This is a genomic window from Ensifer sesbaniae, assembly GCF_013283665.1.
In the GTDB taxonomy this organism is placed as follows: domain Bacteria; phylum Pseudomonadota; class Alphaproteobacteria; order Rhizobiales; family Rhizobiaceae; genus Ensifer; species Ensifer sesbaniae.
In genome coordinates this window covers 2595594-2648469 of record NZ_JABEKU010000001.1, presented here as the reverse complement: position 1 = coordinate 2648469, position 52876 = coordinate 2595594, and the positions used below count along the sequence as shown (strand labels likewise).

60 protein-coding genes (1 of these 60 running past the window's edge) are annotated in these 52876 nt (G+C 64.3%); 30 read left to right on the top strand and 30 right to left on the bottom strand.

Going from position 1 to position 52876, the window contains the following annotated elements; translation table 11 throughout:
* The 4 genes from nthB to BHMPCIPO_RS12935 form a co-directional block, all read left to right on the top strand.
* Positions 1 to 452, top strand: partial view of a nitrile hydratase subunit beta gene (gene nthB, locus BHMPCIPO_RS12950; protein ID WP_173517122.1) — the 3' portion only. It extends 208 nt beyond the left edge of the window; only the last 452 of its 660 coding nucleotides appear in the window; the start codon falls outside the window, past its left edge; its stop codon occupies positions 450 to 452.
* Complete coding sequence (locus BHMPCIPO_RS12945; RefSeq protein WP_246304311.1) at positions 439 to 813, top strand: nitrile hydratase accessory protein; 375 nt, start codon at positions 439 to 441, stop codon at positions 811 to 813. The genes nthB and BHMPCIPO_RS12945 overlap by 14 nt, the downstream gene beginning before the upstream one ends.
* Positions 814 to 951: 138 nt before the next feature.
* Positions 952 to 1947, top strand: a complete 996-nt coding sequence (locus BHMPCIPO_RS12940; RefSeq protein WP_173517120.1) for a glycosyltransferase family 2 protein — start codon at positions 952 to 954, stop codon at positions 1945 to 1947.
* A 31-nt stretch (positions 1948 to 1978) separates the two neighbouring features.
* The gene (locus BHMPCIPO_RS12935) at positions 1979 to 2824 is read left to right on the top strand and encodes a glycosyltransferase family 2 protein (RefSeq protein ID WP_173517119.1); all 846 of its coding nucleotides are present in this window, start codon (positions 1979 to 1981) and stop codon (positions 2822 to 2824) included.
* A 39-nt stretch (positions 2825 to 2863) separates the two neighbouring features.
* Here the strand turns inward: BHMPCIPO_RS12935 and BHMPCIPO_RS12930 are convergent, their stop codons facing one another.
* From BHMPCIPO_RS12930 to BHMPCIPO_RS12915, 4 genes are all read right to left on the bottom strand, one after another.
* Positions 2864 to 3712, bottom strand: coding sequence for an anti-sigma factor family protein (locus tag BHMPCIPO_RS12930; RefSeq protein ID WP_173517118.1), 849 nt, complete (start codon positions 3710 to 3712; stop codon positions 2864 to 2866).
* Positions 3709 to 4263, bottom strand: a complete 555-nt coding sequence (locus BHMPCIPO_RS12925; protein ID WP_173517117.1) for an RNA polymerase sigma factor — start codon at positions 4261 to 4263, stop codon at positions 3709 to 3711. Before BHMPCIPO_RS12925 ends, BHMPCIPO_RS12930 begins: the two co-directional genes overlap by 4 nt.
* Positions 4247 to 4621, bottom strand: a complete 375-nt coding sequence (locus BHMPCIPO_RS12920; RefSeq protein WP_173517116.1) for a COG4315 family predicted lipoprotein — start codon at positions 4619 to 4621, stop codon at positions 4247 to 4249. Before BHMPCIPO_RS12920 ends, BHMPCIPO_RS12925 begins: the two co-directional genes overlap by 17 nt.
* A gap of 209 nt (positions 4622 to 4830) precedes the next feature.
* A complete protein-coding gene (locus tag BHMPCIPO_RS12915) occupies positions 4831 to 5919 on the bottom strand; it encodes an AbrB family protein (RefSeq protein ID WP_312033028.1) in 1089 nt (362 codons plus the stop codon).
* Positions 5920 to 6135: 216 nt separating this feature from the next.
* On the opposite strand from BHMPCIPO_RS12915, the gene BHMPCIPO_RS12910 reads away from it, so the two are divergent.
* From BHMPCIPO_RS12910 to BHMPCIPO_RS12900, 3 genes are all read left to right on the top strand, one after another.
* Positions 6136 to 6315 carry a hypothetical protein gene (locus BHMPCIPO_RS12910; RefSeq protein ID WP_173517114.1) on the top strand — a complete coding sequence of 60 codons (180 nt, stop codon included), beginning with the start codon at positions 6136 to 6138 and terminating at the stop codon, positions 6313 to 6315.
* Positions 6316 to 6326: 11 nt separating this feature from the next.
* Complete coding sequence (locus tag BHMPCIPO_RS12905; protein ID WP_173517113.1) at positions 6327 to 7454, top strand: ATP-dependent DNA helicase; 1128 nt, start codon at positions 6327 to 6329, stop codon at positions 7452 to 7454.
* 373 nt (positions 7455 to 7827) lie between these two features.
* Positions 7828 to 8571 carry an NUDIX hydrolase gene (locus BHMPCIPO_RS12900; RefSeq protein ID WP_173517112.1) on the top strand — a complete coding sequence of 248 codons (744 nt, stop codon included), beginning with the start codon at positions 7828 to 7830 and terminating at the stop codon, positions 8569 to 8571.
* 259 nt (positions 8572 to 8830) lie between these two features.
* Here BHMPCIPO_RS12900 and BHMPCIPO_RS12895 read toward each other — a convergent pair whose 3' ends face one another.
* The 3 genes from BHMPCIPO_RS12895 to BHMPCIPO_RS12885 form a co-directional block, all read right to left on the bottom strand.
* Complete coding sequence (locus tag BHMPCIPO_RS12895; protein WP_173517111.1) at positions 8831 to 9505, bottom strand: spermine/spermidine synthase domain-containing protein; 675 nt, start codon at positions 9503 to 9505, stop codon at positions 8831 to 8833.
* Between the two features lie 212 nt (positions 9506 to 9717).
* Entirely contained in the window at positions 9718 to 10395 is a 678-nt protein-coding gene (locus BHMPCIPO_RS12890; RefSeq protein WP_173517110.1) for a MerR family transcriptional regulator, read from the bottom strand.
* 491 nt (positions 10396 to 10886) lie between these two features.
* Complete coding sequence (locus BHMPCIPO_RS12885; protein ID WP_173517109.1) at positions 10887 to 11999, bottom strand: hypothetical protein; 1113 nt, start codon at positions 11997 to 11999, stop codon at positions 10887 to 10889.
* Between the two features lie 452 nt (positions 12000 to 12451).
* On the opposite strand from BHMPCIPO_RS12885, the gene BHMPCIPO_RS12880 reads away from it, so the two are divergent.
* Positions 12452 to 13204, top strand: coding sequence for a pyridoxine 5'-phosphate synthase (locus BHMPCIPO_RS12880; RefSeq protein ID WP_173517108.1), 753 nt, complete (start codon positions 12452 to 12454; stop codon positions 13202 to 13204).
* 302 nt (positions 13205 to 13506) lie between these two features.
* The gene (locus BHMPCIPO_RS12875) at positions 13507 to 14721 is read left to right on the top strand and encodes a multidrug effflux MFS transporter (RefSeq protein WP_173517107.1); all 1215 of its coding nucleotides are present in this window, start codon (positions 13507 to 13509) and stop codon (positions 14719 to 14721) included.
* 78 nt (positions 14722 to 14799) lie between these two features.
* Here the strand turns inward: BHMPCIPO_RS12875 and BHMPCIPO_RS12870 are convergent, their stop codons facing one another.
* Entirely contained in the window at positions 14800 to 15684 is an 885-nt protein-coding gene (locus BHMPCIPO_RS12870) for an SDR family oxidoreductase (protein ID WP_173517106.1), read from the bottom strand.
* A 198-nt stretch (positions 15685 to 15882) separates the two neighbouring features.
* Between BHMPCIPO_RS12870 and BHMPCIPO_RS12865 the strand changes: the two genes are divergently transcribed.
* From BHMPCIPO_RS12865 to BHMPCIPO_RS12850, 6 genes are all read left to right on the top strand, one after another.
* Positions 15883 to 16287 carry a winged helix-turn-helix transcriptional regulator gene (locus BHMPCIPO_RS12865; protein WP_173517105.1) on the top strand — a complete coding sequence of 135 codons (405 nt, stop codon included), beginning with the start codon at positions 15883 to 15885 and terminating at the stop codon, positions 16285 to 16287.
* A gap of 405 nt (positions 16288 to 16692) precedes the next feature.
* A complete protein-coding gene (locus tag BHMPCIPO_RS33655; protein WP_312033027.1) occupies positions 16693 to 17130 on the top strand; it encodes an FAD-dependent oxidoreductase in 438 nt (145 codons plus the stop codon).
* A gap of 21 nt (positions 17131 to 17151) precedes the next feature.
* Positions 17152 to 17973, top strand: coding sequence for an FAD-dependent oxidoreductase (locus tag BHMPCIPO_RS33650; RefSeq protein WP_312033026.1), 822 nt, complete (start codon positions 17152 to 17154; stop codon positions 17971 to 17973).
* A gap of 47 nt (positions 17974 to 18020) precedes the next feature.
* Positions 18021 to 18179: a VOC family protein gene (locus BHMPCIPO_RS32575; protein ID WP_210266446.1), complete on the top strand. Its 159-nt coding sequence runs from the start codon at positions 18021 to 18023 to the stop codon at positions 18177 to 18179.
* A gap of 15 nt (positions 18180 to 18194) precedes the next feature.
* Positions 18195 to 18401, top strand: a complete 207-nt coding sequence (locus tag BHMPCIPO_RS32570; RefSeq protein ID WP_210266445.1) for a VOC family protein — start codon at positions 18195 to 18197, stop codon at positions 18399 to 18401.
* The gene (locus BHMPCIPO_RS12850; RefSeq protein ID WP_173517104.1) at positions 18401 to 18769 is read left to right on the top strand and encodes an NIPSNAP family protein; all 369 of its coding nucleotides are present in this window, start codon (positions 18401 to 18403) and stop codon (positions 18767 to 18769) included. Before BHMPCIPO_RS32570 ends, BHMPCIPO_RS12850 begins: the two co-directional genes overlap by 1 nt.
* A gap of 168 nt (positions 18770 to 18937) precedes the next feature.
* Here the strand turns inward: BHMPCIPO_RS12850 and BHMPCIPO_RS12845 are convergent, their stop codons facing one another.
* Positions 18938 to 19657 carry an aspartate/glutamate racemase family protein gene (locus tag BHMPCIPO_RS12845; RefSeq protein ID WP_173517103.1) on the bottom strand — a complete coding sequence of 240 codons (720 nt, stop codon included), beginning with the start codon at positions 19655 to 19657 and terminating at the stop codon, positions 18938 to 18940.
* Positions 19658 to 19847: 190 nt separating this feature from the next.
* On the opposite strand from BHMPCIPO_RS12845, the gene BHMPCIPO_RS12840 reads away from it, so the two are divergent.
* The 3 genes from BHMPCIPO_RS12840 to BHMPCIPO_RS12830 all read left to right on the top strand — a co-directional run bounded on the left by BHMPCIPO_RS12840 (position 19848) and on the right by BHMPCIPO_RS12830 (position 22536).
* Entirely contained in the window at positions 19848 to 20312 is a 465-nt protein-coding gene (locus BHMPCIPO_RS12840) for an Lrp/AsnC family transcriptional regulator (protein WP_173518160.1), read from the top strand.
* Between the two features lie 264 nt (positions 20313 to 20576).
* Positions 20577 to 20912 (top strand): hypothetical protein, encoded by a 336-nt coding sequence (locus BHMPCIPO_RS12835; protein WP_173517102.1) that lies wholly within the window; start codon positions 20577 to 20579, stop codon positions 20910 to 20912.
* 355 nt (positions 20913 to 21267) lie between these two features.
* A complete protein-coding gene (locus BHMPCIPO_RS12830; protein ID WP_173517101.1) occupies positions 21268 to 22536 on the top strand; it encodes an NAD(P)/FAD-dependent oxidoreductase in 1269 nt (422 codons plus the stop codon).
* 117 nt (positions 22537 to 22653) lie between these two features.
* On the opposite strand, the gene BHMPCIPO_RS12825 is transcribed toward BHMPCIPO_RS12830, so the two are convergent.
* Positions 22654 to 23379, bottom strand: coding sequence for a class I SAM-dependent methyltransferase (locus BHMPCIPO_RS12825; protein ID WP_173517100.1), 726 nt, complete (start codon positions 23377 to 23379; stop codon positions 22654 to 22656).
* A 371-nt stretch (positions 23380 to 23750) separates the two neighbouring features.
* Here BHMPCIPO_RS12825 and BHMPCIPO_RS12820 point away from each other — a divergent pair, with 371 nt between their 5' ends.
* Together BHMPCIPO_RS12820 and BHMPCIPO_RS12815 are read left to right on the top strand one after the other, a co-directional pair.
* On the top strand, positions 23751 to 24191 hold the full coding sequence (locus BHMPCIPO_RS12820; RefSeq protein ID WP_173517099.1) for a hypothetical protein: 441 nt from the start codon (positions 23751 to 23753) through the stop codon (positions 24189 to 24191).
* 3 nt (positions 24192 to 24194) lie between these two features.
* Positions 24195 to 25427, top strand: coding sequence for an HlyD family secretion protein (locus tag BHMPCIPO_RS12815; protein ID WP_173517098.1), 1233 nt, complete (start codon positions 24195 to 24197; stop codon positions 25425 to 25427).
* Between the two features lie 400 nt (positions 25428 to 25827).
* Here the strand turns inward: BHMPCIPO_RS12815 and BHMPCIPO_RS12810 are convergent, their stop codons facing one another.
* Both BHMPCIPO_RS12810 and BHMPCIPO_RS12805 read right to left on the bottom strand, forming a co-directional pair.
* Positions 25828 to 26316: a GNAT family N-acetyltransferase gene (locus BHMPCIPO_RS12810; protein WP_173517097.1), complete on the bottom strand. Its 489-nt coding sequence runs from the start codon at positions 26314 to 26316 to the stop codon at positions 25828 to 25830.
* Positions 26317 to 26590: 274 nt separating this feature from the next.
* Positions 26591 to 26998: a rhodanese-like domain-containing protein gene (locus BHMPCIPO_RS12805; protein WP_173517096.1), complete on the bottom strand. Its 408-nt coding sequence runs from the start codon at positions 26996 to 26998 to the stop codon at positions 26591 to 26593.
* 87 nt (positions 26999 to 27085) lie between these two features.
* Here BHMPCIPO_RS12805 and ftrA point away from each other — a divergent pair, with 87 nt between their 5' ends.
* The gene (ftrA, locus tag BHMPCIPO_RS12800) at positions 27086 to 28123 is read left to right on the top strand and encodes a transcriptional regulator FtrA (protein ID WP_173518159.1); all 1038 of its coding nucleotides are present in this window, start codon (positions 27086 to 27088) and stop codon (positions 28121 to 28123) included.
* Between the two features lie 22 nt (positions 28124 to 28145).
* On the opposite strand, the gene BHMPCIPO_RS12795 is transcribed toward ftrA, so the two are convergent.
* Positions 28146 to 29129, bottom strand: a complete 984-nt coding sequence (locus tag BHMPCIPO_RS12795) for a nucleoside recognition domain-containing protein (RefSeq protein ID WP_173517095.1) — start codon at positions 29127 to 29129, stop codon at positions 28146 to 28148.
* A gap of 115 nt (positions 29130 to 29244) precedes the next feature.
* Here BHMPCIPO_RS12795 and BHMPCIPO_RS12790 point away from each other — a divergent pair, with 115 nt between their 5' ends.
* A complete protein-coding gene (locus BHMPCIPO_RS12790; RefSeq protein ID WP_173517094.1) occupies positions 29245 to 29697 on the top strand; it encodes an Lrp/AsnC family transcriptional regulator in 453 nt (150 codons plus the stop codon).
* Between the two features lie 95 nt (positions 29698 to 29792).
* On the opposite strand, the gene BHMPCIPO_RS12785 is transcribed toward BHMPCIPO_RS12790, so the two are convergent.
* The gene (locus BHMPCIPO_RS12785) at positions 29793 to 30542 is read right to left on the bottom strand and encodes an SDR family oxidoreductase (RefSeq protein ID WP_173517093.1); all 750 of its coding nucleotides are present in this window, start codon (positions 30540 to 30542) and stop codon (positions 29793 to 29795) included.
* 249 nt (positions 30543 to 30791) lie between these two features.
* On the opposite strand from BHMPCIPO_RS12785, the gene BHMPCIPO_RS12780 reads away from it, so the two are divergent.
* Positions 30792 to 31076: a hypothetical protein gene (locus BHMPCIPO_RS12780; RefSeq protein WP_246304308.1), complete on the top strand. Its 285-nt coding sequence runs from the start codon at positions 30792 to 30794 to the stop codon at positions 31074 to 31076.
* A 154-nt stretch (positions 31077 to 31230) separates the two neighbouring features.
* A complete protein-coding gene (locus tag BHMPCIPO_RS12775) occupies positions 31231 to 31617 on the top strand; it encodes a hypothetical protein (RefSeq protein WP_173517092.1) in 387 nt (128 codons plus the stop codon).
* On the opposite strand, the gene BHMPCIPO_RS12770 is transcribed toward BHMPCIPO_RS12775, so the two are convergent.
* On the bottom strand, positions 31614 to 32519 hold the full coding sequence (locus BHMPCIPO_RS12770) for a LysR family transcriptional regulator (protein WP_173517091.1): 906 nt from the start codon (positions 32517 to 32519) through the stop codon (positions 31614 to 31616). The two genes, BHMPCIPO_RS12775 and BHMPCIPO_RS12770, sit on opposite strands and share 4 nt — an antisense overlap.
* Positions 32520 to 32623: 104 nt before the next feature.
* Here BHMPCIPO_RS12770 and BHMPCIPO_RS12765 point away from each other — a divergent pair, with 104 nt between their 5' ends.
* Positions 32624 to 32845: a YjiS-like domain-containing protein gene (locus BHMPCIPO_RS12765; RefSeq protein WP_173517090.1), complete on the top strand. Its 222-nt coding sequence runs from the start codon at positions 32624 to 32626 to the stop codon at positions 32843 to 32845.
* 38 nt (positions 32846 to 32883) lie between these two features.
* Here BHMPCIPO_RS12765 and BHMPCIPO_RS12760 read toward each other — a convergent pair whose 3' ends face one another.
* The 5 genes from BHMPCIPO_RS12760 to BHMPCIPO_RS12740 all read right to left on the bottom strand — a co-directional run bounded on the left by BHMPCIPO_RS12760 (position 32884) and on the right by BHMPCIPO_RS12740 (position 38252).
* Positions 32884 to 33582 carry a Type 1 glutamine amidotransferase-like domain-containing protein gene (locus BHMPCIPO_RS12760; RefSeq protein WP_173517089.1) on the bottom strand — a complete coding sequence of 233 codons (699 nt, stop codon included), beginning with the start codon at positions 33580 to 33582 and terminating at the stop codon, positions 32884 to 32886.
* Positions 33583 to 33657: 75 nt separating this feature from the next.
* Entirely contained in the window at positions 33658 to 34068 is a 411-nt protein-coding gene (locus BHMPCIPO_RS12755; RefSeq protein ID WP_173517088.1) for a hypothetical protein, read from the bottom strand.
* Positions 34069 to 34148: 80 nt separating this feature from the next.
* A complete protein-coding gene (locus BHMPCIPO_RS12750) occupies positions 34149 to 36092 on the bottom strand; it encodes a MacB family efflux pump subunit (RefSeq protein ID WP_173517087.1) in 1944 nt (647 codons plus the stop codon).
* An 11-nt stretch (positions 36093 to 36103) separates the two neighbouring features.
* On the bottom strand, positions 36104 to 37453 hold the full coding sequence (locus BHMPCIPO_RS12745; RefSeq protein WP_173517086.1) for an efflux RND transporter periplasmic adaptor subunit: 1350 nt from the start codon (positions 37451 to 37453) through the stop codon (positions 36104 to 36106).
* 178 nt (positions 37454 to 37631) lie between these two features.
* Positions 37632 to 38252 carry a cysteine hydrolase family protein gene (locus BHMPCIPO_RS12740; protein ID WP_173517085.1) on the bottom strand — a complete coding sequence of 207 codons (621 nt, stop codon included), beginning with the start codon at positions 38250 to 38252 and terminating at the stop codon, positions 37632 to 37634.
* Positions 38253 to 38350: 98 nt separating this feature from the next.
* Between BHMPCIPO_RS12740 and BHMPCIPO_RS12735 the strand changes: the two genes are divergently transcribed.
* The 3 genes from BHMPCIPO_RS12735 to ilvC all read left to right on the top strand — a co-directional run bounded on the left by BHMPCIPO_RS12735 (position 38351) and on the right by ilvC (position 41448).
* Entirely contained in the window at positions 38351 to 39199 is an 849-nt protein-coding gene (locus BHMPCIPO_RS12735) for a LysR family transcriptional regulator (RefSeq protein ID WP_173517084.1), read from the top strand.
* 364 nt (positions 39200 to 39563) lie between these two features.
* The gene (locus tag BHMPCIPO_RS12730) at positions 39564 to 40211 is read left to right on the top strand and encodes a TetR/AcrR family transcriptional regulator C-terminal domain-containing protein (protein ID WP_173517083.1); all 648 of its coding nucleotides are present in this window, start codon (positions 39564 to 39566) and stop codon (positions 40209 to 40211) included.
* A 175-nt stretch (positions 40212 to 40386) separates the two neighbouring features.
* Positions 40387 to 41448, top strand: a complete 1062-nt coding sequence (ilvC, locus tag BHMPCIPO_RS12725; RefSeq protein WP_173517082.1) for a ketol-acid reductoisomerase — start codon at positions 40387 to 40389, stop codon at positions 41446 to 41448.
* Positions 41449 to 41568: 120 nt separating this feature from the next.
* Here ilvC and BHMPCIPO_RS12720 read toward each other — a convergent pair whose 3' ends face one another.
* From BHMPCIPO_RS12720 to BHMPCIPO_RS12680, 10 genes are all read right to left on the bottom strand, one after another.
* Positions 41569 to 42339, bottom strand: coding sequence for a TIGR01458 family HAD-type hydrolase (locus BHMPCIPO_RS12720; RefSeq protein ID WP_173517081.1), 771 nt, complete (start codon positions 42337 to 42339; stop codon positions 41569 to 41571).
* Positions 42340 to 42587: 248 nt separating this feature from the next.
* A complete protein-coding gene (locus tag BHMPCIPO_RS12715; protein WP_173517080.1) occupies positions 42588 to 43502 on the bottom strand; it encodes a pyridoxal-phosphate dependent enzyme in 915 nt (304 codons plus the stop codon).
* Between the two features lie 334 nt (positions 43503 to 43836).
* A complete protein-coding gene (locus BHMPCIPO_RS33455; protein ID WP_282439033.1) occupies positions 43837 to 43959 on the bottom strand; it encodes a hypothetical protein in 123 nt (40 codons plus the stop codon).
* Between the two features lie 368 nt (positions 43960 to 44327).
* The gene (locus BHMPCIPO_RS12710) at positions 44328 to 44561 is read right to left on the bottom strand and encodes a hypothetical protein (protein WP_173517079.1); all 234 of its coding nucleotides are present in this window, start codon (positions 44559 to 44561) and stop codon (positions 44328 to 44330) included.
* A 295-nt stretch (positions 44562 to 44856) separates the two neighbouring features.
* The gene (rpsU, locus tag BHMPCIPO_RS12705; protein WP_173517078.1) at positions 44857 to 45093 is read right to left on the bottom strand and encodes a 30S ribosomal protein S21; all 237 of its coding nucleotides are present in this window, start codon (positions 45091 to 45093) and stop codon (positions 44857 to 44859) included.
* 326 nt (positions 45094 to 45419) lie between these two features.
* Positions 45420 to 45629 (bottom strand): cold-shock protein, encoded by a 210-nt coding sequence (locus BHMPCIPO_RS12700; protein ID WP_173517077.1) that lies wholly within the window; start codon positions 45627 to 45629, stop codon positions 45420 to 45422.
* 691 nt (positions 45630 to 46320) lie between these two features.
* Complete coding sequence (locus BHMPCIPO_RS12695; RefSeq protein ID WP_173517076.1) at positions 46321 to 46563, bottom strand: helix-turn-helix domain-containing protein; 243 nt, start codon at positions 46561 to 46563, stop codon at positions 46321 to 46323.
* Between the two features lie 282 nt (positions 46564 to 46845).
* A complete protein-coding gene (locus BHMPCIPO_RS12690) occupies positions 46846 to 48432 on the bottom strand; it encodes an acetolactate synthase large subunit (RefSeq protein WP_173517075.1) in 1587 nt (528 codons plus the stop codon).
* 117 nt (positions 48433 to 48549) lie between these two features.
* Positions 48550 to 49182 carry a LysE family translocator gene (locus BHMPCIPO_RS12685; protein ID WP_173517074.1) on the bottom strand — a complete coding sequence of 211 codons (633 nt, stop codon included), beginning with the start codon at positions 49180 to 49182 and terminating at the stop codon, positions 48550 to 48552.
* A 244-nt stretch (positions 49183 to 49426) separates the two neighbouring features.
* Entirely contained in the window at positions 49427 to 50050 is a 624-nt protein-coding gene (locus BHMPCIPO_RS12680; protein ID WP_173517073.1) for an FMN-binding negative transcriptional regulator, read from the bottom strand.
* Positions 50051 to 50125: 75 nt separating this feature from the next.
* Between BHMPCIPO_RS12680 and pdxR the strand changes: the two genes are divergently transcribed.
* Together pdxR and BHMPCIPO_RS12670 are read left to right on the top strand one after the other, a co-directional pair.
* Positions 50126 to 51622, top strand: a complete 1497-nt coding sequence (gene pdxR / locus BHMPCIPO_RS12675; RefSeq protein ID WP_173517072.1) for a MocR-like pyridoxine biosynthesis transcription factor PdxR — start codon at positions 50126 to 50128, stop codon at positions 51620 to 51622.
* Between the two features lie 179 nt (positions 51623 to 51801).
* The gene (locus tag BHMPCIPO_RS12670; protein WP_173517071.1) at positions 51802 to 52485 is read left to right on the top strand and encodes a peroxiredoxin-like family protein; all 684 of its coding nucleotides are present in this window, start codon (positions 51802 to 51804) and stop codon (positions 52483 to 52485) included.
* Positions 52486 to 52876 lie beyond the last annotated feature (391 nt).

Genomic DNA, 52876 nt, shown 5'->3' with positions numbered 1-52876 from the left:
AGATCTGGACGCGGGCGCTGGAGACGCTGCTGAAGCGCCACGGCTTCGTGAGCCAGGCCGAACTCGACGCCGGCCACAGGCTGGAACAGGGGGCGACCCCGAAGCGGGTGCTGAAGGCCGACATGGTCGCCGGCGTGCTCGCCAAGGGTGGCCCCTGCGACCGTCCGGTCGAGACCGCGCCGCGCTTTACCGTTGGCGACCGGGTGCGCACGAAGAATTTCAATCCGGAAACCCATACGCGCCTGCCGCGCTATGCCCGCGCCAAACTCGGCCGGGTGGAGGCGGTGCAGGGCTCCTTCGTCTTTCCGGATGATAACGCCCATGGCCGCGGCGAAAATCCGCAATGGGTCTATACCGTCGTCTTCGATGGGCCCGAGATCTGGGGCGAGGGCGTCGACCCGACGCTGACGGTCTCGATCGATGCCTGGGAGAGCTATCTTGAACACGTGTAAGGTGGTGTCGCCGCTCGTCGCCTCGGCTGAGCTGCCGAAATCGCCGGAGGGCGATCCGGTCTTTGCCGAACCCTGGCAGGCGAACGCCTTCGCCATGACCGTGCGCCTGCACGAAAAGGGCGTGTTCTCCTGGCCGGAATGGGCCGAGGCGCTTTCGGCCGAACTCTACAAGCCCGGCCGCAAGGCGGACGCCAGCGACTATTACGACTGCTGGGTGGCAGCGCTCTCGCGCCTCGTCACCGAACTCTCGATCGCCTCCTGCCGCGAGCTGGAACACCTGACGCGGAGCTGGCAGCGGGCGGCGGAAGCGACGCCGCATGGCCAGCCGATCGTGCTCGCCAACGATCCTGAGCGCCCCTGACGCCGAAGGCTCCGGTCCGAGTCTTTCGCAAGTTGATTGCAGTCGGATTTTCACGTAGAGGCTGCTAATCTAAACGATCCGGAGCTTGCCGTGGGCGAGACGCGATATCCTTTTTCCTCCATGGAGGCGGCGGCGGACATGTTCAGAAGAACGCCGCTCCAGCGCCTCGGCACATGGCTGGAAACGAAAAGGATAGCCCGGCGGGAAAGGAAAAAGAAGCGCCGGCACGAGCTGACATGCCTCAACGCGCGGGGGCCGGCGACCTTGGGGTCGGGCGATATCCCGTTGATGTTCATCACCCATAACGATCTCAAGCTGATGCCGTCGTTCCTGGCGCATTACCGCAAGCTCGGGGTAACACGCTTCATCTGCGTTGACGACGTCTCATCCGACGGCACACGCGCATATCTGGTGGCGCAGCCGGACGTCGACGTCTGGTCGTCCATCGTCCGTTTCAAGGAGGCGCGGCGCGGGCGCGAGTGGCGGGAAACGCTGTTCGAGCGTTATGGCACCGGCCGGTGGTACGTCAATGTCGATTCCGACGAGTACCTCGTCTACGACGGCTATGAGGAACGCGGGCTCGGCTGGCTCATTCCGGCGCTGGAGCGCATGGGCGCGCGCCGCCTGCTGGCACCCATGCTCGACATGTATCCGGTCGACCTCGAGCGCGCCGACGTCGAGAAGCTGAAGCAGCAGGCTCCCTGGGAGATCGCCGATCATTTCGACGCTGCCGGCTATACGATGTGCGCGATGAAGCGAGCCTTTTGCGTCAAGGGCGGACCGCGCCAGCGCAAGTTCGGCACTGACCTCGAAATGGTCAAATATCCGCTGATGTTCTGGGACGGCGCGTGCTGCTTCGGCCCCAGCATCCATCAGCCCTTGCCCTATGACAGGAATTTCCCGGCCGCCATGGGCGTGCTCTTGCATTTCAAGTTCTTCGCCGACTATGCCGAGGTCGTCGACGCGGCGGCGGCAGGCGGTCAATATTTCGATGCCTCTGCCGTCTATGTGAAGATCAAGGAGAGCATTGCAAACGACGGCGGCCTGCAATTGGCGTCGGACGTATCGGTGCGCTTTACCGGATCGAGACAATTGCTGGATCTCGGATTCATTACGCGGCTTGAGCGTGCCTGAGGCGCCGCCCGGCCAGTTGCTTGGAGTGAGAATGGAGAAGGCGAAACTCGTCGTTCTGTTTCCGGTCTTCAATGGGGCGAAGACCTTGGAAAAGTGCCTGCAGTGCATCGCGGACCAGGATTTCAGGGATTTTCGCGCCATCATCGTCGAGAACCGGTCGACCGATGGTTCGCTGGAGATCGCCAGGGCTTTTGCCGCCAAAGATCCTCGCTTCGAGGTGCTCGAGAACGAGGTGCATCTCGACGCCGACGAGAACTTTCTCAAGTGCTTCCGCCTCGGTACCGAGTTCGGCGAATATTTCTGCCTCCGGGCCTGCGACGACTATTCGACGCTCGACTACCTGTCGCGCCTCGTCGCCGCGCTCGAAGCGGACGAGACCAAGCTCTTGGGGACTTCGGACGTCCGGCGGATCAACAATGGCAAGGGGCGCCTTGCCAGGCCCAACCGCGACGTCTTCAATTTTGCCCAACGCATCCGCGACGGCAAGATCCCGCGCAATCTCAGCTATCCGTCGGAATGGGTGTACGGCATCTATCGCTCGCAAGGCAGCCTCGAGATTCTGCTGCGCCGCTATGCCGAGTTCAGCTATCCCTGGACTGGCGCCTCCTACATCATCACGGAGTTCGTGGTGCGCGATCTCGTCGCCTATGTGGAGGGGCCCGAGTTCCATTTCATCGAGGGTTCGGGGTCGGTTCAGCGCTATGGGGCCAAGACCTTTAGGGAGAAATTTGCGCAGCGCTGGGAATATACGGTCGGCTGTTATCGGCTGAAGGACAAGCTGCCGCCGATGTCGCCGTGGACGCGGTTCCTGCTGTTCCGCATGTTCTGGAACGACGCGCGCCGCAAGACCCGCTACAAGCTGCTCGGCTTCTTCTGAGCGGATGAAAACGCGCAAGTGAGACGGCACGTCGCCGCCTCAGCTTCCCGTCGCCTCGCTCTTGTCGAACTGGCGGTAGCACTCGTCGGCCACCTGCTGCAGCAGGTTGCGCGGCACCTCGCCGGTGACGGCGTAGCCGATCGGACCGTCGATCCAGTAGAAGGTCTCGACGCCGTCGGCGCTGTCGATGCGGAAACTGGTTTCGCGGTTGTCGTCGTTGCGGCCGAGAAGAACGGTCAGCCGGCGCCCGGTGCCATCCTCATACATGAACATCGCCCCCGCCTTGCCGTTGACCGGCAGCAGCCGGCCGCCGACCAGGGAGAAGCCGAGCGAGGAGAGATCGGGGATCGACAGCGGGTGATCGAGGCGTTTTCCGAGCCAGTTGGCAAGATGGCTCTGCTCGTCGGCGCCAACTTCGACCGCGTGGCGCACTTCGCTGGCATAGACCAGGAAGGCCGATTGCGCCTGTCGCGGCAGGCTGTCGGCGGTCTCGATCGCACGGCCGCCGCGATCGGCCGAAAGCAGCGCGGGTGCATAGAGGCCGGTGAGCCCGCCGGCGGCAAAAAGTGCGAGACCGGCGGCGATGGCGCGCAGACGGCGGATGGCGGAACCTGTGTCCTTGCCGTTGTTCCTGCCCGGGTTCGGCTGGGGAAGATCGCTATGGCTGCTGCTTAAGAGCAAGGCGCGGTCGCGTGCGTCGCTGCGGGCGTAGCCGGCGAAAAGCGCACGGAGGTCCACCGCCTGCGCCTGCCATTGCCTGACTTCCTCGGCGCGCGCGGGGTTGCGCTCCAGCCATTGCTCGACCCGTTGCCGTTCCCGCGGGGTCAAGAAACCGTCGACATAGGCGTGCAGGTCGTCTTCGGAGACGGTGTTGAAATCTTCCGTCATTTCGGTCTCCGCATGCTGATCACATTGTCGTCCTTCATGGCTTCGGCCAACTGGCGCCGGGCGCGTGAGAGCCGCGACATGACAGTGCCGATCGGAATGGCCATCATCTCGGCCACGTCCTGGTAGCGATACCCTTCGATCACCACGAGCATCAGCACCGAACGGTTTTCTGAGGAAAGGCCGTTCAGCGCCCGTTCGAGCCTGGAGCGCTCGAGCGGATCGCTCTCGCGGTTCTCTGCCTCGAGCCCCAGATCCTCGTCCAGCGCCACCTGCGGGTGCATGGCGAGGTAACGGTGCCGATTGCGCCCGAGATTGGTCATGATGGTGAAAGCCCAGGCGCGCAGATTGACGCCACGCCACTGCGCGCGGCGCGCCAGCACCTTCTCCACGCAGTCCTGCAGCAGGTCCTCGCCGTCCGGGTCCGAACGCACGAGGCTGCGCGCATAGCGCCTCAGTGCCGGCACCAATGCCAGCACATCCTCCTCGAACCGGTCGGATGCGGGGGGATCGCCCCCCGCATCCGCATTTCCGCCATTACGGCTTTGCGACATCCCATTCGCCCTTCACGCCGTCGCCGGTAATGTCACCCATCTTCTTGTCCTTGACGAAGAAATAAAGCGGCATGCCGTCCTTCGCCCATTGTTTCTTCCCGTCCTTGCGCTCGACGAGCGTATAGGCGCCTTCGGCCTTGGCGCTGGCTTCCGCCAGGAAGGGCGGCCAATTCGCGGCGCACTTGTCGTAGCAACTGGACACACCGCCATGGTCGTCCTTGTAGGTATAGAGCGTCATGCCGTTTTCGGCGGCCAGTACCTTGCCCTTGGCCGATTCGACTTCCTTGACCGGTGGCGCGGCAAACGCCGTGGCGCCGGCGGCAAGCAGCATGGCGATCGTCAATGGAAACGTTTTCATGGCAATTGTCCTTCCTCAAGATGGTTTTCGTATCCGGAAACGGGCAAATGCCTCCTAGACTAGTCCCGTTGCCGCAGGGGCCGCGGGATGCTCTAGTCCCGTTTCCGCAAGAGCCGCATGCTTGCAGATCCGATCATGAGACACGGTGCGCGGCGGATTTATTCCCGGAAAACTGGTGGCAGTTTCGGCAAAGCCGGACGGCGAGCGGTTCAAGCCCGGTCGGCGACGAAGCGGGCGAGCGCCGGGCCGATCATGGTGATGATCAGCAGGCGGGCGGTCTGCAGCGCCATCACGAAGGAAAGGTCGACATTGCTGGAGGCGGCGATGACGGCGATCGAGTCGAGCCCGCCGGGGCTGGTGGCGAGATAGGCGGTGAGGGGATCGATGCCGACGACCTTGATCAGCAGCACCGCGAGCAGGCTCGAGAAGGAGATCAGCACGATGATCGAGAGGACGGTCGGCACCAGGGCGCGGCGCGCGTGGATGAGGATCTGGCGGGTGAAGCCAAGGCCGATGTTCCAGCCGAGCAGCGCAAAGCAGAAGGCCAGCAGCCACTGCGGCAGCACCGTGGTCATGACGCCGGTGACGTTCAGCACGGCGCCGAGGAGGAAGGGCAGCAGAAAGGCGCCCGCCGGCACGCGCAAAAAGCGGCCGGCGAGGGCAGCACCGAGCCCGACGGCGATGGTGGCGAGGAAGGGGAGGCCCGCGACCGGCGCGAGCCAATGGGTGGTCTCATCGGCTTCCGCACCGGTGACCCACATATGCGCCACCACGGTTGCGGTGCTGGCGACGAAGATCACGCGCAGATATTGCATGAAGGCGACCAGGCGGGCATCCGCCCCGTAGGCATCGGCCATCAAGAGCATGGTCGAGGCGGCGCCGGCGGACGAGCCCCAGATCGCCGTCGTGCCCGGCAGGATGCGCATGCGGGTGATCACCCAGCCGCAGAGCGTGCTGACGGCGATGACCGAGAGAATGACGGCGAGGAACAGCGGCCAGTTGCCGGAGAAGGTTGCGAGCATGCCCGGCGTCATGGCGCCGGCGATCATCATCGCCAGGATGAACTGTACGCAGAAAAACAGTTGGCGCGGCAGGCGGATCGTGCCGCCATTCATGCCGACGAGGACTGCGGCGAGCATCGGCCCCATCAGCAGCCCGGCGGGAAGGCCGATGAATTCGAAGCAGGTGGCAAGCACGAGCGAGAAGGCCGAAAGCAGGCACCATTGCAGCCACGGCGCCAGCCGTCCGATGCCGACCTTTTCCGGAGGGGACGCGGCTTTTAGCTTGTCGGTCGTCACGGGCATTCTCCGGCATGGCCCGGAAAAGGCGGGAGCGGCCATTCGTGGCCGGCCTCAACGGGCTTCGAGCGATGGTCTGCACTGCAGCGCCATCCCGTCCCGCTCGTTAGCAACAATGCGGCGTTGCATTCAAGGGGCACGGCAAGAAAGTGCCACAGCCATCGGCAGCCGAAATTGAGCGGAGCGCTGCCGCGGCCGTGTGATTGAAGGCCGGTTATGAGAAAAAAACGTGAACAAAACATCTCTGATCCGAACGGCCGGACAGCCGCGATCAGGCGAAAAGACATTGATTTTGCGTGGCAATTTTCTCAGTTGCCGAAAAACGCCTTCCAAACGGCCGTCGCAGCATCGGCGCAGCCCATAAATCCGGGCTTGCTTGTGCCGCCCGAATCCTGACACTCAACCTCATGCAGTTCGCACCGCAACAGGATGAGGCCCTCAAGGCCGTTTCGCAGTGGCTGAAAGAAGGCCGCTCGCCGCTCTTCCGGCTGTTCGGCTATGCCGGCACCGGCAAGACGACGCTTGCGCGCTATTTCGCCGAGCATGTCGATGGCGAGGTGCTGTTTGCCGCCTTCACCGGCAAGGCCGCGCAGGTGCTGCGCTCCAAGGGCGCCAGCAACGCCAAGACGATCCACTCGCTGATCTATCGTCCTCGCGGCGAGGAAGAGGTTTCCGACGAGGAAACCGGCAAGACCTCGATCGCGCCGATGTTTGCGATCAACCGCCAGAGCCCGGTCGCGAAAGCCGCGCTGATCATCGTCGACGAATGCTCGATGGTCGACGAGGCGCTCGGCAAGGACCTGATGAGCTTCGGCACGCCGATCCTGGTGCTCGGCGATCCGGGCCAGCTTCCGCCGGTTTCGGGCGGCGGCTACTTCACCAATCAGGAGCCGGACTACCTGCTGACGGACATCCATCGCCAGGCGCGTGACAACCCGATCATCCAGCTCGCCATGCAGGTACGCGAAGGCAATGAGATCATGCATGGCGACTATGGCACCACGCAGGTGATCGGCCGCGGGCAGGTGAACCAGGAACTGGTGCTGGAAGCGGACCAGGTGCTGGTCGGCACCAACCGGACCCGCCGGCGCTACAACCAGCGCCTGCGCGAGCTCAAGGGCTTCACCAGCGACTATCCGCAGTCCGGCGACAAGCTCGTCTGCCTCAGGAACGATCCGGCCAAGGGCCTGCTCAACGGCTCGCTGTGGCAGGTGATGAGCTCGTCGAAGGAAACGGTGAAGCCTGGCATCAACCTGATGATCCGGCCGGAAGACGACGACATGGATCGCGGTGCCGCCAAGATCAAGCTCTTGAAGGCCGCCTTCGAGGATGTCGAGGGCGAGATCCCCTGGCAGACACGCAAGCGCTACGACGAGTTCGACTACGGCTATGCGCTGACGGTGCACAAGGCGCAGGGCTCGCAGTGGAACAACGTCGTGCTCTTCGACGAGAGCTGGGCCTTCCGCGATACCCGCGAGCGCTGGCTCTATACCGCCATCACCCGCGCGGCGGAGCGGCTGACCATCGTTCGCTGACCGATCTCGCTGATCGAGGCTGACGCGACCGACGGGTAGGGGCGACGTTGCCGATCAACAGGATCTTTCTTTATGCGCACGACGCGGAAGTGACCGTAAGCTGATAAGCACTTCGTTTTCAGAAGTTGCACGAGGCGGGCGACCGTCTGATCGAACTGGTCCCGCGAGATGGGGGCGCCAATCTGCTGATCCATCCGGCGTCCAAAAGTCCAGCGGCGTGGCCATTCGCCGGTCAAGCTGGTGTTCGATGTGCGAGAGGCCTTTTGTCAGCATAGCGGACGCGATTTCGACTGCAGTCATTGTGGCCCTTTCAAATTTCTCTACTGTCCTGTCTTGCCGCCTATGGAGCCGAACACGGGTTAGGAGTGAACATTTGTTTGAAGATCAATCGTTCAGCATTTCCGTGGATCGAATACACTGCCGTCTATCAGGAGAGTTTCGGCTGCCTACAGCAGTGGCAGCGGCTCGAAAATCGAATTGGGATATTGTCCGTGCCAGGCGGCCTTCAGCCTTCGATGGCGCTTTATTGCGGATGGCATCTCATCAACTTGAAGATGGACGGCTAATTGTTTCTGCAAATCGCACCTCATTTTCCGCTTATTTGGTAACGCGCCACCCCGAATTTATCGTCGAGCACACGGATGCGGAGCGCGCCGATCCGCTTGGACTGACGGCTATTGTGCTCACTGCAGACGACCAAGTGATTGTCACAGTGAGAAGTTTGGCGGCTGATCAGAACCCTGGAGGCCTTTACCTCATCGGGGGCTACGCGGAACCTGCTGCCAGCGATGGCCCTGTTGACCTTTTCAATGAGGCCGCGCGCGAGATTGAAGAAGAAATCGCCGTATCTGACATAAACCGATCTAGGTCGTTTGCAGTCGGTCTTGCTTACGATCCGGTCTTTTGCCATCCGGAGTTGTTTCTTCTGATGTCCAGCAAATCCGCTGCCGCTAGTATCCTGACGGGAGCAGGAAGCGCACGGGACCGGAATGAAGCGTCTCAGCTCCTTGCCTATCCGATCAGTGATGTCCTCGGCGAGAATGGCTCGCTAACAAACAGGCCCCAAACATGGAGTTTCATAAAAGCGAGGCATTTCCTCCGAAAGCATTTGCTCTAATTTCACGACCGGCAATGTCTTCTTCGGGTCGAAGGCGGGCGACGAGCGAGAAGAGCTTGACCTCGACACGCCGATTGGAGAAGGGCCGGTGTTCGGAGCCATCCATCGGGCCAACGGCCATCAGTTGGCCAAGACCAAGGACCCAGCAGGCAACCCGATCTCGGTTTCAAGCCGCGCCTTGCGCAGCGGGCGACGCCGGCGACATCGGCCGAAGCTCGTGCGGCGTCACGAATGAAGGGCCGGCCGCAGGTGGGACCGGCTACTTTTTGGTCGCCATCCAGAGCACGTGGCGAGCCCCGCCGCGCTTGCCGTTGGCGCGCACATTCACCTCGTCGGTGGCAAAGCCGACCTCGCGCAAGCGGCGGGTAAAGGCGCTGTCCGGCGCGGACGACCAGACGGCGAGCACGCCACCATGCCGAAGTGCTGCCTGGGCGGCGCGAAGGCCGGTATGGCTGTAGAGGCTGTCGTTGGAGGGGCGGGTCAGACCGTCCGGGCCGTTGTCGACATCGAGAAGGATGGCGTCGTAGGCGGCCTTCTTCGAGCGGATCAGCGCGCCGACATCGCCGATGTGGATCGTAACGCGCGGATCGTCGAGCGTGCCCTTGTGAAGATCGGCCATGGGGCCGCGTGCCCAGTCGACGACGGCCGGCACCAGTTCGGCGACGGTGACGCGGGCATCGTCCGGCAGCACAGCGAGGGCCGCCCGCAAGGTAAACCCCATGCCGAGGCCGCCGATCAGCATGCTCAGGTTCTTGCCGCCGGCGATCCGCTCGTAGGCGAGCGTTGCCAGCGCCTCTTCCGAACCGCTCAGCCGGCTGTTCATCAACTCGGTCGAGCCGAGCATGATGGAAAATTCCTGGCCGCGCTGCTTCAGGCGCAACTCGTCGCCGTCTCCGGGAATGGTTGCGCGGTCTAGCTGGATCCAGGGAAGCATCGGGGCATCTCACTTCAGTCGTTTCAGCGCCTCGTAACATGAGCGTGGCGTTGAAGACATCAGATTATCGATCAACCGGGAGAATTGCGCGCGAACGGGTGCCACGACCGGCCGCCGGCAGGCTTGGGCCTTCCTTCATTCCGGGCGCGGCAGCACTGTTCACGCCGGCGAGCGCATGGGCAAAGGCGAGAGCCGCCGCGGGGGCGCCTCGGTCACTCCGCCGAGATCATGCCGGCGATGACGGCCTTGGCGATCGCCTGGAAGCGGTTGTTGGCGCCGAACTTGCGAATGATGCCGGCTTCGAGGGTCAGCGCCGCTGCGACATCCATCTCCATCAGGCCGGCGATGCGCGAGGCCGGATAGCCTTCGGCCATGAAGGTCAGGCATTCGCTTTCGATCGGGGAAAGGTGGACATGGTCCCCATCATCGCCCGCGGCACCGCTGCCGTCGCTGGTTTCGAGCAGCTCGGTGATGCGCTGCATCTGGCGGCGCAGGTTTGCCTGCTGGGCGGCAAGTTCCCGGCGCCGCGCCAACAGCGCCTCGCGAAACAAGTGGTCGGCATCGGCCTGTTCTTCGGTGCCGGCAAGGCCGGTCAGAAGCTCCAGGATGGTGGCGATCGGCATGTCGATCTCGCGACAGGCGTTGATGACGGCCATGCGGCGGATGTGTTCTTCGTTGTAAACCCGCATCGGCCCCATGCGGGCGGCGGTCAGGAGACCCTTCTCCTCGTAGAAGTGCAGGGTGCGGTGGGTGACGCCGAAGGCATCGGCCATGTCGGCGATCGCCAGCGGGGCCGTCGGGTCATGATTTGGAAGGGGAAGGATGGGCAGGAAGCCGCCGCGGTCGGGCGCGGCGAGCATGCCTTCGTATTTCCAGTGGTCTCGCGGCATATCGATCGTCCCCGGTTTACAGGCCGCGCCCATCCGGCGCGTTATCGCTGTAACGTTTGATTTTCCGCATCGGTGACCTGGATCGAGGCCGACCCAGGGTGCACGCAGTCCGCGTCCGGAAGCGCGGCGATCACCGGGTCTCTCAAATGTGCGGAACGCGTCCGCGTGCTGAGGCACTCGTTGACCGATAACGACAATGCCTGCTGCTCGGCTGGGGCATCCCGCTTGGACGACGCGGTTTACTCAGGACCTCGATGCTTGCCTGACGAGCAACCAGGCATCCATTCCCAACGCATGCGTGCAACGTTATACGCGAATCGAATATATGACCAGTCTTTAATATTGTAGGCTGACGGCCGTTTCGCCAATTGGTAGTGCCGTCGCGATCGCCTGTTTGCTCCCGTCGCCGCCGACCTCGGGAAACATGCAGTAATTCAAGGTGTTGCTGTGGTCTTGGCGCGTATCGACAGGCGCGCCGCACTCCGGCGCGGTCAGTGACCGATGACCTTGAGCGGGCTGTTGGAGCTGAGGATGAACAGCGGTTCGTCGCCGCGCAGTGGCGACAGCTTCTGCTGGCAGGACCAAGCCTCCTCGAAGGCGCCCCGGGTCAGGTGCCTGCGATAGCGCTGGGTGGCGGCCATGCAGCCCATGAGGGGGCTTTCGATCTGCTCCTGGCGGGCGTGCTCGTAGATCTCGCCGTCGAGCGAAAACAGTTCCGTGGCCAGCGACATGCTCTCGTAAAGCAGGTCGGGCTCGGACGCGAGCCGCTTCCAGGTGATGAAGTCCTGGCGCAGGGGTATATTCTCGCCATCATGGGAGAGGGTGACGCGGATGCCCTGCGCCGGGGCGTCGTACCAGGCCACCTGCACGGTGAAAGACAGGTCGGAATTGCGCGAAACGGGGCGGCCGGTGTCGCCATCGGTGGCACGGGCCAGCGTCTTGTGGCGCTGGGCCGCAAGGCGGAGCGCGGTGGCGAAGGCCTTGGCGTCCTCGTTGTCCGCGCCGATCACCTTCACCTGCACGGAGGGCAGCACCCGCTCGGTCGCGTGGCGCGCGTTGAAGAGCTTTGCCTGCGCGTCGATGTCCAGCGTCATTTCCTGCGAGGGCATCGGCGCGAAGAGAAGCAGCGGCAGCACGGTCAGCACCGAGAGCGGCGACGAGAAGGGCGCCGGCGGCCAGGCGGGCCGATGCCCGGCAAAGCGCCGTTTCGTCAGCTTCGGCTGGCGGGGCGAAACTTCTGCCTGATGCTCTTCCTCGTTGCGGACGCGCTGGTACTCCGGAACATAGGTTCCCTTGGGAATGGCGATCCGCCATTCGTCGTCGGCACCGTCGCCCTCGTAGAAAACCTTGAGCAGCTTGCGCAATTTGCCGGCGTGCACGCGCACGAGCGGGTCGCTGTCGGCGTTGAAGGCCTGGGACCGGCCGAAGACGTCGATCGCGATCGAATAGCCCTTGAGCTGATGGCCTTCGCCGGCCATCTCCTTCTCGACCACATAGGCGAGGAAGGCCCTGAGGCGCTCCGAACGCGCGAAAGCCTTGCTTTCGAGGATCCGACGGAGGGCCCGCCGAATCGTCTCGTCGCAGGGTCTTTCGACCGTCGTCATCCGTTCTTGCTCCAGTGTCATATGAGTAAAAATCTATGAAATGCGATCGAGGCGCGGGCGGGGCCATTCGATCTGATTCGGAAAGTTAAGCCCAAAAAAAAGGTGGTTGTCAGGGGTAGCAGGCCGCAGGTTTGAGGTATTTCTGAAATAAACGCAATAATTGCGGCGGTTCTCCCTGTGGCAGATGGCAGCGGAAGCCCACCCGGCCATTTTCGCCGTTCGTCATTGAGCCTTCTCGCATATTAGAGGCGTTGATTGTCAAGACTTGGTCAAGACAAGACGGGCAAACGAACCGCGCGCAATCGTCGCATCGCCGCGCGCGCAACCTCCTTGGAATTGCTGCATAATCGGACCTCAAACCGTTTCTGGTTTCGGCAATTATGCAGTAGAACATTGCAACTACATTGCCTGCGTCCGGGCCCGCCAGGGTCCACTTTCTGGAAAGTTCAGACATGCCTGCAAAACTGTCCGTGAACCTGAATGCCGTCGCAATGCTCCGCAACCGGCGCGATCTGCCCTGGCCCTCCGTCACCGCTCTTGGCCGCATCGCACTCGAGGCGGGGGCTGCCGGTCTCACCGTGCATCCGCGTCCCGACCAGCGCCACATCCGCTTCACCGATCTGCAGCCGATCCGCGACCTGATCGACGAGGCGTTTCCGGAGACGGAATTCAACATGGAAGGCTATCCGAACGAGGAGTTCCTAGGCCTCGTGGAGGCGCACCGGCCGGAGCAGGTGACGCTGGTGCCGGACGACCCGGCGCAGGCGACCTCCGACCACGGCTGGGATTTCCGCAAGAACCACAACCTGCTCGGCAATGTCGTCGGCCGGCTGAAGAAGAAGGGTTTTCGCGTTTCGCTGTTTGCCGACGGTGACGAAGATCAAGAGGCGCTGCGGATTGCCAAGGAGACCGGCGCCGACCGCATCGAGCTCTACACCGGCCCCTATGGCGGCTGCTATGACGATCCGGCCGGGGCCGAGAAGATCGCCGGTGAACTCGGCCGCACGGCTGCGATCGCCGCAAGCCTTGGGCTCGACGTCAATGCCGGGCACGACCTGACGGTCGCGAACCTGCCGCTACTCGCCCGGCACATCCCCAATCTTGCCGAAGTCTCGATCGGTCACGGGCTGACGGCCGATGCGCTGGAATACGGCATGGCCGAAACGGTACGCCGCTTCCGCCGCGCCTGCGGGCAGGAGGTCTGAGGCGACCTCTGCGCCTACAGCGCCGCGCGTCTGATAAGACGCGCAAAGGTCGCTGTAGCACTTTGAGTTGCTTCATGTCTTCGTCCTTAAATCGAGGTCGATTTAAGGAGACATGCAGTAGTTCTTGCGCGGCTTGCCTTGCCTTCCCGAGCGATGCCATGAAGGATCTCTTCGTCGTCAACGGCGGTCGCAAATATCTTCTGCAGAAACCAGAGTTTTGCGGGTGAACTTGCGACTGGCGCGTGCAGGCTTGCGGCAAGACTGCTATAGGTAGGGCCCATCCTCTCCCTCGAATGCGGCCAATGACATTCCCCACCAGTTTCCGCGAGCGCATCGTCCTCTATGCGCTTCTGACCTCGCTGACCTCGATCAGCATCGATGCGCTCTTGCCGGGCCTGCGCCAGATCGGGGCCGATCTCGGCGTCCGGCCGCCCCTTTCCACCCAGCACGTCATCTCCCTCTTCATTCTCGGCATGGCGTTTGGAGAGCTGCTGCTGGGGCCGCTTTCCGATGCGATGGGGCGGAAGAGGGCGCTGGTTCTGGGGCTCGGCGTCTATGCGGTCGGGACGGTCGTTGCTTTGGTGGCGGGCTCGCTCGAAATGGTGATCCTCGGCCGCTTCCTTCAGGGCGTCGGCGTCTCTGGACCGAAGATCGCGACGCGGGCGATGATCCGCGACCAGTTCGAAGGCGATGCCATGGCCCGCGTCATGTCCTTCATGTTCACGCTCTTCATTCTGGTGCCGATGCTGGCCCCGACGCTGGCGCAAGGGATCATCGCCGTCGGTGGCTGGCGCAGCGTCTTTGCCGTCTACCTCGCGGCGGCCGGCCTTCTCGGGCTGTGGCTGGTGATGCGGCAGCCGGAAACACTGGCGAAAGACAAGCGTATCCCCTTTCGCCCGCGGCTTCTCGTATCGAACGGACGGCGTATCCTCTCAAACCGGCGCGTGACGCTCCTGATACTGGCGACCGGACTCGTCTTCGGCGCGCAGCTCCTTTATCTCAGCACGGCGGCCGACCTCTTTTTCGACGCCTACGGGATCGGACAGACCTTTCCCCTCTATTTTGCCCTGCTCGCCGCGGGCATCGGGCTTGCCTCGTTCCTCAATGCGAAGCTGGTGCAACGCTTCGGTTCGGAAGCGATGGCGCGTTACGGCTTCCTGGGATTGGCAACGGCAGGGCTTGCCATGCTGGTGGTATCGGCCTCCTGGGCCGGCCGGCCGCCGCTGACGGTGCTGATGGTGCTCGGCTTTGCGGCCTTCTTCGCGATCGGGGTGCTTTTCGGCAACCTCAACGCCGCGGCCATGCGCTCGCTGGGTCAGGTTGCGGGTCTCGGTGCCTCGTTGATCGCCTCCGGATCGAGCCTGATCGCCACCCTGTTCGCGATCGCTATGGGCGCCTTTTACGACGGCACGACGCTCAATCTGTCCGCCGGGTTCTTCGTTGCCGGCATCAGCGCACTCGTCCTGGCGGAGATCGCGGTGCGGGCGGATGCCTCGCCGGTGGAGGCCGTAAGGTAGGCCACCCCAGGCGGTGACGGGAGTGGGACGGGGCAAGAGCCGGCATGCCACCGGCTCCCTTCCTTTCAAGCAGGTTTCTTAACCGGCAAGTTGCGCCTTGCTCGCTTCCAGGAATGCGCCGAGCTTCACCGGCGTTGCACCCGTCAGCGTCGTCACGTCGTTCGTGACCATGTTGATGTGGCCCTCGCGGGTGTTGGCGTCGAAGGAAACGACGATCGGAATGAGGAAGTCCGGGAGGCCGGCGCCCTTCAGGCCGCCCGCGAGCGCTTCGTCCGAGATATGCACGACTTCGAGCGGTTTGCCGGTCGCCTTGGCGACGAGGGCGGCGATCTCGTCGGTCGAGCGCTGCTCGCCGCCGGTCAGCGTATAGGTGCGGCTCTCGTTCGTGCTCGAGGCCAACGCTGCAGCGGCGGCCTTGGCGGCGTCGGCACGGGCGATGTGGGCGAGGCGGCCTTCGCCGGACGAGGAATACCATTGGCCGGTTTCGAGCGCATGCGGCAGCGCCATGAACAGGTTCTCCATGTACCAGCCGTTGCGCAGGATGGTGTAGGGGATGCCGGTCGCCTTGATGGCGTTTTCGGTGCCGAGATGATCGGGCGCGAAGGGGATGACCGATGTCTCGGGGCTGGGCATCGAGGTGTAGAGGATGTGCTTGGCGCCGGCCTTCTTGGCGGCGGCGACGGCCGCGAGATGCTGCTTCAGGCGCTTGCCCGGCTGGTCCAATGCGTCGGTCGAGATGATCAGGATCCGGTCGGCGCCGGCAAATGCGCTCTCGAGCGAGGCGGGGTCGTCGAAGTCAGCGGCGCGGGTCTTGACGCCCTTGGCGGCATAATCGGCAAGCTTCGCCGTGTCTCGGCTGGTGGCGATGATGCGGGCCGGCTCGACGCCGGAGCCGAGAAGCTGGTCGAGCACGAGCTTGCCGAGTTGGCCGGTTGCGCCGGTGACGAGCAATGTTTCGGACATGTCTTTTCCTTTTTCTCTGAACCTGAGACGGGATGGGCGGGAGCGCGCCCGCCTTTCCTCGCTCGCCGTTGATGCCGGCCGCCTGGGAGGAAGCACTGGCACATGGTCTCTTTTTGAGACTTGCTCTTATCCCGTAATCTCGGTAGAGCTGTAAAGGAGGCAGTTTTTTCTGCTGTGGTAACAGGAAGGGTACCGCCTATGAGCATGCTGACCGGCGAGGTGAATGGCAAGCGCGTGGCAATGGTCTGCGGCATTCCGATGGATGTCGAAAACTGTCCGGTGCGCGATGTCATGGACAATATCGGCGGCAAGTGGAATTCGCTGATGATCCTGTCGCTGGCCGACGGTCCCTTGCGCTTCTCGCAGCTCCGCCGCCTGATTCCCGACATCTCCCAGCGCATGCTGACCCAGACGCTGCGAGACCTGCAGCGCGACGGCTATATCCATCGCACCGTCTACCCGACCCAGCCGCCGAGCGTAGAATATGCGCTGACCGACCTCGGCCGTTCGCTGCTCGGCCTGCTCAAGCATTTCGTCGACTGGTCGGTGGAGAACCACGGGGCCATTCGGGCGGCGCGCGAGGTTTATGACGCGGAGGCGTGAAGTTCTCCGGGGGGCGGACACCGCGGGCGAACGGTTCGCTTGTGCGCCCGACACGCTTCTTTGTTCCGGCGAGCGTTAGTGAAGTTTGCCCCTCACCCTAACCCTCTCCCCGCAGGCGGGGAGAGGGGACGAGGACGAAGGCGGCGTTGCCAATCGGAACCTGCCGTCAGAGAGCGCTGCGATTGAAGATGGGGACGTGAAGCGAGCGGGTGCCGCGAGTCTCCTTCGCCCCGCCTGCGGGGAGAAGGTGGCCGGCAGGCCGGATGAGGGGCAAGCCCTCACCGGGCGGATGAGGGGCGGTGGCGAGGCACGACGCGCGACGTCGTGTCTCGACGTACAATCTTGCCCTAGCGCCTTGATTTTCCCTATAGTTTCGCCAAATCACCTGCGTCACCCCGGGGAATCATGAAGACACTTGATATCGGCATTGCGGGCGCCGGCCCGGCGGGGCTTGCGGCGGCGCTGATGCTGTCGCGGCGCGGCCATCGGGTGGAGCTTCTCGAACGTTTCAAAGAGGCATCGCCCGTCGGTTCCGGCCTGATGCTGCAGCCGACGGGTCTGACCGTGCTCGACACGCTCGGCCTGTTGCAGCCGATGCTTGCCCTCGGCAGCCGGATCGACCGGCTTTACGGCGCCGATGCGAAATCCGGACGGACCGTTCTCGACGTGCGCTATGGCGCGCTGGCCAGTGGCCGGTTCGGGCTGGCGGTGCAGCGGGCGGCGCTGTTCAACACGCTTCACGATGCGGTGCGCGGCGCCGGTCTGAAGGTCCGGACCGGCGTCACGCTGACCGGCGCGAGGGTGGAAGCCGACAAGGCCGTTCTTCTCGATGCCGAAAGGTGAGAAGCGGGCGCCTACGATCTGGTGATCGATGCGAGCGGCGCACGCTCGACGCTTGCGGCCGGCTCCGCCGTGGCGCCCAAGGTGCGCGAACTGAGCTATGGCGCCTTCTGGGCAACGCTCGACAGCGACGGCCTCGTCCATGACCGCCATGCGCTGGTGCAGCGCTACGACCGGGCGCGGGTGATGATCGGCCTATTGCCGGCGGGCAGGGCGCGGGTCGGCGAGAAGGAGCGCGTCGCCTTCTTCTGGAGCCTCAAAGTGGCAGATGCGGACCGGGTGCGGCAGGCCGGGCTCGACCGTTGGAAGACGCGTATCCTCGACTACTGGCCGGATTGTGCGCCCTTGCTCGATCAGATCGCCGACTGGGGGCAATTGACGCTGGCGCGTTATGCCCATCGCACCATGCGCCCGCCCGTTTCCGGCCGTATCGCCTTCGTCGGCGACAGCGCCCATTCGACCAGCCCGCAGCTCGGGCAGGGGGCCAACATGGCGCTTCTCGACGTGGCGGCGCTGGCGCATGCGCTCGACCGTGCGTCGGACCTCGACACGGCCCTTGCTGCCTATGCCGCCGCGCGCCGCAATCACGTCGCCCTGTTCCAGCTTCTCTCGCTGGCCTTCACGCCCTTCTACCAGTCGGACTCCACCCTTCTCGCCTGGATGCGCGACCGGCTGGTCGCAACGATCGCGCGCACGCCGCCGATGCAGGCGCTGCTCGCCTCGATCGTCTCGGGCACGCTGGTCGACCCCTTCGCGCCTGCCGGGCTTGGCGAAAGCGACTGGCAGGCGGTGGGCGCATCTGCGCACGGCCTACTCCGATCGGCCCCGGACGCGATTTCCGCCTGAGGCAGTCGACGAAACGAGAGGACCGGACGGCGAATGGAGAAATTGCGATGACCGATAGCGTGGCGGCCATTCTGGTGCATGTTCCAGACACGGAAGCGGGGCTCGCCTGGTATCAGCGTGCTTTCCCGCATGCCGAGCGACGGTGGCTTGAAGAATTCGACTTCGCCTATCTCCAGGTCGGGACAGTGGATCTCGAAATCGTCTAGGCGGATGAGAAGGTGGTGAGCGGTGCGGCTGGCTCCGTCGTCCATTGGGCGGTCGATGATTTCGACCGGGCTCTCAAGCATTTCGAAGCGCTCGGCGCGCTTCTCTATCGTGGGCCGATGGCGATACAGGAGGGGCTCTGGATGTGCCAGGTGCGCGATCCCTGGGGTAATTGCATCGGCCTTCGCGGGCCGAGATCCGGATACAAGGGAGAGGAAGCCTGATGCCCGATGGTCCCGTCACCTGTGAAATCCGCTACCGGATCGAGCAAGGCCGAATGGCCGACTTCAGCGGCTACGCAGAAATCTGGGTCAGGCTCATCGAGCGTTACGGCGGAACGCATCACGGCTATTTCATCCCGCGCGAAAAGCCCGAGGGCGTCGGCACGAGCTTTCCGGGTGTGGGTGAAGAGGGTGCCGGCGATATCGCTATCGCGCTGTTCACGTTTCCGGATGAGGCTACCTATCTTAGCTATCGCCGAGAGGTTGCCGAAGATCCGGATGGCATTGCGGCCAACGCGCGTTATGGAAATGACCCGCCGTTCATCAGCTATGAGCGCATTTTCCTGCAGCCGCTTGTGAGCAATCCTTAAGTCATCCTCGGGCTTGACCGATCAAGCCCCGACGGGGCTCAGGGGTGTTGCGGCTTCTATATTGGATAAGCATGCTCGGGCCCCTGGCGACGAAGGAAGACGTGTTAAAGCCGACGGGTGGTCTTTGCAGTCCCCTCGTAGGTACCTCAGCGGCCCGAGCGCCGGCGCTCACGCGGCCCGCGCCAGCGAGACCCCTTCCAGCGCGAACTCCACGGCGGCCTCGGCGTGGATTGCGGTGGAATCGAAGCCCGGCAGCGGCAGAGCCCGTGGGTCGAGGGTCAGGCAGATCTCGGTGCAGCCGAGGATGACGGCGTCGGCGCCTTCCGCCTCGGCCTTGTCGATCAGATCGATCAACGCCCTGCGGGAAGAACGCAGCACCTTGCCGGCGCACAGTTCATCGAAGATGACATTGTGGATCAGCGTGCGGCCGTCCGCATCCGGTACCATGATGTCGATGCCGTGGCTCTTCATGCGCTCGGCATAGAAGCCGTGCTCCATGGTGTAGCGGGTGGCGAGCAACAATGGCCTGCGGCTGCCGGCTGCCTTGAGACGTGCGGCGGTCTCGTCGATGATGTTGATCAGCGGAATGTCGACGGCGGCCTGCACGGCGTCGGCGATCAGGTGCATGGTGTTGGTGCAGATCAGCACGCAGTCGGCGCCGGCCGCCTCCAGGCCGCGGGCGACATCGGCAAGCCGCCTGGCGGCATCGTCCCAGCGGCCGGCCTTCTGCAGGTCGACGATCGACTGGAAGTCGACGGAATGCAGCAGCACCTCAGCCGAATGCAGCGCGCCCAGACGCTCGCGCACGGCTTCGTTGACCATGCGATAGTAGACCGCCGAGCTTTCGAAGCTCATGCCGCCGATGAGACCGATCTTGCGCATAACCATTCCTCTCTCTGCCCGCTGTTGCCGCGCTGAGCGCAGCCAGTTTTCGATGGAGAAAACTATGCGGCAAAGTGCGTTGGAACGGTTCGCTTTGTTGCAAGGGAAAATGCATCTTGGCGCGAGATATTTGCGCAAGAGATGATAGATGTGCAAAGATATGGCGCAACGGTTGGCTATGGGTGGAGGGATCGGCGTGCTCGACGAGAGGGACAGGAAGCTGCTTGGGCTGCTGCAGCAGGATGCAAGCGTTGCCGTTGGTGAGTTGGCGGAGCGGGTGAACCTCTCGCTGTCGGCCTGTTCGCGCCGCATCCAGCGGCTGGAGGAGGCGGGCTATATCAGCAGGCGCATCGTCGTGCTCGACCGCCAACGCATGGGCGTGCCGACGACCGTCTTCGCGCTGATCAAGACGGCGCACCATTCGGACGAGTGGATCGAGACCTTCCGCCGGGCGATCAGCGATATCCCTGAAATCGTCGAGGTGCATCGGCTGACGGGGAATTACGACTATATCGTCAAGGTCGTGCTGCCGCGCGTCGAGCATTACGACGTGGTCTACAAGCAGATCGTGCGCAAGGTGGAACTCTTCGACGTCTCCGCCTCGATCTCGATGGAAATCCTGAAGAGCGGTACGGCGGTGCCGGTCGATTATGCGGAGTGAGGTGTTTCTCAAGGAGCAGTGCGCCGACGCGACCCGATGCGGGCTTGATAATCCGAAGGTGAGATACCCTTCCTTCGCTGGAAGGCGCGGCGCATGCGTTCAGCGTTGCCGATGCCGAACGGGAACGGGGCATTCGCCACTTAGTCGCTTTGTATTGTTCCGATTGGTTCCTAAGTTGGCGACCATGTTCGTCAGGCTGTCGCGGACGAATGCAATTATGTTACGCATACCCGCTTCAGTTGAATCGTTTGCGCCGGACTCTTGATGTCGCTCGCTGCATTATCCGAACAAGAACTTAAGATCGTGCGCCGCTCGATGGAGGGCGCTTTAGTACACCTCGGATGGGACCTTGAAACCCGGATCGGGGTGACCGAGGAACAGATGCGCGATCTCCTCGCCAAGTGGCCGAACGTGGACGACTCTGTCGATAACCGGCCCGAGTGCCTTGCTATCAACAATTCGCTTAACGACCTTCTCCACGGCCTGGGGATTTCCGATGCAACAGCTATGGAGCTGACCGGCGCCGACAGATCGGAAATGCGCCGGGTCTATGACAAATGGGCGAGAGCGCGAGGCTGGAGCTCGACCGGCGTTGTTTGAACATTCGCCAGCGTGAACGTGCTCGCACTCAAAAGCGCATTAGATGCCCTGCTCGTGCGATCGGCGTCGTCATTGTGCGCGGGGGCACTCCCCTCGATCGCCGAAAACCACGTCTTCGATCCGGCAACCGTCACTCGCCGTTCACCCCGGAGGAGATCCGGGCGCGCGTCGCGCGGATCAGGCATCTCGCGCCAAACGAGCGCTGAAGGCCTGTCAGTGCGCTAGGCCGGAACAGCCGTTCTTGATTTTTTGCAGGGGTGACATGAGATGCCGGCGCTTGTCCTCGCCGTCTGCAACCCCAATGTTGTGGCATGTCCAAACGGAAGGCCAGTTGCTGAGCCGACTGGAAAGAAACATGCAGGACAGGCATCATGTGGTCGTCGTCGGCGGCGGGTTCGGCGGGGTGCAGCTCGTCAAGGGGCTCGCCGTCGCACCGGTTCGGATCACGCTCATCGACCGGCGCAACCACCATCTCTTCCAGCCCTTGCTCTATCAGGTTGCGACGACGCTGATCGCGACCTCGGAAATCGCCTGGCCGCTTCGCAGTCTCTGGCGCGACCGGCCGGAAGTGACGACGCTTCTCGGCGAGGTGACGGATGTGGACGCGGCCGGAAAGGCGGTCGTTCTCAGGGACGGCCAGCGGGTCGGCTACGATACGCTGGTGCTGGCGACCGGGGCGACGCATGCCTATTTCGGCCATGACGAATGGGAGCCATTCGCCCCCGGCCTGAAGACGCTCGAGGACGCCACCACAATCCGCCGCCGCGTGCTCACCGCCTTCGAGCGCGCCGAGCTGGAAGAAGAGCCGGCCGCGCGCGATGCGCTGCTGACCTTCACCATTATCGGTGCCGGTCCCACGGGCGTCGAGCTTGCCGGGATCATCGCCGAGATGGCGCATCGCACGCTTCCGGACGAGTTTCGCCGCATCGATACGCGGCGAACCCGCGTGATCCTCGTCGAAGCGGGGCCGCGCATTCTCGCCGCCTTCAGCGAGGATCTCTCCGCTTACGCGGTCGAGGAGCTGAAGTGCCTCGGTGTCGAGGTTCGCACCGGAACGCCGGTGACATCCTGCACCGAGGAGGGCGTGATGATCGGCGAGGAGTTCGTGGCGAGCCGAACGCTCGTCTGGGCCGCGGGCGTGCAGGCCTCACCCGCCGCCCGCTGGCTGGACATCGCCGCGGACCGGGCCGGCCGGGCGATTGTCGGCGCCGATCTCACCGCCCCCGGGCACAGGGATGTTTTCGTCATCGGTGACACGGCCGCCGTCACCTATGATGGCGGCAAGCCGGTGCCGGGCATCGCGCCGGCGGCCAAGCAGCAGGGCGCCTATGTGGCCGACGTCATCCGCGCGCGGCTTGCCGGCGACAAACCGCCGGGCGATTTCCGCTATCGTCACCAGGGCAGCCTTGCCACCATCGGCCGGCGCGCCGCGATCATCGATTTCGGCCGCTTCAAGCTGAAGGGCGCGCTTGCCTGGTGGATCTGGGGCATCGCCCACATCTACTTTCTGATCGGCACCCGCAGCCGCTTCGCCGTCGCCTGGAGCTGGTTCTGGACCTATTTGAGCGGCCAGCACAGCGCCCGGCTGATCACCCAGAAGGAGAGCCTGAAGAAAAAGGGGTAGGCGGTGAACGGCGGCCGCTGCATGAACTGCCGTCAGCTTGCTGGTGCCAAGAGGCACCTTCAGTGGTTGGCAGACACGCTGAACTGCGGCCTATGCATGAGCTGCCATGTCTTGCTCCTACTTCTGCACCTTCACGATCAGGATCATCGGGCGATCGACTTCTTCGGCCAGAGCCGGGATCTCGGCGATCTGCGCCTCGGTCGGCCGCCATTCCTCAACGTGGCGGATGGCAAAGCCCGTCGATATCAGCGTGTTGAGCGTCGTGCCGATGGTGCGGTGGTGCTTGATCACGCCCTTCGCCAGCCAGTCGGTGATGCGCGGTCCCTCCTCGGAATAGTGATCGACCGGCCAGGTCCGTTCGCCGTTTTCGAAGCGCCAGCCGGGATTGTGGGAGGCCATGTAGATCGGGTGCTCGATGGTGAAGACGAAATGCGCGCCGGGAGCGAGCGCACGGTGGATGGTGGCGACCAGCCGGCCGAAATCCTCGACATAGTGGAAGGCGAGCGAGCTGTAGGCGAAGTCGAAGCCTTGCTCGGGGAGTTCGAGCTCATCGAGGTCGGCGATCCTGTATTCGATCGCCGGATCGGACGTGTCGGCCCGGGCGCGGGCGATCATCTTCTCGGAGAGATCGAGGCCGAGCACGTGAGCGGCGCCGGCCTCGCGGGCAAAGCGGGAAAACCAGCCGAAGCCGCAGCCGAGGTCCACGACGCGCTTGCCTGAGAGATCCGGCAGCAGGGCGCGGATCGCCGGCCACTCGGCAGCACCCGCAAGCCCGTGCAGCGAGCGCCCGAGCTGGCTGTAGCCTTCGAAGAACTCCGGCCTGTCGTAAATGTTTTGAGCCATCGTGGTCTCCTTCAGGCAATGGACGGTGCGTGCGGCCGCCTGCGGCGCGCGATAGGACGAGTGGGCGTCGGCTGCGGTTACCGGGGGAACAGCATGCCGCCGAGGATCCTGCTCGAAACCCTCCGGCATTTCGCCGGTGCTACTGTATGTTTCCTTTAACCGTAGCCGGTTAAAGGACAAAACATGCAGCAATTCAAAGTGCTACAGCGACCTTTGCGCGTCCGATGACGCGCGGCGCCGTAGAACCCTGATTTGCTTAGGCGCGCAGTTCCGCAAGGTCAAGTTGCGGCTGAAGTACAAGTTTTGTTTGCGTTTTTTGGGGGTGTGCTAATGTGCGATTCTCCTGGTCCGGTCCGTTTTTTGGAGGCGTAATGTCTGAGGCCGTCCATCCTACTGCAATTCATCATTTACCGGCGTTCATCACGGCACCGGGGCAGAGCGACGTCCTGTTCAACGTCGTCGTCATCTTCATGATCCTGGCGATCTTCGCGCTTGGCACCTTCTATCTCCGGCTCCATTCGCTGCCGGAGACCATGGCGCACAAGAGCCACAAGGTTCAATACGAACTGGTGGCGGTGCTGGGGCTGATCTCGCTGCTCACGCACAACAACATCTTCTGGATCGCAGCGCTGATTCTGGCGCTGATCGACCTGCCGGATTTTTCGTCGCCACTTTCGTCTGTCGCCCGCTCCCTGGAGCGGATCGCCGGCAAGGTGGATGGAGCAACTGAACCCGTGCCGGCCGAGCCTGAGCCGGCAGCGGGGCATCCGGCAGCGCCTGCAGATCAGCCGTCGGTGGAAGGAAAGGCCTGAGCCATGTTCGAATTCATGCTTTGCTCGATGCTGACGATCCTTCCCGACTATCTCTTCCGCCGCTATGTCCAGGGCAAGAGGTTCGGCAAGGAGATCACGATCTACTCCGTCTGGTTCGAACTGCGCTGGGGCATCACCGCCTGCATCATCCTGACGATTTCGCTGATCACGCTGATCTTCTACTTCCATCCGTCGACGAAGAACGTCACCGCGGCGTTCCGCACGGTCGCGGTGCTGCCGGAGACCAGCGGGCGCGTCTCAGAGATCTACGTGACCACCTTCGAGAAGGTGAAGGCCGGCCAGCCGCTGTTCAAGCTCGACAGCTCGGAAGAGGAAGCCGCCGCCGAGGTTGCGCGCCGGCAGATCGCCGAGGTTGACGCAGAAATCACCGTCTCCCGCACCGAACTCGTCGCTGCCGATGGCGCGATCGTGCAGGCCCAGGCGGCGGTGCAGCAGGCCCAAGACGAGTACGACACCCAGGTCGAACTCAACAAGCTGAACCCCAACGTCGTCGCCCGGCGCGAGATCGAGCGCCGGCAGGTCAACCTCGAAGGGCGCAAGGGCGCACTCACCGCCGCCCTTTCCAACAAGCAGACGCTGGAGACCAAGCTCGCTTCGCTGCTGCCTTCGCAGAAGGCGAGCGCCGAAGCAGCGCTGAAGGAGGCGGAGGTCGATATCGCCAAGGCCACGGTCAGGGCCGGCGTGTCCGGCACGCTGCAGCAGTTCACGCTCCGGGTCGGCGAAGTGGTCAATCCGCTTCTGCGGCCGGCGGGCGTGCTCGTGCCCGAGTCTGCCGGCCGGGCGCGGCTTATTGCCGGCTTCGGCCAGATCGAGACGCAGGTGATGAAGGTGGGCATGATCGGCGAGGCGACCTGCGTCGGCAAGCCCTTCACCATCATCCCGCTGGTCGTGACCGAGGTGCAGGACGTGATTGCCGCCGGCCAGGTGCGCGCCAGCGACCAGTTGATCGACGTCACGCAGATCTCGCAGCCCGGCACGCTGACCGTCTTCATGGAGCCGCTCTATCCCGGCGTGCTCGATGACGTTCCTCCGGGCAGCAGCTGCATCGCCAACGCCTATACCAACAGCCATGACGAACTGGAGTCACCCGATATCAGCACCCTTCGCTGGGCCTATCTGCATGTGGTCGACGCCGTGGGCCTCGTCCATGCGATGATCCTGCGCATGCAGGCGCTGATGCTGCCGGTGCAGACGCTGGTGCTTGGCGGCCATTGATGGGGCGGTGCAGCCTCTGAAGCGCCGCTGCGGCAGTCAATATACAAGGCCCCGAATACAAGGCCCCGACTGGAAACGGTCGGGGCCTTTTGCGTTTGCCTGTTCTTCAAATGAACTGAGCCTCCGCGGGGAACGGAGGCTCGAGCGCGCAATAAAAACAAATAAAGCAATTGCACGGCAATAAAAACGCAACCACACTACTCTTCCGGGGATTGTATGTCTGCGGTGTGCAATTACAGGTACAGTTTGACAAAAGCAGTGTCTGAAATCAATCAAATTTAAGAGGGATTTGAGTAGTCAATTGGGGCTAGGCAGGGCCGCGAGATGCCCTGCCCAAGCGGGTTATGACGGCTTCGACGAGGGTTAGACGCCGTTCCGGGGCGCATGGTCAGGTGGATCTTCAGCCTTCGCAGCCGCCCGGAACGGCCTCGACCGGCATCGTCCAGGGCTCCCAGATCGCATCATGACTGCCGCCCTCGCGCCGGTAGAAACGCTTGGCGGCGTCGTTGCTCGCCAGCACCGTCCAGTTGATGCGCGGCGCGCCGATCCTGGCTGCATAACGTTTCAGAGCCGCGATCAATGCGGCGCCTGCGCCTGAGGAACGTGCTGTTTCCTCGACGAAAAGTTCCTTCAGCACCAGCGTCGGCTTCAGGTCGTAGGTCCAGGGGATGACGTAGTGGACCGCGATGCCGACCGTGCGGCCGCAAAGCTCCGCGATCAGCACGCCGAAGCGCGGGGTTTCGCCAAGCCCGTGTTCGACCAGGTCCGCTTCGGTCACGCCGAATTTGTCGATGTAGCCCTCGAAGATTGCAAGGCCGCGCATCAGCCGCAGCATGTCGGTCACGTCGTGGCGTTGGAAGGGGCGGACGGTGAGGGGTGAGGCGTGCATCTCGACATCTCGTGCAAAGGGGTGATCCGTCAGGCGCGGGTTACTGAATGCCGGCGGGGGGCAAGGTCATGTGGCGCTGCAAAGTGCTGCGGCGCGCTTCGCGCGTCTGGCAGACGCGCGAAACAATCGTGTGAGCTACTGCATGTCTCCTTAAATCGACCTCGATTTAAGGACAAAGACATGCAGCAAATCAAAGTGCTACAGCGACCTTTGCGCGTCTTATCAGATGCGCGGCGCTGTAGGCCCGGGCTCAGGCGGCGAGCAGGGCCTGCGCTTAACCGGGCGCGGAGCCGGTGGCGAAGGCGAGGCCCTCATCTTCCCAGCCGGTGATGCCGCCGATCATGATCTTCACGGGGCGGCCGAGCCGGGCAAGCTTGAGGGCCGCCTGGTCGGCGCCGTTGCAGTGCGGGCCCGCGCAGTAAGCGACGAAGAGCGTATCCTCGGGCCACTCGGCCATGCGTTCGGCGCTGATCTGGCGGTGCGGCAAGTGGATGGCGCCCGGCACGTGACGGCGGGCATAGGCGGCTTCGGAACCCACCACATGCAGCAGCACGAAATCCTGTTCGCCGCTCTTCAGCGCATGGGCGACGTCCGAGCAATCGGTCTCGACGCTCAGGCGCTTGGCGAAATGGGCAATGGCGATCTCGGGGGAAGCGGCGGGGGGTTCGGTGACGATGCTCATCGGGCTCTCCTCAGGTGTTCGTGCGGGTTGGCGAGGAGAGGTGTAACAGCGCTTGGCGGGGACTGGCAGTTGGCATTATTGCCATATATGCTCAAGATCATGCCAAAGTCGTTTTCCGCTGCCCCATCGCTTCAAAATCCGCTCGTCGTGGCGCTTGCCTATGACGGGCTCTGCACCTTCGAGTTCGGCGTCGCCGTCGAGATGTTCGGCCTGCCGCGGCCGGAAATGGGCGAGGGCTGGTATCGCTTCGCCGTCGCCTCTGTCGATCCCGGCGAACTGAGGGCAACCGGCGGCGTGCGCCTCGTTGCCGACGGCGGTATCGGGCTTCTGGCTGAAGCCGGCACGATCATCGTTCCCGGATGGCGGGGCGCCGACCAGCCGGTGCCGGAGGCGGTCTGCGCCGCCTTGCGCGCGGCGCATGATCGCGGCGCGCGCGTCCTTTCCATCTGTTCCGGCGTCTTCGTGCTGGCGGCGGCGGGCCTGCTTTCGGGCCGCAGGGCGACGACCCACTGGCGCTATACCGACAGGCTGAAGGTGCTTTATCCTGACATCGAGGTGGTGCCGGACGTGCTCTATGTCGACGGCGGCGCGGTGCTGACCTCGGCCGGCAGTGCCGCCGGCATCGATCTCTGCCTGCATCTGATCCGCCGCGATTTCGGCAGCGAGGCCGCCAATCGCGTCGCCCGCCGCCTCGTCGTGCCGCCGCACCGCGACGGCGGCCAGGCGCAGTTCATCGAGCGGGCGGTGCCCGACGTGCACGAGAGCGCCCGGCTCGGGCCGCTGCTCGACCGAATGCGCGAAAGGCTCGGCGAGGATTTCTCGATCGCCGTGCTGGCGAAGGCGGCGGGCATGAGCGAGCGCACGTTCCTGCGCCGCTTCGAGGCGGCGACCGGCACGACGCCGGCGCGCTGGCTGCTTTCCGAGCGGCTTTCCCGCGCCCGGCAATTGCTGGAGGAAACGGCGCTCGGCATGGAGCAGGTGGCCGAAGCCTCGGGCTTCGGCTCGACCCAGACGCTCCGCCACCATTTCCGCCAGCAGCTTTCGACGACGCCCGCCGCCTACCGCGCCGCCTTCGGGCGGATGACGGTGCCGCCAACTCTGGCTGCGGAGGTCGCGGCGGAGTAACGCAACCGCTGCGCGGCTTGCTCTACGCCTCCGACAGGGCGGGTTCGCCACCATCCTTGCGGAAGAAGGAGCGGAAGAACACCCTGTCCGGCGCGGACGTGATGACGCGCGCGACCACGGCCGTTGCCATGATGGCAAAGAGCAGGCGGCCGAAGAACACGCTGGCGAAATCCGCACCGAGGGCAACGACGACCAGCGTATCCTCGATGAGGCTGTGGCCGAAGCCCATGAAGACGCAGGCGAGGAAGACCTGGCGCGGCTCCACCCTGGCTTCGTGCGCCTCGCGGATCAGCAGCGCGCCGCCATAGGATATGCCGAGGAGCACGCCGACGGCGGTAAACGGCACTGTCTCGGACCTTATGCCGGCGAGGCGAAAGAGCGGCGCCAGGCCCCGGTTCAGCCAGCCGAGAATACCGACGAGCTTGAGAATCTCGATCGTCCAACTCAAGGCGAGCAGCACGACGAGCATGGTCGCGAGCGTCTTCAGCGTGCTGAGCGCGAAGGCGACCCATCCGGAGCCCTCGTTGACCGGGATCCATGTCGGGTTCAGCGGCGTGGTGAGCCATCCGGTCACCGCGAAGACCTGGTGCAGCAGCGCCGCGAAGACGAGGCCGCCGCCGATCCTGAGCGCGCCCGTGACGAGAAAACTGGGGCCCGCCTTCTGGATGATACGCTGTTCGATCGGGATGGCATGGGCCACCAGCATCAGCGCCGAAAAGACCGTCATGTCGGCGGTCGTCAGCTCCGAAACCGGCACCAGCGCGAAGACGACCACCACGGCGCCCCATAAACCGACAAGCAGGCCGGTCAGCCAGGCGAAGGCGAGTTCGGGCGGCAGCCCGACCACGGTCATCAGCGGCTCGAAGGCGGGCGCGACTGCCCGGATCACCCCCAGTTCCTGCAGCACATGCGTGACGATCGTGACGGGGACGATGACGCGGACGAGGTCGAAATAGACTTCGAGTGTGGCGAGCGTCTTGCGGTAGAGGATGATCAGAACGGCCATGACGGTGTCTCCTTGACTGGTTGTCCAAGGACTAGCGCGAGGCCATTCGCAGTTGTGGTCAAAATATGCGAGTTTGTGCAATAAAATTGCATGAGGCCGCAACGGGGGAACCGGGATGGACAAGATCGACAGCAAGCTTCTGAAGCTCTTGCAGCAGGATGCGTCGCGCACCAATGCCGAGCTTGCGGCAGAGGTCGGCCTGTCGCCGTCGAGCTGCCTACGCCGCATCAGGCGGCTTCATCAGACGGGCGTCATCGACCGGATCGTCGCGGTCCTCAATCCGGCCAAGGCCGGCCGAACGATGAAGGCGATCATCACCGTCGAGCTCGAGCGCCATGGCGAACAATATGTCCGCCGCTTCCTCGACATGGCCGCCAAGGAGCCGGCGGTCGTTCAGGCCTATAGCGTCAGCGGCGAGACCGATGCGCTGCTGATGCTGCGGCTCAAAGACATGGACGAACTCGATGCGCTCACCGAGCGGCTCTTCCGCGAGGAGAGCAATGTCGCCCGCTATTACACGGCATTCGTGATCCGCACGGGCAAGGAGACGACGGAGATACCGATCTGAAGGGCCGCCGGGGAGGCGACTGTCCGGATAGAGCTACTGCCGCAGCTTCGCGCCAGGGCAGCCGGCCCTGGCGCCTGTTGGGCCGTTGCCGCCCGTCACTTTACCGCGGCATTGCCGCCATCGGCAAAGAGCGCTGCACCGGAGACGAAGCTTGCCATCGGGCCGGAGAGGAAGAGGGCGGCCTGGGCGATCTCTTCCGGCTGGGCGATGCGCTTCATCGCGTGCAGGCCGGCCGCCCATTCCTTCTGCTCCTTGCTGCCGCCTGCCGGCGTATCGACGCCGCCGGGAAGCAGGGCGTTGGCGCGGATGCCGCTTGCGCCATAGTCGGCGGTGATGCCCTTGACGAGGCCCATCAGTCCGGCTTTCGCGGCGCCATAGGCGGCCATGCCGGGGATGCCGACGCTGGTGCCGACGAAGGTGGAGGTGAAGACCAGCGATCCGCCATCACGCTGCAGCATGGCGGGGATCTGGTGGCGGGCGGCGAGGAAGGCGGAGGTGAGGTTGGCGGCGAGCGTCTCCTGCCATTCGGAGGCGGTGATTTCGGCGATCGGCCTGACGGCGCCGACGGAGCCGGCATTGTTGACGGCGATGTCGAGGCCGCCGAAATGGCTGAGCGCCGCTTCCACCAGCCGGACATGGGTCGCTTCCTCGGTGACGTCGCCACTGACGGCGATCGCTTCGCCGCCATCCTCGCGGATCACCTCGACGACGGCGGTAAGCGGGCCTTCGCCGCGGGCGTTGGCGACGATCTTCGCGCCCTCGGAGGCAAAGAGCCTGGCGACCGCACGGCCGATGCCGGAAGAGGCGCCGGTGACGATCACGATCTTGTCTTGCAGCATGGCCATGGACTTATCCTTCTCTTGTTGAAGTGTGCCCTGACTACTGCCGGCGGAGGGCACCGCCCACCCGATTTCCGATCGGTGATTATGACGATGCAGATTTTCAATCGCGCTGGTGGCATAGTCCGGCTGACAACGAGGGAAGGAGGAACGGATGCTGAAGACCTCTAGCGGGAGCTGCCATTGCGGCGCCGTGCGCATCGAGGCGGAGATGGACATCAGCGCCGGTACGGGAAGTGCAACGGCAGCATCTGCGTGAAGATGCGCCTCTGGTCGGTGGTGGTGAAGCCCGAGGCCTTCCGCCTCCTTGCCGGTGAAGCGGCGCTGACGGACTATAGCGGCCGCAACCCGGGCCGATGCGGCGTGCGCCCGTTCGAGCGCATCGACGCGCCGAACATGACCAACGAGACCTGCTACAACATCAACGTCGCCTGCCTGGACGGCGTCGATATCGACGAACCGTTGACCGCCCCCGTGACCTATTGCGACGGGCTCAACGACAACTGGGGCGAGATCCCGGTCGAGGTGTGGCATCTGTAGCTCCATCTCAGCACAATAGTGCGTATGCGCCTTCACCTAGCCGGCTTTCATGTTGTTTTCCCTTCTGTTGCAGCCTTCCCGTTGAGCTCCTTCGAGAATGCAACTCGACTTTCGCGAGACTCGCGATAAGAGTTCCTTGAGGATGGAGGGGCAAATGAAGTACTCGAATCTACGCTCACTGTTGGTGGGCACAGCGACTGCATTTTTTGCTTTGTCATTGGTGGCAAATGCGGAGCCGTATCAAAAGCACGGTGTCGTAAACTGCGCGCTGCCCGGAACGACGATCGAATTCGCGCTTAATGGTTCGGGTGGCGCAGATGTCGCTTCAGTCTCGTCAAACTTCCCGCCATTCGAAGAAGCGGCGCGCATCAAGACATGGTCAGCGACTGTCGTCACGAAGGATGGGCTCAAGGTGCTTGTCCTGGACAACCTCAAGGCCACACGCATTATGGTAAGGCTGCCGGACGGAAAGGGCATGGCGTTTACCGGGTCTGACGGTGTTTCTGACATTCTTTGCCAGGTGCTTGTGCAAGCGGACTAACTACGCCCCAACTCCTCGTCCAGATCTGCCAGCGTCCTAAGCGCCGCGAGCGTTTCGCGTAGCGCCCGATCGAGCCGTTTGTCGCGGCGCAGCACGAGGGCGGAGCGGCGTGATAAAGGCGGCGTGACCGGCCGCACCTCCAGCCGCTCGCGATCCCCGGCGCGGAGCGCGATTTCCGGCACGAGCGCTGCGCCGAGGCCGGCGGCGACCATTTCCTTGATCGCGTCGACGCTGCCGAACGACATGAGCGGTTTGACGTCCGTGCCGCCCGAAATCAGCCATTCGTCGGTGATCCGGCGGGTGTTGGCGCCCGGTTCGTAGAGGATCAACGGGTGCTTCGCCAGGGTTTTGGCGGTCACGCTGTCAGGCAGGTCGGTTCCCAGAGGGGCGATGGCGACGAAGCGTTCGTCGAAGAGCGGGGCCACATCGAAGATGCGGCCGGTGACGGGAAGGGTGACGAGCCCGATATCAAGCAGATTTTCGTCCACCGCCTTGACGATGTCGGCGCTGTTGCCGGTCGTCACCGTGATGTCGAGGTCGGGAAAGCGGCGCTTGAGATCGGCCAGCAGCGGCGGCAGCAGGAAGGCGCACGGGGTGGCGCCGGTGCCGAGCCGCACGCGGCCGAGAACGCCCTTGGCGTGGCGTGCCACCGCCTCGATGGCCTGGTTCGTCGCGGCCTCGATGCGGCCTGCATGGACCAGCAGTTCCACCCCGGCGGCACTCGGCCGCGCGGTGCGGCCGACCCGCTCGACGAGGCGCACGCCGAGCTGCTTTTCCAAAGCGCGCACCTGCAGGCTGATCGCCGGCTGAGTGAGCCCCAGGCGCTCGGCGGCGGCCGAGAAGCTGCCGAGATCGGCGACCAGCGCGAAGGTTCTGAGATAGTCGAGATTGAGCGCACCCATATCAAAGTTTTCCTTATGCTTCGAATAGGAATGCTAACCTTCATTTGTGGAATGTCGAGGCGCAGACTGTGCCCATAATCAGGCACAAGACATGGGTATTCGACATGTTCAGGGAAATCGGTCTCTATCTCGCCGCCTCGCCGCGGTCGCGGTATTGGCAGTTGCAGCAGTTGCGTGAACTCGACGCCGAGCGCCTCGCCGACATCGGCATCACCGCGGGAGAGGCGCAGCGCGGCAGGCGCAACGTCGCCTCGGCACCGCTGCCGCCCCGGGAAGAAGCGGTGGCGCTACGCCATGCGGGAGCTGCGCGGGCGGGAGCGATATAGAGGGGCGGGGCTCAGCAACGTGCAACAGACGTGCGCCGTCAGATCTGCAAGATCGAGAAGCCGTCGAGCTCGAGTTCGCCCGGCGCGCGTGCGGCTCCGCCCGCAAGCCAAAGCGGATTCCCCAGGCACTCGATCCTCCCGCCGGTCACAATGATGCCGTCGCCGTCATTGCAGGCAACGATCGGCCGCAGCAACGATGCGCTGTAGCGCAGGAGCGCAGGCAGGTACGCGTCGTCGTCGTTGAGATGCGGGAAGAACTCGAACGGCACGAGATCAAGCGCATCGCCGTCAGCGATATCCTCCGGCCGCCTGCCGATGAAGAGCGCATCCGTCGCGATCGTCGGGGCCATGAGGATGGCGCCGGCGCTGACGCCGATGAGGATGCCGCCGGCGAGCGCCCAGTCGCGGAGCGGCCCGAGCATGCCGCTTCGTTTCAGCCGCTCGAGAAATCCGCCGGTATGGCCGCCGGCGAGGTGGATGGCATCCGAGGCGAAGAGTGCGGCGATGTCTTCTGCCGAGTGCGGCTCATCGAGATCGAAGAACAGCGCGAGATCGAGGCCGTATCGGCCGTAGTAGGACCGGGCAGCAAGGAAGAAGCCGCGATCCGGCTCCGGGCCGGAGGCGACATAGGCGATGCGATTTCCGGTTCCTCGCGCCCGCAGCCGGTCCACGAGCCTGAGGTCGATTACCGAACATTCGGGGAAGATCTGGTCGCTGTAGAGTACGAGGTTGAGCAATCTGTCTTCACTTTCGCGAGCAGGGCGACTTGCGCCACGGTGAATGCTTGCGCGCGCATCTGAACGAAGTTCGCGTCAGTTCGCGGGAGCAGATTGCCGCTTCACGGCGTGGGCGTAGCGCCAGACGCCGAGCCACCCGAAATAGGCAAACGCCAGAAGGACCGGATAGAGCACCACCACCGCGGCCAGTTTGCTCCTGGCAAATGCCGCCGGGCTGAGAGACAAGAGTGCCCAGGTCGTGTCAACGATTTCAAAGGCCGTCCAGAGGGTCAGCATCTTGGCAAAAGGCGGCCAGAAGGCCGATGGAAGCATGATCCTATCGTAGGCATAGCAGACGAGGCCGATGGTTGTCGGCACCGACATGATCATACTGATCAGGTCCCTCAGGCCAAATTCGCCTTCGATGTGCCCCGAAACCAAGAGCGCAAGCCAGATGAAGGCCCCCGCCGTAAGCACACATGTCAGGGCTGCGAAGAACTTCCACATCTCGAATTACGCCAATGGTTGCAGAATGCCATCTTGGGTAGTGGGGCATGCTTTGTCTACAGCCGGCCGCGCCGCGCCCCTCAATCCGCACTCAGCGCCACCGCCGGCTGCAGGCGCGAGGCGTTGCGGGCGGGGAGGAAACCGAAGACGAGGCCGGTGAGGAAGGCGCAGGCGAAGGCGAGCGCCACCGGGCCGAGGGTGAAGGCGACGGGCATGCCGAACTGGCCGGCGAGCGCCCCGGTCGCGAGGCCGAGCGCGACGCCGAGCGTGCCGCCGATCGCCGAGACGACGAGCGCCTCGATGATGAACTGCAGGAGGATGTCGCGCTGGCGGGCGCCGGTCGCCATGCGCACGCCGATCTCGCGGGTGCGCTCGCTGACCGAGACGAGCATGATGTTCATGACGCCGATGCCGCCGACCAAGAGCGAGATCGCCGCGACGGAGCCCAAGAACAGCTTCAGCGTGTTCGAGGTCTCGGTGAAGGCCTCGCGCACGGAGGACATGTTGGTGATCTGCGTGTCCTGGCGCTTGTGGCGCTGGTCGAGCAGCGCCTGGATCGTCTGCTGGGTGATGTCGATCGCCGAACCATCCTTCACCTGCACGGTGATGGTGCGCACGTTGCGCTGGCCGAAGAGGCGGATGCTGCCGGTCGTCAAAGGCACCAGCACGACATCGTCCTGGTCGGTGCCGAACGCGGTGGCGCCCATTTCCGCCATCACGCCGATGACCTGGAAGGGGATCTTGTTGACCAGCACATATTGCCCGATCGGGTTGTCGCCATCGGGAAAGAGCGTCTTGACCACCGTCTGCCCGAGGACCGCGACCGGCGCGTAAGCGTCCATGTCGTTCTGATTGATGAACTCGCCCTTGGCCATCTTCCAGGATTTCGCGGTGGTGAATTGCGGCACGGTGCCATTGGCGGTCGTCTGGTAGTCGACATTGCCGCGGCGGAGCGTGACGTTGCTCGTCATCTCCGGCACGGCGAAGGCGACGTTCGGCACTTCGAGGATCGCATCGGCATCGGCCGGAATGAGCGTGACGTTGCTGCCGCCTGCGCTGCCGCGGAAATTCGCCATGCTGGGGCGCACCACCAGGAGGTCCGAGCCCATGGAGGAAATGCGGCTCAAAACCGAATCCTGCGCGCCGGTGCCGATCGCCAGCATGGCGACGACGGAGCCGACGCCGATGACGATGCCGAGCAGTGTCAGGATGGTGCGGAAGAGATTGGCCTTCAGCGCCCGGAACGCCATCTTCACCGCTTCCGTGACGTCGGCGATCGCCGCCGAACCTTCGCTGACATGGCGGGCAAGGGCGGCAGCCCCCTCGGCATTGCTGCGGCTCTTCTTGGCGCGGTCGGCGACGATGCGGCCGTCATGGATCTCGATCAGCCGGTCGGCCTGTTCGGCGACCTCGCGTGAGTGGGTGATGACGATGACCGTGTGGCCCTGGTTGTTCATGTCGCGGAGCAACGCCATCACGTCCGAGCCGCTCTGGCTGTCGAGCGCGCCGGTCGGCTCGTCGGCAAGGATGACGCGGCCGCCATTCATCAGCGCGCGGGCGATCGAGACACGCTGCTGCTGGCCGCCGGAGAGCTGGTTCGGCCGGTGGTCGAGGCGCTCGCCGAGCTTCAGCGCCTCGAGCAGCGCCTCGGCGCGATCGTGCCGGTCGCGGGCGGACATGCCGGCATAGACGGCCGGCACCTCGACATTCTCCTTGGCGCTTGCGGTCGGAATGAGGTTGTAGCTCTGGAAGACGAAACCGAAGGTGCGGCGGCGCAGCGCCGCCAGCTCGTCGGTGTCGAGGTCGGCGACGCTTTCGCCGTCGATCAGATAGTCGCCGCCGGTCGGCTGGTCGAGGCAGCCGAGAATGTTCATCAGCGTCGATTTGCCGGAGCCGGACTGGCCGACGATCGCCACGAATTCGCCCGCCTCGATGTCGAGCGAGATACCGTGCAAGACCTCGACGGCAAGATCGCCGTTGAAATAGGTCTTGCAGACGTGCTTGAGCGAGATGAGCGGGGACATGGCCGGCAGCCTCAGAACATCGGCGGCATGCGCATGCCGCGCAGGCTGCGGCTGTCACGGGCGTTGCCGCTGCTGCCGGAGCCGGTGCTGACGACGATCTTCTCGCCCTCTGCGAGGCCGCTCCTGATCTCGGCGCTGACGCGGTTGCGGATACCCACTTCGACGTCGCGGGTTTCAAGCGCGCCGGAGGCGGTGACGACGGTGACTTGCGCTTTGCCGGCCTCACCACGTGCGCCATCCGCCTGGCCGCTTCTCTGCCCGTCACCTCGGCCGCCGCCCTGGCCGGCCGCATCGCCGGTGCCCTTGGCCGGGTGGTTCAAGGCGGCGCTCGGCACGATCAGCACGTCCCTGGCGGCGGCCTGGACGAAGAACACCTGTGCGCTCATCGACATCATCAGCTCGCCGTCGGGGTTGGGCACGTCGAAGAGGGCGTAATAGAGCACGACGTTGTTGGCGGTGTCGGGCATCGGCTGGATCTGCCGAAGCTTGCCGACGAAGCGCTTTCCCGGCTGGCCGAGAAGCGTGAAATAGGCATCCATGCCGACCTTCAGCCGGGTGACATCGGCTTCCGACACCTGCGCCTTGACGGTCATGGTCGAGAGGTCGGCAATGGTGACGATGGTCGGCGTCGTCTGGTTGGCATTCAGCGTCTGGCCTTCCTTGGCCGGGTTGGCGACGATGGTGCCTGATATCGGCGCATAGATCTTGGTATAGCCGAGATCGACCTTGTCGCCGGCAAGGGTCGCCTGCTGCTTGCGGATCTGCGCCTCGATGGCGTTGACGTCGGCTTCGGCCGCGGCGAGATCGGCGATCGCCTGGTCGAGCGTCGATTGCGCCACGCTCCTGGCTTCGACGAGATTGCGCTGACGGTCGATATTGGCCTGCTTCAGCACGAGCTGCGCCTTCTTGGAGATGAGCTGCGCCTGCAGGTTGGCGAGCTCCGCCTGGTCGATCTCGATGCGGTTCTCGATCGTCGCCGGGTCGATCTCGGCGACCAGTTGATCTTGCGTGACCCTGTCGCCGATCTCGACATGCAGCGCCTTCAACTGGCCGGAGACCTGCGCGCCGGCATCGACGGAGTTGACCGCATCCAGCGTGCCGACGGCGGTGACGCTGTTTTCGATGTCGCCGCGCGTCACCACGTCGGTCACCATTGCCGCCGCTGCCGGCTCCTCGCCGTAGCGCACCCAGCCGTAATAGGCAGCACCGGCGATGGCGACAACGACCGGCAGCCACAGCCAGGAGCGCGTGCGACGCTTGCGCTTCGCCTTCTGCACTGCACCGGGAATGAAGGTGATATTGGGGGCCGCGTCGTCGCGGGGCGTGGTGTCGGCTCGCGCCGTCTTTGCTGTCTTGCTCATCGCTTGCGCCTAACCGGCATCGCCGATGCCAAAATGGATAGGTCAAAAATAGAAGCGATTGGGCACGGCGAACAGCATTGAGATCATTATATTTTCGTAATCTTCCGCAGCTGCGCTGCGGCAAAGGGCGCCCACGATCGGCGGGCGCCCGGGGTTTCGATGACGGCTGACGAGCCGGTCAACCGCGCGGCGCGATCAACGCGGCGACATCGACGACGGCGCCGTGGTGATCGGCAAGGCCGGCGAGCTCGGCATCATGCAGGGCGCGCGCCGGAATGGTTCCGGCCGGCGAGGGAAGGTCGCGGGTGGTGCAGGCGTCGGCCGCAATCGTGATGCCGTAGCCGAGGTCCTTGGCGGCGCGGGCGGTCGAGGAGACGCAATTGTGCGTCATGAAGCCGGCGAAGATGACCGGCGTGCCGGCCGGGCCGACGATCTCCGAGAGGTCGGTGCCGGAGAAGGCGTTGGGCCGCGGCTTCTCGACGATGGTTTCGCCTGGCAGCGGCGCCAGCGCATCGACGATCGCGCCGCGATGCTGAGCCCGGTCGAACACGCCGCCGGCAGCGCCGCGATGGGCGACGTGGATGATCCTGGCGCCGGCGGCACGAGCAGCGACCAGAAGCTGCCGCGCCTTCTCGATCGCCGCTTCGGGTTCGACGAGCCGCAAGGGACCGGCCAGATATTCGTTCTGGTAGTCGATCAGGATCAGCGTCGCATCGCCAAGCGGGGGCGGGGTGAGCGTGACGCCGGCGAGCGTGAAGAGGGTTGCCGGGGCGGCGGGCGAAAGGGTGGCAGCGGTCATCGTCAGGCTCCTTGCTTTTCGAAGCGGGGTGTTGATGGGCTTGATCTTATCGACTGCACTGATGCAGAGTGAGCCGAAATTTTCGGAGGCAAGTCTGCATGAATGCAGGGACATGGGCAGATCTCGAACTGCTGGACCATCTGGTGCGCGGCGCGACGCTCAGCCAGGCCGCCCGCTCGCTCGGTGTCGACCAGACGACGGTGTCGCGACGGCTCGCGGCGCTGGAGCGGCGGGTGGGGGCGGCGCTCTTCGACCGCATCGACGGCCGGTTGACACCGACGCCGGTGCTTTCCCCGGTCGTCGAGCGTCTGCGGACGATGTCCGAGGAAGCGTCGCTGTCGCTCGCGACGCTTCTGCGACGGACGGCGGAGCTGAAGGGGCAGGTGCGGGTGACGAGCATCGGCTTCGTGCTGAGCGCCATCCTGGCGCCATCGCTTGCCCGGCTGGAGCAGCGCCATCCGGGCCTCACCCTCGATCTCATCGCCGACAACCAGATGCTGAGCATCGAACGGCGCGAGGCCGACATCGCCATCCGCATGGCGCGCACCGGCGAGGATTCGGTGCGGGTGAAGAGCCTCGGCACGCTCCGCTTCCGGCTGTTCCGGCCGAAGGGGCAGGGAGACAGCCCATGCCCGGTGGTGCGCTATGGACCGGCGCTTGCCCATGTGCCGGAGATGCAGGCGCTTTCCCGGCTGCGTCCCGGCGCCCGGGTGGCACTGACCGCCGACAAGCTGGAGATCCTGATCGAGGCGGCGCTCTCCCTCGGTGCCGAACTGATGTTGCCGGAAGTCTCCGCCTTGCGCGACCCTCGCTTCGAGGCGGTCGATTTGCCTGACGCGATCGCCGAGCGCCCGGTCTATCTGATGATGCATCCCGAGCGGGCGCGGGTGCCGAGTGTCGCGGCGGTGGCGGCTTTCATCGAGGAGGCGGTGCGGGGGTGGAGGTAGGCGCTGGGTTGAGGGGGATGCGATCGTCTCGCAAGCTTTGCCCCTCACCCTCACCCTCTCCCCGCAGGCGGGGAGAGGGGACGTGCCCTGCTGCCGGCGTTCTCGACCTGAGCCGTAGTCAGCGGGAAATCGAGGGCGCCTATTGTTGAGGCGAGCGGGTGCGGCGTTCTTCCTTCTCCCCGTGACGACGGGGGGAAGGTCCCGGCAGGGGGATGAGGGGCAGCAACAGACGTGCACCATAAAGGCTGTCCCGCCGTCACCGCCGAAATTTCGCCCCCTTGTAAGAATCGTCTTGACGCTCCCAGGCCTCTTCACTAGAAGAGTGCGAACCGTACCGTACGGTACTGATCGGGAGCGAGGCGACGTGCAGATGACTGCGGCGATGAGGGAGGCGAATGCCGGGGAGGGGCTGACCGAACGTCAGGGCGCCGTTCTCGAGCAGGCATTGCGTCTTCTGGTCGACGGCGGCGAAAAGGCGCTGACGACGGCCGGCATCGCGCGGGCGGCCAATTGCTCCAAGGAAAGCCTCTACAAGTGGTTCGGCGATCGCGACGGGTTGATCTCGGCGATGATCGGCTTCCAGGCGAGCAAGGTCCGCACCCAGGACGTGGCCGCCAAGGCGCTCGATGCCGAGAGCCTTGAGCGTCATCTGATCGTTTTTGCCAAGGATCTGCTGGAGGTGCTTGCCGGGGACGTGTCGCTGGCGCTCAATCGCCTGGCGATCGGCCAGGCGAGCCGCGACGGCTCCAAGCTCGGCCATATGCTGCAGGAGCGCGGGCGCCGCCAGATCGGCCGCCGTGCGGCGGCGCTGCTGGAGGCCGGCCGCAAGGCGGGGCTGCTGACGTTCGACGATGCCGACGAGGCTTATGGCGCCCTCTATGGGCTCATCGTCTCCGACTGGCATCTGAAGATGCTCTTGGGCGAAGAGGCCGGCGAGATGAAAAAGGGTTTTGGCCGCAAGGCGGAGCAGGCGGTTGCCGCCTTCCTCACGCTTTACGGCACGAAGAGGTGACGGCCTGTAGCGCCGCGTGTCGGAGACACGCAAAGGTCGCTGCAGCAGTGAAAATGGCAGCGCCGCGTGTCGGAGACACGCAGAGGTCGCTGCAGCACAGAAATTGCAGCGCCGCGCTTTGAGAGAAGCGCAAGGGTCGCTGCAGCACTAGGAATTGCTGCATGGTTCCTGAGCCATGCGGCGGAGACGACTGACAACAACGGGAAGGACCACTAAAATGCGCGTCTATTATGATCGTGATGCCGATATCAACCTGATCAAGTCGAAGAAGGTCGCCATCGTCGGCTATGGCAGCCAGGGCCGCGCCCATGCGCTGAACCTCAAGGATTCCGGCGCCAAGGAAATCCGCATCGCGCTGAAGCCGGGTTCGGCAACCGCTGCCAAGGTCGAGGCCGATGGTCTCTCGGTTCTCTCGGTTGCGGAAGCCGCCAAGTGGGCCGACCTCATCATGATGGCGACGCCGGACGAACTGCAGGCCGAAATCTACAAGGCCGACATTGCCGGCAACATCCGTGACGGCGCTGCGATCGCGTTCGCCCACGGCCTCAACGTTCACTTCGGCCTGATCGAGCCGAAGGCGACCGTCGATGTCGTCATGATCGCGCCGAAGGGCCCGGGCCACACGGTTCGCGGCGAATACCAGAAGGGCGGCGGCGTTCCCTGCCTCGTTGCCGTTCACCAGGACGCTTCCGGCAACGCCCTCGACCTCGCGCTCTCCTACGCCTGCGGCGTCGGCGGCGGCCGTTCGGGCATCATCGAAACCAACTTCAAGGAAGAGTGCGAAACCGACCTCTTCGGCGAGCAGGTCGTTCTCTGCGGCGGTCTCGTCGAGCTGATCCGCGCCGGTTTCGAAACGCTGGTTGAAGCCGGCTACGCTCCGGAAATGGCCTATTTCGAGTGCCTGCACGAAGTGAAGCTGATCGTCGACCTGATCTATGAAGGCGGCATCGCCAACATGAACTACTCGATCTCGAACACGGCCGAGTGGGGCGAATACGTCACCGGTCCGCGCATCATCACCGAAGAAACCAAGGCTGAGATGAAGCGCGTCCTCAAGGACATCCAGACCGGCAAGTTCACCTCCGAGTGGATGCAGGAATACAAGTCGGGTGCCGCCCGCTTCAAGGGCATCCGCCGCGTCAACGACGCCCACCAGATCGAGGAAGTCGGCGCGAAGCTGCGCGGCATGATGCCCTGGATCGGCAAGAACAAGCTGGTCGACAAGGCGAAGAACTAAGCCTTATCGAACAGAGAATGAAGAAAGCCGGGGCAGTGCTCCGGCTTTTTTCGTTGGCGGGATGTTCCAGTCTTCGGACAAAAGTTCGCGTCATCGCCTTTGCCATGCGGACGGTGAGCGTCAGTTCCGCATTGCCAAGATGAAGTCGCAGGCGGCCCTTATGTCGTCGACGACCGTGGTAGGCGCCGGCTGGAAACGCTGCTCGTCGCCTTCCCGATATTTGCCGCTGCGCACCAGGATCGCGGTGCCGATCCCGGCGGCAAGCGCGCCGGCGGTATCGCTTTCCGCATCGTCGCCGATCATGGCCACATCGGCCGGGTCAAGGCCGATGCTCGCTGCCGCTGCCAGAAAGAAATCGGCAGATGGCTTGCCGAAGAGCTGCGCCTTGGTGCCGCTCGCATGTTCCAGCGCCTCGACGAAGGGGCCGGCATCGAGGCTCAGCTCGCCGTCGCGATCACGGAAGAAGCGGTTGCGGGCGAGCGCCAGCAGCGGCGCGCCGGCCATCAGCGCGCGAAACGCGGCGTTGAGCCGGCCATAGCTGAAGCGCTCAGCGGCATCGCCGACGACGACGGCGATGGGGCCGTCCATGCGGCAATCGGCGAAGTCTTCTTCGAGCGCGGGATGAACGAGCAGGTGCGGCCGGTAGCCGTTCGCCTCGAGCCAGGCGCACGCGGCAGCAACCGGCGTGAACACCTCGTCGGCGGCGCAATCGAAGCCGAAACGCTGGAGCTGGGCGATGAGCTGGCGCTTCGATTGCCGTGTGGTGTTGGTCAGGAAGCGGAGGGGCAGGTCGGCGGCCCTGAGGCGCGAGACCGCCACGACGGCACCCGGCAGCACCGTGTCGCCGTCATAGAGCACGCCGGAGAGATCGAGCAGTACGCCTCTGGCCATGGCAAGAGACTGCCTGAGCGCCAGGCCCTGGTCAACGGTGGCCAGCGGATGGCTTCCCAATCGGTCCGCGCCTGCCGCGCCGGCACCTTGGGGTCTGGCTGCCGTCTTCCCGCTGCATGCGGGAAGGCGCGGCGCCGCCTAAAGTATGTCGCGCAAAACTGTGCGGCGGTTTTGCGATAACGACATGCTAAATATCAAAGACTTAAAGCAAAGGAGCGAATCTGAAAGATCGCGACGCGCTTTAAACGTCAGGTAGCCTGCCAGGCCTGCAGCTGGGCGACCGTCGTCGTCGCACCGCCGCAAACGATGATCAGCACCCGCTCGAAGCGCTGCAACTGATCGGCGTGGGCATAGGCGACCGCGAGAGCCGCGCCACAGGCGGGCTCCACCGCCACCCGGTGATCGTCGAGGAAGCGGGTGCAGGCTTCGATGGCCGCGCGGTCGCTGACGACGACGCATTCGACCGGATGGCTCTGGCCAATCTCGAAGGCGCGGTCCGAGACCTTGCGGGCGCCGAGCGAGGTGGCGACGCCACTGATTGCGGGAAGCTCCACCAGCCTTCCCGCCTTGACGGAGGCTGCGAAGGATGCGGTGCCCTCGGTCTCGGCGGTGATGATGGGGATATCGCGCAGCCCATTGCGCTTCAGCCCTTCGGCGACGCCCGAGAGTAGGCCGCCGCCGCCGACCGAGAGCAGGACGGCATCGAAGGCGAGGCCGGCCTTGACGACCTCGTCGATAACAGTGGCGTGGCCGGCCCACAGCAGCGGATCGTCGAAGGGATGGATGAAGGCGGTGTCGGCATCGACCGACGCAAGCGCGCGGGCATTCGCCTCGTCCCAGCCGGCGCCGTGGACGATCACTTCGGCGCCTTCCTGGCGGATCAGCGCCTTCGCCCGCTCGGTGGTCGTTTCCGGAACGTAGACGGAGACGGGTATGGAGAGCCGGCGGCCGGCATAGGCGACCGCCATGCCGGCATTGCCGCCTGAGGAGGATACGAAGCGCCGCTTGCCGATTCGCGCGTGATGCTCGCAAGCCGCCCCTACGCCGCGGATCTTGAACGAGCCCGGCGGTTGCAGCGCATCCATCTTCAGCCAGACGGAGCGGCCCGATGCGAGGCTCAGCGGCAGGGATTCGATCAGCGGAGTTTCGAGGTGCAGTGCCATGGGAGATCCCGTTGAAAAGTGCAATGGGGGCAATTGCCGACTACAGAGCCGCGCGTCTTATAGGACGCGCGAAGGTCGCTGGAGCACTTTGAAGGAAACATGCAGCAGGCAAAAGGTCTCCCCGATTCTCAAAAGTGGAATTTGCCACCGATCGTGGCCGCCCCGCAACGTGCTCGGCCCGTCATCGGCAACAATGGCGTGAGCCGATTGCATGTCTCCTCAAATCGACCTCGATTTAAGGACGTGCAGAACATCAATGTTCGAGGGCGGCCTTTGCGCGTCCGAGAAGACGCGCGGCGCTATGGTGGCGCGCGAGCGGGGGATGCTCGCGATGCTACCAGAGAAGGCCGCTGAAGATAACGAAGGCGACGAACAGCAGCGACAAGACCAGCGACGCCTTGATTGCCGCCAGCGTGTAGTCGTATCGGCGAATTCTATGTGCGAGGTCCTGGAACATATGGTCGTCCAATCCTGGTATTGCCTGCGCGGGTCGTCGTGCAGGCGGCTTGCGCGGCGGTCGGACGTCCGGGCGGAAGTGTCGCGCCTGGCGCAATCTGCTTTCATTCCGTCGAGGCGTCTCGCCTCGTGCTTTCCCGAGCGTGCGCTGTGGCAAGGATACTGCCGGTCCGCTTGCGCTCGCGCTCGGCTTTCCAGTCGCGCAAGCTTAGCCGTCGATAATGGGAAACTGGCGGGCCGTGGACCTCTGACGCCGCGAAAAGCCAATTAGGCCAATGTCGATGCATGAACCATGCGCTTCAAATACGCCCAATACAAGGTCGTTCTCACGGGCGATGGGCGACAGCCGCGGGTTCCTGCCGTGATCGATCACGGCCGCCGCGTCTTGCGGGAGGTCTTGCGGGAAGTCTTGGGGGCGGGCGGCGGCGCCTGCGGCTCGGCGGCGGCGCGTTCGAGCCGGAGCGCTTTCAGCTTCTCCGTCTTCTTGTCGCGGGCGACCTTTTCGGCTGCGATGATGTTCTTCGCCGAATGATCGTTGGCGCCGGCCTTGTCGGCGGCCGGAGCCTTGCCGGGTTTGAAGAGATTGCTGCCGGTAAACGTCATGACTTGTCTCCGCGGGATGGGCGTGACGCCATTGGAGGGCGGACACGCCGCAGGAGTGCTGTCTTGCTGGCAAAAACGCTGCGCAGTGGCGCAACGGTCGCTGTAGCCTTTTGATTCTCCGGGTAATTTTACCTGCAATTCGCGTCGGGCCTAAGGAAAAAAACGACGACGGGATGCAAGGTTGGTTCGGGCGGTTCAACTGCGCCCATGGACCCGCTCGGTATCCGGTGCCGGTGGCGCCTCAGCGCCACCGGCCTTGTCTTATCGCATGTCCCGCAAGGGGACTGCGGCGCGATCAGCGCGACTTTGCAGCCCGCTTGGGCGCCGGCAGCAGGCCCTCGCGCTGGAGTTTCTTGCGCTGCAGCTTGCGCTGGCGCCGTACCGCTTCGGCCTTCTCGCGGGCGCGCTTTTCCGAGGGCTTTTCGTAGCTGGTGCGCGCCTTGAATTCGCGGAACAGGCCTTCTCGCTGCATCTTCTTCTTCAGGACGCGCAAAGCCTGGTCAACATTGTTGTCTCTGACAAGTACCTGCAAGTTACGTTCTCCTTCATCGATTCACGGGCAGCATCAAACGATGCCGTGACTTCTGACTGTCGGCCTATCCATGTGCTCAAGGGCTGAGCCAAGGTCGAGCGGTGGTGGCGGTCCGACCCGTTGCTTCGGGGCGGAAAGCCGGTGCGACGCATGCCGAGAGCGCGGCTTTTTCGCTCAATGCGCAGGCTTGCGGCATGATGATCTCCTTCACCGGAGATCGAAGGATCCAGAGACGCAAAAAGGCCGGGTTGTTTCCCCGACCTCTTCCCGTCATTCAAGCGCTTCCCTGCCAGTACATCCGTGGTCAGGGGAGAGCGAATGACAAATCAAGCCGCTCTGAGGTTGTCGGCCGAGCTCTTGCCGGTGCGGCGGTCGGCGACGACGTCGAACGTGACCTTCTGCCCCTCGGCGAGCGAGCGCATGCCGGCCCGCTCTACAGCCGAGATATGGACGAACACGTCGGTGCTGCCGTCATCGGGCTGGATGAAGCCGAAGCCCTTGGTGCTGTTGAACCACTTTACAGTGCCCGAAGCCATGATGATTTCCTTTCATTCGTTGAGTTTTCCGGAAGATATTCTCCCGGCCATAATCGATATTTGAGAGGAAATCTGGCCGCGCGGGAGCGCTTCGTCAAAGGTCACAAGCAATATTCGATGCGACGATATATAGGCGATACTTTTTTCAGTTCAACACAAATATCCGGTTTTGCGTTTTCAGGTGTTTGTGAAAACCTCTCTACGACCCTGTAATACCAAGCTTTTCGTCCGATTATTTTTCTTGGCCGAACCGGCATGGGTTTTATTACGGACCGGGCCAGGATGCCCGCGACGAGGCCGGCGCGCGGCCTCGATGGCCGACCGGCCGGGCCGGCTGCCTAGACCATTTCATTGTTTCATGGAAACAGTGAAATGGTCTAACCTTTTGAAATTACGCAATTCCGGACGGAAAACCGTTTCACACTTTTCCTGGAATTGCTCTAGAGCGCCGCGCGTCTAATCAGACGCGCAAAGGTCGCTGTAGGACTTTGATTTGCTGCATGTCTTCGTCCTTAAATCGAGGTCGATTTGAGGAGACATGCAGTAGTGACGGAATGCGTTGGCCTTGGTTGGCGTTGCCGGCTTCTGGAGGGCGGTGCGTTCGGATGACGCGGGCTTGCCCGATTGCGACCGGATCGGCCGGCGGTGGAAGGCGGCGGCGCGCTTGTCTTCGGCGCACCGCCCCCGCTTGTCAGGCGGCGTTAAAGGTCTGCGGCGAGACCTGCAATGCGGCGGCGATGCGCTGCAGCTTGGCGGGATCGGTATCGGCGCCAAGCTCGATCTTCGAGATTTCAACTTCCGTCAGGCCAGTCGTGACCGAGAGATCGTCGACCGAATAGCCGGCGGTTTCACGCGAACGCTTGATGGCGGCTCCGATATTGACGCGGGACAAAGATGCGCCGGGGGCCTTGGTTAGGTCTTTCTTAAAGGACATGAAGTGTCTCCTTCGTTGATCCACCGACAAAGAAAGCTGTCGGTTGAAGGGGGCCCAAAACTGAAATGCGACTCGGACAGACGAGCGCGAACCTGGGGCGCCGCTAATATAAGCGAGAAGTTCCCGGGCGCAAGTTTGCGGCCGAATTTTTGTGAATAGCCTAATTAAATCAGTTGTTTAGGCTGTAATTTTCGCTCCAGGGAAGGTGTGAACCGCACCGATCGGGGGCTTCATTTTCGCGGCGCGCCGGTGCCCGAATCAGCACGAAAACGACACGGAAATTCACACGAGGCGCGCCTCGATCAGAAACGGCCCGCGCCGCGACAGCGCGGCGTCGAAGAGGGCGGCGAAGGCTTCGCAGGAGGTGGCGACGGCCGCCTCGACGCCGAAGCCGCGGGCGAGCGAGACCCAGTCGAGCGCCGGCTGGTCGAGGTTCAGCATGCGGCGGGCGTTGGTGCCGATCTCTTCGACGCCGACATTGCGCATCTCGGCGTGGAGGATCGCGTAGGTGCGGTTGGAAAAGATGATGGTGACGATGTCGAGGTTTTCGCGCGCCTGGGTCCACAGGCCCTGAATGTTGTACATGGCGCAGCCATCGGCCTGCAGGCAGATCACCTTGCGTTCGGGGCAGGCGATCGCGGCGCCGGTCGAAAGCGGGATGCCTTCGCCGATGGCGCCGCCGGTCTGCATGATGAAGTCGTGCGGCGCCGAGAAGGCCGAAAGCGCGAAGAAGCGGCGGGCCGAGGTGGCCGCCTCGTCGCAAACGATCGCATTCTCCGGGACCTTGCGGGCGACGATGACGGCGACTGCGTCTTCCGTCAGCGTGCCGGAGGGTTCGCCCTCGTCGGTAGGGGCGCCCGTTGCGGGCAGCGGCAGCGTTGCGCTGATGCCGAGTTCGTCGCGCAGCGCTTCGAGCGTTGCCTTGAGGTCTTCGCCGTGGCGGGCAAGGGTCACGACCGCGCAGCCTTCCGGCACCAGGCGGCCGGGCTTTCCGGGATAGGCGAAGAATGCCACCGGTTCCGGTGCGCCGACGAGGATCAGAACCTTGACGTCGCTGAGCATATCGAGCGCCATGTCGATCGGGTAGGGGATGCGCCGCGGCGCCACCCGCCCGCGGCCGCGCTGGGTGTGGGCGACGAGCACCTCGTTGAAAAGCTGGACGTTGTGTACGGCCGCGATCCGTCCGGCGACGGCGAGGCCATCTGCCTTTGCGGCGGCGCCGCTCAAGACCATGGCGACCCCTGCAGGGTTCGCACGGATGAGACCGGCGACCTTACGGACCGTTTCCGCACTTGCCGGGCGCGGCGCTTCGAGCAGCACCTTCTGCGGCGGCGCGTCGGTGGAAAAGGCACCCCAGGACGCGTCAGCCGGCAGGATCATCGTGGCAACGCCCGGTGGCGCCAACGAAGCGCGATAGGCGTCCGCCGCCGTCGGCCCCACATCCGCAGGATCCTTCACCCGCCGCACCCAGTTCGACATCGGGCGGGCCAGGCACTCGATATCGCTGGTCAGCGGTGCGTCCAGGGCGAGATGGTAGGAGGCATGGTCGCCGACAACGTTGATGACAGGCGTGCGGGCGCGCCGCGCATTGTGCAGGTTGGCAAGGCTGTTGGCGAGGCCGGGGCCGGTGTGGAGCAGGGTTGCGGCCGGGCGGCCGGTCATGCGCGCATAGCCATCGGCCGCACCGGTGACGACGCCTTCGGAAAGGCCGAGAATGCAGCGCATCTCCGGCTTGCGATCAAGGGCGGCGACGAAGTGCATTTCCGACGTGCCGGGATTGGCGAAACAGACGTCGACGCCGTTGGCAAGCAGCGTATCGACGAGCATATCCGCGCCCGTGGTGCGAATTGGTTGGCCGCCTTCTCCCATGCGCCTGTCCCCCGATTGGCCCTCGGGCGCATGATAGCTGCGCCTCGACCCGGTGCAAGCGCAGTACACCGGCCTCGGGAGGTGAAATCTTGCGCGCGCCGCCGTGGGGCCGCTGCCCTAGGTCCGCTGCAAGGCGAGATGGGCTCCGAGGCCAATCAGCACCGTGCCGCCGGCGCGCTGTAACAGGCGCTGTGCCCGGCTGGAGCGGCGCATCTTGGCGACGACGGCATCGGCGAGAAACACGCAGACGAGATCGGCGGAGGAGAACATCAGATTGACGGCGGTGCCGAGCAGCAGGAACTGCACCCACACCGGGAAGGCGGCGGCGGCATCGGTGAACTGCGGCAGGAAGGCGACGAAGAAGATCGCGGTCTTCGGGTTCAGCACCTCGACGGTGATGCTCTCGAAGAAGGCGCGGCGGGCCGATTTCGCCTCGACGGCGGGCAGGTGACCATCGCCGCTCGCCTTGGCGCGCATCAGCGTGAAACCCAGCCAGACGAGATAGCCGGCACCCGCAAGCTTCACCGCGAGATAGAGCGTCGGCACCGCATGGAACAGGATGGAAAGGCCGGCGGCGGCCGCAACGACGTGCACATAGCCGCCGAGGTGGATGCCGAGCGAGGCCATCAGTCCGGCGAAGCGGCCGCGCGCCATGGTCTGCGCGGCGGCATAGAGCATCGCCGGTCCGGGGATATAGGCGAAGATTGCCGTGGTGACGAAGAAGGTGAGGAGAATGTCGAGCGATGGCATGGGGCTATACCTCGTCTGCTGCTGCGCGGCCTATTCGGGAGTCGTTCTACTGCACAATTCCTTAAATCGGAATCGATTTAAGGGCAAAATTATGCAGCAGATCTAAAGTGTTACAGCGACCTTAGCGCGTCTTAAAAGACGCGCGGCGCTGTAAGGTCTTGCGCGGGAAAGTTGAAGGAAAATCGGAGCGCCCGATCCATCAGGTGAAGGCGCAGGAGCGGCACGGCGGAATGTCCGTCGCGCGTCAGACCGGGATCTCCTCGGCGACGCGGCGATCCTCGGGGCGGGATCTGGCTGCAAGCCCGGCGGCGACGCCCTGGCGGTCCTCGGCGCTGCGGTTCTGGCTCATCTTGCGCTTGCCGTCGAGGCGGTCGATCGGCAGCCTGAGGCCGATGATGCCGCGAAGCTGCGCCTTGACGAAGGCGGCGGGCGCGTCGCTCACCTGCCAGGGTTCGGCGCGGGCCGCTTCGTGGCGGTTGGTCAGGCGGGTGACGACATCCAGAAGCCGGTCCTCGTCGGTGAAGAACTCGACCGCGCCATAGGCATGCACGGCCGAATAGTTCCAGGTCGGCACAACCTTTCCGTGTTCGCGCTTGGACGCGTACCAGGAGGGCGTGACATAGGCGTCCGGCCCCAGGAAGGTCGCCATGGCGGCGCCGATCGGCGCGGTCGTCCCTTGCGGATTGGCGCGGGCGAGGTGGCCATAGAGGGTGCCATGAGGACCCTCGTCGCGATCAAGCAGCAGCGGCAGCGGGGTCGCAAGCAGGCCATCGGCGGTTGCGGTGACGAAGGTCGACAGCGACGCGGCCTCGATGATCGCATGCAGTACGCTCAGTTCCTCCTCCTTGAACGCCGGGGGTGTGTACATGATCTCGCTCCTTGTGCCTGCCACTTCATAGAGGCAAACTGGACTGGACCGAATATCCAGTTTTCGCATAAATGAGTGGGCCAGTTGATAGCGGAGAACAACGAGGCGAGGGGCGGGACCACCCGGCGGATCTACGAGGCGCTGAAGGCGCAGATCCTCGGCGGCACCTACGGCCCTGGGGATCGGCTGCCGTCGACGCGGGCGCTGGCGGCCGAACTCGGCGTGTCGCGCACCACCGTGACCGCAGCCTACGAGCAGCTTCTTTCCGAGGGGTTTCTGGAAAGCCGGCAGGGCGCGCCCTCGCGGGTGGCGCTGCTGCATGAGCACGAAGGTACCAAGCCGCTCCCCGAAGGGGCGCCTTCACCGCCGACGCCGAGGCCGGAGGCACCCGTTCGGCTGTCGCGCTTTGGAGCGGCGCTTGGCGAGGGGCCGACCTGGGTACCGCCGCAGTCCGGCGGGTTGATCGCCGATTTTCGCTATGGCGACCTCTCGGCGGCCGACTTTCCGGCCGAGGCCTGGCGGCGGGCGGTCAATGCCGCGCTTCGGCGGCGCAGGCCGCGGCTTGCCTACGACGACCCCGGCGGATCGGCGGAATTGCGCGCGGCCCTTCAGGCCTATCTCTGGCGGGCGCGGGGGCTCAGGTGCGCGCCGGACCAGATCATCATCGTCAACGGCTCGCAGCAGGGGCTGGACCTTGCCGCCCGCGTGCTTGCCGATCCCGGCGGCCGGGTCGCGGTGGAGGATCCCGGTTACGTCATGGCGCGCCGGGTCTTTGCCGCCGCCGGCGCTGACGTGGTTCCGATCGCCGTCGACGGGGAGGGCTTGCGAACCGAGGCGTTCGAAGGGCTCGAAGACGTGAAGCTCGCCTATGTCACGCCGTCGCACCAGTTTCCGCTCGGCAGCGTGCTCTCGGCCCGGCGCCGGCAGGAGCTTCTCGCCTGGTCGGAACGCAGCGGAGCCTATGTCATCGAGGACGATTACGACGGCGAATATCGCTACGATATCCGCCCGATCCCGCCGCTGCAGACGATGGCGCACGCGGAAAACGTCATCTATCTCGGCACGATTTCGAAGAGCCTGTCGCCGATGTTGAGGCTCGGCTATCTCGTCGTGCCGCCGCCGCTTCGCGCCGTCTTCGCCGCCGCCAAGCAACTGGTCGACCGCCATTCTCCCGTTCTGGAGCAGGAGGCGCTTTCAGCGATGATCGCAAGCGGCGCCTACGAGCGTCACATCCGCCGCAGCCGGCGCAGCAATGGCCGCCGCCGTGAAGCGCTGCTTGCGGCGCTCAAGGCGGAGCTCGGCGACCGGGTGGCCGTCGCGGGCGCCGATGCCGGCCTGCACGTCGTCGTCTGGTTCGATCGGGTCGAGAAGGCGCAGGAAGGCGAATTGATCGCGCGGGCGAGGGCGGCGGGCATCGGCCTCTATCCGATTTCGCCGCTCTACGCCGCGGACGAAGCCGGACATCGGCCCGACCGGGCCGGTATCGTCATGGGCTATGCAAGCCTCGAGCCGGCGGAGATCGGCAAGGGCGTGGCGGCGCTTGCCGAGGTGTTGCGTTGCTGGGGCGGCTAAAGGGCGCCGTGCGAAGGTGCGGCTGTAGTGTGGCGCTGCCATCTCCGCTATAGTCTGTCGGTGCCGCCACGGGCGCGAGGGTCATGCGCAACGGCTCCATGGCGGCACGCCCGCCTGTCCAGGCCGGGATCGATTTTTCGGGCTTTGCGGAAGGGCGGCGTAATCAGGAGGCGAGACCGATGGCAGAACGGAGAGCTCAGCCGTTGCAGCCGGGAGAACCGGCACCCGACTTCACGCTTGCGAGCGCCAATCGCGATGCTCCGGTTTCGCTTGCCAGCCTCAGCGGCCGCCCGTTCCTGATCGGCCTGTTCCGCGGATTGCATTGCCCTTTCTGCCGTCGTCAGCTCCGGCAGCTCTCCGCTGTCGAGCCAGCACTTCGTGCCGTCGGGGTGGAGACCTTGGCGGTGGTCAACACGCCGGTCGAGCGCGCGCGCCTCTACTTCGGCTACCAGCCGACGCCGGTCACGCTGCTTTCGGATCCGGAATGCAGAACGCATCGGGATTTCGGTGTGCCCCGCGTCGTGTTCCTTTCGCCCGAAAGCGACGAGCCGCCGCAATGGCCGGATCGTGCCAGACTGGCCGATTTCGAGGCGGCGCGGATCAACCCCACGGGCGAAATGCCGGAACCGGCGCAGCCGATGCGGGCCAACGACCTGCTCAATGCCGTGGACGGCTTCGAGCCCGACGAGACGGACGGTCGCATCTACGCGCAGCATGGCACGCAGCTCGTCGGCCACTTTCTCATCGATGCGGCCGGCATCGTGCGATGGAGCGAGATCGAGGCCCGCTTCGGGCCGGAGGAGATCGGCGTCTTCCCGACTTCGCGCGAGATCATGCTGGCCGCCGGCAAGGTCGCCGGCTGAGCGGGCGAGGGCGGCGGTGTTGCCTTGACGGGAGGGGCAGAAGGCGGCTCGGGCGCGAAGCCGTCATGGGTTTTCGGCTTCTGAGAACCGTATTGACCTGCTTGCCGGACATGCCGCACAGACCTTCGTCGGCGGCCTGCTGCTGGCGGCCGGCCTTGCGGGGCTGCCGCTGTTTCCGGGCCAGACGCCGGCGATGACGGTGGTCTCGGCGCTGTTCATGCTGAAGGTGCTTTTCGGCTTTGCGGTCGATCACTATCGCGCTCATCCGTCCAAAAACGGGTGAGCGGCCGATCGCCTCTAAAGCGACCTGCGTTCATCTGAACGCACGGCGCTCTAGTGTCCTGATCGATAAATTTGTGCGATCATTTTCCCTGTTTGAGAAGGGGATGAT

Excerpts from the sequence above, each read along its gene's own strand:
- BHMPCIPO_RS12940 (WP_173517120.1), top strand. The coding sequence starts at position 952 with ATGTTCAGAAGAACGCCGCTCCAGCGCCTCGGCACATGGCTGGAAACG.
- BHMPCIPO_RS12935 (WP_173517119.1), top strand. The coding sequence starts at position 1,979 with ATGGAGAAGGCGAAACTCGTCGTTCTGTTTCCGGTCTTCAATGGGGCG.
- BHMPCIPO_RS12930 (WP_173517118.1), bottom strand. The coding sequence starts at position 3,712 with ATGACGGAAGATTTCAACACCGTCTCCGAAGACGACCTGCACGCCTAT.
- BHMPCIPO_RS12925 (WP_173517117.1), bottom strand. The coding sequence starts at position 4,263 with ATGTCGCAAAGCCGTAATGGCGGAAATGCGGATGCGGGGGGCGATCCC.
- BHMPCIPO_RS12920 (WP_173517116.1), bottom strand. The coding sequence starts at position 4,621 with ATGAAAACGTTTCCATTGACGATCGCCATGCTGCTTGCCGCCGGCGCC.
- BHMPCIPO_RS12910 (WP_173517114.1), top strand. The coding sequence starts at position 6,136 with ATGAGAAAAAAACGTGAACAAAACATCTCTGATCCGAACGGCCGGACA.
- BHMPCIPO_RS12905 (WP_173517113.1), top strand. The coding sequence starts at position 6,327 with ATGCAGTTCGCACCGCAACAGGATGAGGCCCTCAAGGCCGTTTCGCAG.
- BHMPCIPO_RS12895 (WP_173517111.1), bottom strand. The coding sequence starts at position 9,505 with ATGCTTCCCTGGATCCAGCTAGACCGCGCAACCATTCCCGGAGACGGC.
- BHMPCIPO_RS12890 (WP_173517110.1), bottom strand. The coding sequence starts at position 10,395 with ATGCCGCGAGACCACTGGAAATACGAAGGCATGCTCGCCGCGCCCGAC.
- BHMPCIPO_RS12885 (WP_173517109.1), bottom strand. The coding sequence starts at position 11,999 with ATGACGACGGTCGAAAGACCCTGCGACGAGACGATTCGGCGGGCCCTC.
- BHMPCIPO_RS12880 (WP_173517108.1), top strand. The coding sequence starts at position 12,452 with ATGCCTGCAAAACTGTCCGTGAACCTGAATGCCGTCGCAATGCTCCGC.
- BHMPCIPO_RS12875 (WP_173517107.1), top strand. The coding sequence starts at position 13,507 with ATGACATTCCCCACCAGTTTCCGCGAGCGCATCGTCCTCTATGCGCTT.
- BHMPCIPO_RS12870 (WP_173517106.1), bottom strand. The coding sequence starts at position 15,684 with ATGTCCGAAACATTGCTCGTCACCGGCGCAACCGGCCAACTCGGCAAG.
- BHMPCIPO_RS12865 (WP_173517105.1), top strand. The coding sequence starts at position 15,883 with ATGAGCATGCTGACCGGCGAGGTGAATGGCAAGCGCGTGGCAATGGTC.
- BHMPCIPO_RS33655 (WP_312033027.1), top strand. The coding sequence starts at position 16,693 with ATGAAGACACTTGATATCGGCATTGCGGGCGCCGGCCCGGCGGGGCTT.
- BHMPCIPO_RS32575 (WP_210266446.1), top strand. The coding sequence starts at position 18,021 with ATGACCGATAGCGTGGCGGCCATTCTGGTGCATGTTCCAGACACGGAA.
- BHMPCIPO_RS12850 (WP_173517104.1), top strand. The coding sequence starts at position 18,401 with ATGCCCGATGGTCCCGTCACCTGTGAAATCCGCTACCGGATCGAGCAA.
- BHMPCIPO_RS12845 (WP_173517103.1), bottom strand. The coding sequence starts at position 19,657 with ATGGTTATGCGCAAGATCGGTCTCATCGGCGGCATGAGCTTCGAAAGC.
- BHMPCIPO_RS12835 (WP_173517102.1), top strand. The coding sequence starts at position 20,577 with ATGTCGCTCGCTGCATTATCCGAACAAGAACTTAAGATCGTGCGCCGC.
- BHMPCIPO_RS12830 (WP_173517101.1), top strand. The coding sequence starts at position 21,268 with ATGCAGGACAGGCATCATGTGGTCGTCGTCGGCGGCGGGTTCGGCGGG.
- BHMPCIPO_RS12825 (WP_173517100.1), bottom strand. The coding sequence starts at position 23,379 with ATGGCTCAAAACATTTACGACAGGCCGGAGTTCTTCGAAGGCTACAGC.
- BHMPCIPO_RS12820 (WP_173517099.1), top strand. The coding sequence starts at position 23,751 with ATGTCTGAGGCCGTCCATCCTACTGCAATTCATCATTTACCGGCGTTC.
- BHMPCIPO_RS12815 (WP_173517098.1), top strand. The coding sequence starts at position 24,195 with ATGTTCGAATTCATGCTTTGCTCGATGCTGACGATCCTTCCCGACTAT.
- BHMPCIPO_RS12810 (WP_173517097.1), bottom strand. The coding sequence starts at position 26,316 with ATGCACGCCTCACCCCTCACCGTCCGCCCCTTCCAACGCCACGACGTG.
- BHMPCIPO_RS12805 (WP_173517096.1), bottom strand. The coding sequence starts at position 26,998 with ATGAGCATCGTCACCGAACCCCCCGCCGCTTCCCCCGAGATCGCCATT.
- ftrA (WP_173518159.1), top strand. The coding sequence starts at position 27,086 with ATGCTCAAGATCATGCCAAAGTCGTTTTCCGCTGCCCCATCGCTTCAA.
- BHMPCIPO_RS12795 (WP_173517095.1), bottom strand. The coding sequence starts at position 29,129 with ATGGCCGTTCTGATCATCCTCTACCGCAAGACGCTCGCCACACTCGAA.
- BHMPCIPO_RS12790 (WP_173517094.1), top strand. The coding sequence starts at position 29,245 with ATGGACAAGATCGACAGCAAGCTTCTGAAGCTCTTGCAGCAGGATGCG.
- BHMPCIPO_RS12785 (WP_173517093.1), bottom strand. The coding sequence starts at position 30,542 with ATGGCCATGCTGCAAGACAAGATCGTGATCGTCACCGGCGCCTCTTCC.
- BHMPCIPO_RS12775 (WP_173517092.1), top strand. The coding sequence starts at position 31,231 with ATGAAGTACTCGAATCTACGCTCACTGTTGGTGGGCACAGCGACTGCA.
- BHMPCIPO_RS12770 (WP_173517091.1), bottom strand. The coding sequence starts at position 32,519 with ATGGGTGCGCTCAATCTCGACTATCTCAGAACCTTCGCGCTGGTCGCC.
- BHMPCIPO_RS12765 (WP_173517090.1), top strand. The coding sequence starts at position 32,624 with ATGTTCAGGGAAATCGGTCTCTATCTCGCCGCCTCGCCGCGGTCGCGG.
- BHMPCIPO_RS12755 (WP_173517088.1), bottom strand. The coding sequence starts at position 34,068 with ATGTGGAAGTTCTTCGCAGCCCTGACATGTGTGCTTACGGCGGGGGCC.
- BHMPCIPO_RS12750 (WP_173517087.1), bottom strand. The coding sequence starts at position 36,092 with ATGTCCCCGCTCATCTCGCTCAAGCACGTCTGCAAGACCTATTTCAAC.
- BHMPCIPO_RS12745 (WP_173517086.1), bottom strand. The coding sequence starts at position 37,453 with ATGAGCAAGACAGCAAAGACGGCGCGAGCCGACACCACGCCCCGCGAC.
- BHMPCIPO_RS12740 (WP_173517085.1), bottom strand. The coding sequence starts at position 38,252 with ATGACCGCTGCCACCCTTTCGCCCGCCGCCCCGGCAACCCTCTTCACG.
- BHMPCIPO_RS12735 (WP_173517084.1), top strand. The coding sequence starts at position 38,351 with ATGAATGCAGGGACATGGGCAGATCTCGAACTGCTGGACCATCTGGTG.
- ilvC (WP_173517082.1), top strand. The coding sequence starts at position 40,387 with ATGCGGCGGAGACGACTGACAACAACGGGAAGGACCACTAAAATGCGC.
- BHMPCIPO_RS12720 (WP_173517081.1), bottom strand. The coding sequence starts at position 42,339 with ATGGCCAGAGGCGTACTGCTCGATCTCTCCGGCGTGCTCTATGACGGC.
- BHMPCIPO_RS12715 (WP_173517080.1), bottom strand. The coding sequence starts at position 43,502 with ATGGCACTGCACCTCGAAACTCCGCTGATCGAATCCCTGCCGCTGAGC.
- BHMPCIPO_RS33455 (WP_282439033.1), bottom strand. The coding sequence starts at position 43,959 with ATGTTCCAGGACCTCGCACATAGAATTCGCCGATACGACTACACGCTG.
- BHMPCIPO_RS12710 (WP_173517079.1), bottom strand. The coding sequence starts at position 44,561 with ATGACGTTTACCGGCAGCAATCTCTTCAAACCCGGCAAGGCTCCGGCC.
- BHMPCIPO_RS12700 (WP_173517077.1), bottom strand. The coding sequence starts at position 45,629 with ATGGCTTCGGGCACTGTAAAGTGGTTCAACAGCACCAAGGGCTTCGGC.
- BHMPCIPO_RS12695 (WP_173517076.1), bottom strand. The coding sequence starts at position 46,563 with ATGTCCTTTAAGAAAGACCTAACCAAGGCCCCCGGCGCATCTTTGTCC.
- BHMPCIPO_RS12690 (WP_173517075.1), bottom strand. The coding sequence starts at position 48,432 with ATGGGAGAAGGCGGCCAACCAATTCGCACCACGGGCGCGGATATGCTC.
- BHMPCIPO_RS12685 (WP_173517074.1), bottom strand. The coding sequence starts at position 49,182 with ATGCCATCGCTCGACATTCTCCTCACCTTCTTCGTCACCACGGCAATC.
- BHMPCIPO_RS12680 (WP_173517073.1), bottom strand. The coding sequence starts at position 50,050 with ATGTACACACCCCCGGCGTTCAAGGAGGAGGAACTGAGCGTACTGCAT.
- BHMPCIPO_RS12670 (WP_173517071.1), top strand. The coding sequence starts at position 51,802 with ATGGCAGAACGGAGAGCTCAGCCGTTGCAGCCGGGAGAACCGGCACCC.